Raw genomic sequence first — 57671 nt, 5'->3', positions numbered from 1 at the left:
TTAGGTATGCAACGAATCGCGGATTTAATTTGGCAACAAATTCCGTAAATCATACTCATAAAAAAGCACCGCTCTGCGCAGAGCGGTGCTTTTTTATGAGTATGATTCTCTTAGAAAAAGGATAGCCGAATAACAAGTGGGCTGCCATAAATATACTGCGACACACCCTGTGGATCGTTGTAATTCAGATTATATAGGGCGGTAAGATTTACCCCAAATCGGCGCGAAATGGGCTGAGAATAGGTTAGCCCGACTAAAGGTGCTGTTACACCCACACTACTTTTCTGGCTTGTCTGATCGTCGCGAACCTGAATGGAGCTATTCTCGATCTCCCCGTGCAAATACAGGTTTGGCAGAATAGACGGAATAAATTCATACATGGCAAACCCTCTTACACCAAACTGATTATAGGTAGTTGGCACATAATAAGGGGCTTTGTAATGCGTGTAGTTATACGTTCCGCCAATGCCCAGAATAAGCCGTTCGGTTGTTTGATAGGCAACTACTGGCGAAACACCCAAACTGAATGGATTGCCAAACCGGAAGCCGTTTATGCCACCACCAAACCGTAAGCGCTGCGAAAATGGTAAGGGATCGCCATCAATTGTCTGGGTTTTAAACGGGTCCTTGCCCTGGTCCCGACGGTCTTCGGGATCTTCGGTAAGTTGCCCAAAAGCAACACTACTACTCAATAGGCAAAGGACAAACAGTATCTTTTGAATATGACTCATGGTAGGTTTATATAAAATAGAACGAAATCAGAAGGTGAATTCTTTTACTTCGGGATCGTTTAACAATCGGTCAATGCATTTTTCATGATTTTTGGCTGTTCCGCCAACGCGCCAATGCCCAATCATATTGTCTCCCAACCGTTGCTGCTGCTGTCGGGTTGGCGAAAGACCACATTTTTCAAAAAAGGCTTCGTAATGGTCCAGCGTTTTGTTCCGAAACGGCGTTACAATCCGGTAATCGCGAGTCTGATTTAGTCGCTGAATCCATTTTGCTAACCGCGTCAGAAACAACAGAGAGCTCATAATCAGAACAAAACCAATCAGCGCAATATCGTAGTGTCGGCTACCGACGCACATACCCAGTGCCGAAACAGACCAGACCGTTGCTGCTGTTGTTAGCCCTTTAATGCGGCTTTCTTCCCGAAAAATAATACCTGCGCCCAAAAAACCGATTCCATTGACAATGTTAGCAGCAATTCGGTCGTCTCCGATTCGCTCCGATATGATAGTAAATAGCGCTGAGCCAATACAAATCATGATCATTGTTCGGAAGCCTGCCGATTTGCCATGGTATTCCCGCTCGGCCCCAATCAGGCCACCCATTAGCAAAGCAGCTACCAAGCCAATACTATCTTCATTAAAAAGATTCATTGGGTTCATTCATTATTACGGAATAAAACAGTTCCCCGTTGCAGCTGAAACCACAGGTATTTACACACATAGCTACGCTAACAAGAATTCGAATATCGAGAAACCATATCGTCAAATAAACCGTTAAAATTTAGATAGAGTTTACCCTACTGACTTAGAATGACTCAAAATTCGAAAACCGAACCACTGCGGTCGGTTGACTACCTCGACCCCAGGCAATTTATCATTATTAAGGGGGCGAAAGTACACAATCTGAAAGGAATTGATGTTGCTATTCCTCGTAATAAACTAGTTGTCCTGACTGGTCTGTCGGGTTCGGGTAAATCGTCGCTGGCATTCGACACCTTATTTGCCGAAGGGCAGCGCATGTACGTTGAAAGCTTAAGCAGCTATGCCCGTCAGTTTCTGGGCCGGATGGAAAAACCCGAAGTTGAATACATCAAAGGGGTTTCGCCAGCCATTGCCATCGAACAAAAAGTATCGACCCGAAACCCACGCTCTACGGTTGGAACGTCGACCGAAATTTATGATTATCTAAAATTGCTTTACGCCCGTGCGGGTATTACCTACTCGCCCATATCGGGTCATGAAGTTCGGAAAGATACGGTTACCGACGTTGTCAATTTTATTCACAGCTTCGAAGAAGGGCAGCGGATTATGATTCTGGCTCCGCTTCGTATCCGCGACGACCGAACGCTGGCCTATGAGCTGAATATTCTTCTGCAAAAAGGCTATACCCGTATTGTAGCCGATGGGCAGGTTTTACAGATCGAAGAGCTGCTGGAAAATCAAACGCAACAGGAAAATATCTTTTCTGCTCTCGAAATTTTAGTCGATCGCGGAACGGTTATTTATGACCCAAACGGCAATCCAGACGAAGATAATCTGTATCGGTTTTCTGATTCGGTACAAACCGCCTTTAACGAGGGCGATGGCTCTTGCCGTGTCGATGTGGTGGGCGTTGAGTCCCGGGGGTTCTCTGATAAGTTTGAGCTGGATGGTATTTCGTTCGAGGAGCCAAGTGTCAATCTATTTACGTTCAACAATCCGTATGGCGCATGCCGCCGGTGCGATGGCTTCGGTAAAGTGCTGGGAATTGATCCCGATCTGGTTATTCCCGACAAAAACCTCTCCGTATTCGAAGGCGCTATTGCTCCGTGGCGGAGCGAAAAAATGAGCGAAGAATTTCTGAAACCGTTGCTCAAAAACGGCATTCGGTTCGATTTTCCGATTCATCGTCCATATAAAGATCTGACACCGGACGAACAGGAAGTGCTCTGGACCGGCAACCAATACTTCGACGGCTTGAACGGTTTTTTCGACTATGTAGAAAGCCAGACATTTAAAGTTCAGTATCGGGTTATGCTGTCTCGCTACCGGGGCAAAACCTCCTGCCCCGAATGCCGGGGATCGCGTTTACGGAAGGATGCGGGCTATGTAAAAATCGCAGGAAAATCAATCACCGATCTGGTTTTGATGCCTATTACGAAAGTAACCGCTTTTTTCAGAGACCTCAACCTTGCCGAGCACCAGCAGCAGGTTGCCAATCGAATTCTGATCGAAATCCGCAACCGACTCGATTATATGGAACGAGTCGGACTGGGCTACCTAACACTGAACCGGTTAACGAATACGCTTTCGGGGGGCGAATACCAGCGTATCAAACTGGCTACATCCTTGGGCTCGGCACTGGTAGGCTCAATGTATATTCTCGATGAACCCAGTATTGGCCTACACCCCCGCGACACCAAACGGCTGGTGAGTGTGCTCGAATCGCTCCGCGACATGGGCAATACCGTTATTGTGGTTGAACACGAAGAAGAAGTGATGAGGGCCGCCGATCAGTTGATCGACATTGGCCCGGAAGCGGGTTCGCTCGGTGGCCATCTGGTTTTCCAGGGTACCTGGGAGGAAGTGAAAAGTGAAGAGTTAAGAATGAAGAATACAGAAGAAAATAATTCGGTATCGCTTTCACTTCCTTCTCATACCCTCGATTTTCTGACTGGCCGCGAAACGGTAGAAGTGCCCCGATACCGACGGAGAGCTACGAATTTTATTGAGCTGAAAGGCGCGCGCGAAAACAACCTCAAAACCGTGAATGTACGGTTTCCGCTCAATACGCTTACGGTTGTTACGGGCGTATCGGGCTCGGGCAAAAGTACACTGATCAGAAAGGTGCTCTATCCGGCTCTTATGCGTCAGAAAGGAGAAGGTACTGAAGAAGCGGGCAAATACGACAGCCTGGAAGGCTCGATCGATCGTATTTCGGCCATTGAAATGATCGATCAGAATCCAATTGGCAAGTCGAGTCGGTCGAACCCGGTTACCTACATTAAAGCCTACGACTATCTGCGTCAGGTTATGGCCGATCAGCCTCTATCAAAGTCGCGTGGCTACAAACCAAGTCATTTTTCATTCAATGTCGACGGTGGCCGTTGCGAAGTCTGCCAGGGCGAGGGCGAGGTAAAGATTGAGATGCAGTTTATGGCCGACATCTACCTTAAATGCGAAGGATGTGGTGGCAAACGCTTCAAACAGGAAATACTGGAGGTGACACTACAGGACAAAAACGTGTCGGATATTCTGGACATGACTGTAGATGAAGCCATGGAGTTTTTCCGAAAAGCCGATTCCAAAATGGCTGATAAACTCCGGCCATTGCAGGAGGTTGGCCTTGGCTACATCGGGCTTGGCCAATCGGCGAATACGCTTTCGGGGGGCGAAGCGCAACGTGTAAAGCTGGCATCGTTTCTGAGCAAAGGCAATCCTAACAAAGGCAGCACGCTTTTCATATTCGATGAGCCTACAACGGGCTTACATTTTCACGATATCCGTAAGCTCCTGGCAGCCATCAATGCGCTTGTCGATCAGGGCGACTCAGTGATTATTATCGAGCACAATATGGAAGTGATCAAGAGTGCCGACCACATCATCGATCTTGGTCCCGAAGGTGGTGAAATGGGTGGCTATATCACGTTTACGGGTACGCCCGAAGAGATGGTGCAGCTTACTGAGCCCAACTACACTGCCGAGTTTCTGCGCGGAAAAATATAGCGAACGGTTGTTAATATTACTATGCTGTTAAGATTACAGACTTCCTGCTCTGGTGAGTAGGAAGTCTTCTGTATTCTTGTCAATTTTCGTACAGGAAACCTTGTATGCCGATGGGAGTCTTAAACACAGCAGCAAACCACTTCACTATTTGCCCAATAACAGGAGAACCAGCTAGTTATGACTTTCCGATGACAGATATTGATGGCTATGAGTATAGGCTTAAAACAATCAATCCGAATACGATTATTGTGATCACTACGAATCATTTCGGCGATGATCTGTTCGACGAATTACGCCCCGATGACGAAAACATTATTCAGCAGATACGAGAATTTGAAGGCCCCGTTTTTCTGATTCCGTTTGAGCTCTATTGAGCCAAAACTTACTGGTTATTTTACCGGTTTCAGCGTATACCCGGCTTTACGGAGCAGCTTAATCAGGCCATCGGGGCCGGGCAAATGAAGCGCACCCACGGCCACAAAAGTTGGGCGTAGGGCCATCAGAGCCGGGAGCTTTGCCATCCAGTTCTGGTTTCGTTCTTTTACCAGATACGATAGGTCGCCATATTTGGTTTCGTATTGCTGGCTCAGCTCCCACATGCCATCAATATTACCCGCCAGATAAAGATCCGTTAGTTTCTTACCTTCGCCCTGCATGTCGTCTTTTTCTTTAACCATTCTGACCAGATCGGCTGCCTGCTTGTCGACCGGATCATGATCGAGCAAATAGGTCATCTGCTGATCCATTGTTTCGAGTGGAGTCAGCACTTTCCCTTGTTTCTTCGCTTCAATCATAAAATACAGATCAAGCGGTTGCCCGCTGAACTGACGAAGCGTATCGACTTCTTTTTCTGTATAGCCTAAACTCAACATTGTGGAGGCCATAATCGGCTTCATCTGATTAAACATCGCCAGATCGTAGCCCGTTGTTTTCTTAAATTCATCAGCGACAAGCTGATAATCGGCCTCCGATAATAGTTTCTTCAAACTAGTACCGGGCATAATGGCCCGCATCGCCATGCTCAACATAGCCGTAGAGTCGACCGTTGTTTCGACCACAACGCCCTCCGATTTAGTAAATGTTGAGCGAACCGTAGGGGTTTTGTCGAGATAACTGTCTTTCAGAATATGGTATGTCCCGAACAGATAAGACGGCTGTTTCAACCCATTGCCCGACACTTCCCACAGCAGCGACTGAGCAACAACTGCTTTTGAAAACAGCAACAGGAGAACAAAGAAAATTCGCATGAAGAAAATAAAAAAAATGGTCTAAGATGATTCTGAAAAAGCCATTCCAGCTACTAACAGCGGCTGAACAGGATATTATTTTTATACAAAAAATAGTGCCGTTCACACTCGAATTTCGCTGCTTTATCTAATTTTTTGAGAAGCCCGGCAGCGGCTTACCTACTTTTGCGACACCATCTGTAATCATAAAACTACCCCGTATCCCTCCCAGTAATTTACAAACAACCGAATGAAAAGCAATACACTGACCAGGTTTCTCTGCCTGCTTATAGTTTTAGCCGGCAGCAGTTACACTCAAGCCCAGAGCGACCAGAACGCGCATGGCCTAACTAAGCCAGTACCTGCTCAACTTACCGTGAGCGGCTATATTAAAGATGCTGCCAATGGCGAAGGGCTGATTGGCGTATCGGTTTATGTGAAAGAAACCGGTACCGGAGCCGTTACCAACAGTTATGGGTTTTATGCTGTTACCGTTCCCGCGGGTAATTATAACCTTGTGATTTCTTATGTCGGTTACGAAAAACAGACAAAAACTGTAGCCCTGATCGATCGCAACGTTCGGCTCGATATTGAATTAAAAGAAGAAGGTAAGCAGCTTCAGGAAGTTGTGGTATCGACCCGGCGCGAAGACGATAACGTCAAAAATATAGAAATGAGCGTGAATCAGATTGATGTTAAGACGCTCAAACGAATACCGGCCCTCCTTGGCGAAGTTGATGTAGTGCGCAGCATTCAATTACTGCCGGGCGTTTCAACGGTTGGCGAAGGTGCTACTGGTTTTAACGTTCGCGGGGGCAGCATCGACCAGAATCTGGTGTTGCTCGATGAAGCCCCAGTTTATAATTCATCCCACCTCTTTGGCTTTTTCTCGGTTTTCAATCCCGATGCGGTCAAAGATGTTAAGCTCATAAAAGGAGGAATTCCGGCCAATTATGGTGGCCGCATTTCGTCCATTCTGGATGTTCGACTAAAAGAAGGAAATGCCAAAAAGCCCGAACTAAACGGTGGTATTGGACTTATTTTTAGCCGTTTATCTTACGAACGGCCACTCTTCAAAGGCAAAGGCTCGTTTATTGTTGCTGCTCGACGCTCGTATGCCGACATTCTTGCCCAACCTTTTTTGAATAGTGATTTGAAAGGAGCGAAATTCTATTTCTATGATCTGACGGCTAAAGGCAACTATCGAATCAATGATAAAAACATCGTATTTCTATCGGGCTATTTAGGCCGCGACGTGTTTGGGGCAGATTTTGGTTTCAACTGGGGCAATGCAACGGTTTCGGCCCGTTGGAATCATGTGTTCAGCGACCGCCTGTTTCTGAACACAACAGCCTACTACAGCAATTATGATTATTCGCTCAACACGGACCTGAAGCAGAAAAAACCGAATGACTATTTCAGGACCGATTCGCGCATTGTCGATTATAGCTTAAAACCTGATTTTTCGCTGTTTCTGGGCAAAAATACCATTACGTTTGGTGGCCAGGCCATTGTTCATGATTTCCAGCCCGGTACGGCAACAGCTGCCAGCGCCGGTGCTATCCGCACATTCGGGCTTGCCAACAAATACGCACTCGAAAATGCGCTGTATGTAGGCAACGAGCAACAACTGACCTCGCGGTTGCAACTACAGTATGGCCTGCGGTATTCGCTCTTCAACTACATTGGCACCGGCGAAGCCTACACCTTTGCGACCGACGTTGCGGCAGGTCAGCGGAAACCACTGGTGTCTACGCAAACCTACAAACGGGGTGAGGTAATCCAGACCTATGGAAACTGGGAGCCCCGCTTTTCGGCTAAATACGAACTCCAAAATAACAGTTCGTTCAAACTGAGCTACAACCGAACAGCCCAATACATTCACCTGATTTCCAACACAACCGCATCGACGCCACTGGACGTCTGGACGCCATCGTCCAACAACATCCGCCCGCAAGTTGCCGATCAGCTTGCCGGTGGCTACTTCAAAAACTTTGGCAAATCGGGTAGCGAGTTCGAAGCATCGGTCGAAGTATATTACAAATGGCTTCAGAACCAGATCGACTACATCGACGGTGCGAATCTGATTCTGAATAAATACCTGGAAGGCGATCTGCTCAACGGCAAAGGCCGGGCCTACGGTGCCGAATTTTTCATAAAACGCACAACCGGCGTTGTCAACGGCTGGATCAGCTATACACTGGCCAAAACCGAACGGCAGGTCGATGGCATCAATAATGGTAAATGGTATCCAACCCGTTTCGACAAACGCCATACGCTTACATCGGTGCTGTTGTTCGACCCACCGAATGCCAAACGCTGGAATTTCTCAGCTACGTTTACCCTGGCCAGTGGTACGCCCGGCACGTTTCCAACCAATCGATTCGAATATGAAGGGTATGTAACACCTGTATACGACGGCCGCAATAACTACCGCATTCCAGCCTATCATCGACTCGATCTGGCGGCAACCCTACAGGGGCGAAAACGACCGGGCAAGCGCAAAGAAGATAACTGGGTCTTTTCGGTCTACAACGTCTATGCCCGCAAGAACCCGTTCTCGGTTTACTTCCAGCCCAATGCCGACAATCCGCAGGTAACGGAAGCCATCAAGTATTCGGTGTTTGCGACGCTCATCCCATCGGTAACCTACAACTTTAAGTTTTAGTAAAGATGCAACGATACCTTTTAATCCCCTGCTTACTGCTAACCGTTTTGTTTCTGAACAGTTGCGAAACCGTTATTGATGCCAAACTCGATACGGGTACATCGCAGTTATCGGTCGATGCCACCATTACCGATCAGCCCGGCCCGCAAACCATCCGACTGACGCAAACATCAGCCTATTTCGATAGCAGCACACCGCCAGCGGCTCTCAGCGCAACCGTTACGGTTACCGACGATGCTGGCAAATCTTATTCATTCACTGACCCCGACAACGACGGTTATTATGTGTGGCAACCTACTGGCAACGATACGCTCGGCCACATTGGCCGGACCTATCAACTGAATATTGCGTTTCAGGGCGAAACCTATCAATCCAGTTCTAAACTAAACCGCGTTCCAACGGTCGATTCGATCACGTTCGTAAAAACGAAACTGAACCCATTCTCGAAAACCGAAGGCTACCAGGGCGAATTTTATGCCCGCGATCTGCCAGGCGCGACGGATTACTGCCGGGTTAAGTTTTACCGAAACGGCGAACTTCAAAACAAACCCGGTAACATCATATTGGCTCAGGACGGTGCTTTTCAGGGAAGTGCCGATACCGATGGGCTGATGTTTATCCTGCCCATTCGCCAGTCGATTAACCCCGACAGTCTGTATACCTTCAACGATGTCGTTAAGGTTGAGATACAATCACTTCCGAAAGAAGCGTTTGAGTTCTGGCAGGAGTTACGCACACAGATTACGAACGGTGGTTTATTCGCAACTCCCCCAACCAATGTGCCTACAAACATCGTAAATACGAATACTGCGGGAAAAAAAGCCGTTGGTTTTTTTATCACCTCCGCCGTGCAGAGCCGAACAGCAAAGGTCGAAGAAGCAAACCTACGCCCCGATTTGTGATTAGCAGGTTAAAGCCTAAAAAACCTAAAAGGTCTTCGAGACCTTTTAGGTTTTTTAGGCTTTAACTTTATCAGATACTTTGCGCTTACGAAACCGCTCCAGTGCAGGCAGAAAGGTATTGCGTTCGATAACCAGCACAACAGCAACAAACAACCCAAACAGCGCCATATGATAGGGCACCGACAGCCATAGGTTCGGGATTTTGATGTATTCCGATGCGTAGATCAGCAGTCCCGCGCCTAAAATATAGCCAACCGCCGACCCTATATGATAGGGAACGGGATAATACTTCTCCCCTAGTCCGTAACAAATCACCATCATAAGAAAGCTCGATACCAGGAAGGCAATAGCACAGCCCATATAGCCCAGCAATGGAATAAGAACGATGTTTCCGGCTATGGTTATGGCAGCACCAATGATCGTAATGAGGGTTCCAAACTGGGTTTTGTCGCTGAGCTTAAACCAGAATGAGATGTTATAGTAAACACCCAGAAACAGATTGGCTAGCAACAAAAGCGGAACCACGGGCAAACCGGGTCGGTACTTCTTCGAAACCAGTAACCCCACCACATCCAGATTCAGGCTAACGCCCACCCAAATCAGCACACAAACGATAATAAACCACTTCGTTACGTCGGCCAGTAGCTTGGGCGAGTTTTTATCTTCGGCACGGGAGAAAAAAAACGGATCGGCCGCAAACTTAAACGACTGAATGACCAGGGCCATAAACACCGATAGTTTCAGGCAGTTACCATAAATGCCGAGGGCATCTTTGCTGGTCAGCCCCGGATAAAAATTGTCGGGTAGCCAGTGCTGCAAAAACAGCCGGTCGGTCATAGAGTTAACGAACCCTGCCAGACTCGTTAGCATCAGCGGAGCCGCGTAGATCAGCATTGTTTTTGCTTCGTCCTTATTGAGCCGGAATCGAAACCCTTCGAAAGCATCCCGTAGCAGCACAAAATACGTAGCGTTGCCCAACAAATTAGCCAGAATGATATAGCCCGGACCAATACTCGGATAATAAATCAGGTCGATTACCGGCTTCAGGACCGACAGGTATTTTCCGTTATAAACATCCCGACAGAAGATCAGGAAAAACACATTCAGCGCCACCACAATCAGAATGTTAATAATTTTTGCCTGAACAAATCGACGAGCCCGATTCTCGACCCGCAGGCGGGCAAAGGGAATGGCCATTATGGCATCGATAGCCACAATCAGTGCCACCCAGATAACCGACAATTCCTGTCCCGGATAATCGAGCCACACAACAATTTTGGGTGTGAGCAGAATGATCAGTATTGAAAAGAAAGCGCTGATGATGAAGACAATGCTCAGTGTTTCGTCGAATACCTTGATTTTGTCTTCTGGCCGACGGGCGGCAAAGCGAAAAAATGCGGTTTCAAGCCCAAACGTATAGACAACCAGCAGAATGGCAACCCAGCTATATAATTCTACGTTCGACGCCATCTCTTCGGGGCGCGTGAACACATACGTTTGCAACGGAACCAGCGCAAAATTGAGCATACGCCCTAAAATGGTGCTCACACCGTAAAGGGCCGTATCGCTGGCTAATTTTTTAAATGTACTCATGAGTAGGTTTCCCGGCGAACGACTCTGGCTTTTGTAACCTGACTTTCGTGCTGTGGGCTCACAAAGTTAAGACGTTTGGTTATCTTTGTGGCTCAGGCCGGTAGAGTCTCTTGTATGTTTGGCCTAACTTGATCATTAATTTCAGAAACAGCACTATAGCTGTTTCAACCGACAGCATGTCCCTCAAAATTTCCTCAGCGCTGATTTCCGTTTATTACAAAGACGGGCTCGAACCATTAGTACGGCTTTTGCACGAACAAAACGTACGGCTCTACTCAACTGGCGGCACCCAGGCATTTATCGAACAGCTCGGAATTCCGGTAACGGCCGTTGAAGACCTTACGGGCTATCCGTCTATTTTTGGCGGCCGGGTAAAAACGCTTCATCCGGCGGTTATGGGAGGTATTTTATACCGTCGTGAACTCCCCGAAGATCTGGCACAGGCCGAACGTCATCGGATTCCGCCAATCGATATGGCCGTGGTCGATCTGTATCCGTTTGAAGAAACGGTTGCCTCGGGCGCATCAGATGAAGATATCATCGAAAAAATTGACATTGGTGGCATTTCGCTCATTCGGGCGGCAGCCAAAAACCATAAAGATGTCCTCATCGTTTCGTCGCGGAATCAATACGCCGATGTTGTAAACCTGCTGACCAACAAAAATGGCGCAACCGACCTGAGCGACCGTCGGCAGTATGCCCAAGAAGCCTTTGGTATAACCTCGCACTACGACACTGCCATTCAGGCTTATTTTGCCAAAGACGATAGCCAGTCGGCAAACGAAGTGGCTATCACCGACTTCAAAAATCTGCCTGCCAATCACCTGCGCTACGGCGAAAACCCACATCAGCAGGCTACGTTCTACGGCGATCTGAACGCCATGTTCGAGAAACTGCACGGCAAAGAGCTGTCGTACAACAATCTGGTCGATGTTGATGCCTGTGTAGGCTTAATTGATGAGTTCGATACAGCGGCTGGCACCACATTTGCCATCATTAAACACACCAATGCCTGCGGTATTGCTACGGCTCCGACGGCTAAAGATGCCTACCTGAATGCACTGGCCTGCGATCCGGTTTCGGCCTTTGGTGGTGTTATCATCACCAATACGCCAGTCGATCTGGCAACGGCCCAAGAACTCAATAAGCTGTTTATGGAGATTCTGATTGCACCAGACTTTGCACCAGAAGCACTCGACCTGCTGAAATCGAAAAAGAACCGGATTTTACTGAAACGTAAGGCTGTGGCTTTACCCACCATTATGTTCAAAACGGTTTTGAACGGCGTATTGGAGCAGGATAAAGACAATCAGACCGAAACAACCGCCCAGTTTAAGGTTGTAACGACAAAAGCGCCCAGCGATGCCGAAATGCAGGCCCTCGAATTTGCCTTAAAGGTTTGCAAGCATACTAAATCGAACACGATTGTGCTGGCCAAGAAAGATCAGTTGCTGGCCAGTGGAGTTGGGCAAACCTCCCGCGTAGATGCACTACGGCAGGCAATTGAGAAAGCGGGGTCGTTTGGTTTCGATCTGCAAGGCGCAGTAATGGCTTCCGACGCGTTTTTCCCCTTTCCTGACTGTGTTGAAATTGCCAGTCAGGCAGGTATTACGGCCGTTGTGCAACCCGGCGGATCGGTCCGCGACCAGGATTCGATCGATTACTGCAATGAGCACGAGCTGGCGATGGTTACGACCGGTGTAAGACATTTTAAACACTGACCAAGATTTATATGATTTAGCTGATTTTGTTTGATTATAAGCGCTTCTTTGAAGCGAAACAAATCAAACAAAATCAGCTAAATCATATAAATCCCGGTTCAGACACCTTATGCAACTATTATATACAATTTGGTGCGCTATTTATTTTGTACTACTGTATCTGATTCTATTTCCGGTACAGTATGTCTTTTTGCAGCGCGACGAATGGAAACCGTGGGCGCATAAGGTCAATTATATCTGGGGACGGTTATTTTTCTTCGGTATTGGTATGCCTATTCGGGTAGATTACCGCTATAAACCCGATCCGGAACAGGTGTATGTGTTCTGTGCAAATCATTTTTCGTATCTGGACATTGCCGCAATGGGCGTAATTGTGAAAAACTATTACGCCTTTGTTGGCAAAAGTGAGGTTAAGCACATTCCGCTACTGGGCTATATGTTCGCCAAACTACACGTGCAGGTCGATCGCGACCAGCCAAACAGTCGGGCTTATTCGCTGGCAAAATCGATTCGAACGCTGGCAGCAGGGCGCAGTATCATGATTTTCCCGGAAGGCGGTATTCGGGCTAAGCATCCGCCTAAAATGCATCATCCGTTCAAAGACGGCGCGTTTATTATGGCCATTCAGCAGCAGGTGCCTGTTGTTCCAATCACCTTGCTGAATAACTACAAGATTTTACCCGACACAAAAAAAGTTCGGTTCCATTGGTATCCGCTCCGGGCCGTGATTCACCCTCCTATCGCAACGGCTGGACTAACTCAGGAAAATGTAGAGTGGCTAAAAGAAGAAACCTACCGAATTATTGACGCTGAACTGACGAGTAAACAAACTGTAATTGCTTAAGGCGTTATACTTATTTATTCTATTTGCCATGAAAGTAGACCACGAGACCTTACATAAAATTGCCCATCTGGCCCGGCTCGAAGTACGTCCTGAAGAAGAAGCCGACTTGCTCAACAGTTTGAACGGCGTATTGACCTGGATGGAGCAACTCAACGAGCTGGACACTACCGGCGTTGAACCATTAACCCATATTTCGTCTGAAACCAACGTCCTGCGCGACGACGTAGTAGCCAATCACCTCCCCCGCGAACAGGCACTCGCCAACGCCCCTCAACATGACGAGCAGTTTTTCGAAGTACCGAAGGTGTTGGAGTAATCCGAACCGGGATTTATATGATTTAGCTGACTGACTTTGATTTTGTTTCGCTTCAAAGAAGCGCTTATAATCAAACAAAATCAAAGTCAGTCAGCTAAATCATATAAATCCCGGTTCGGACGGCCTCTGCTACTTCCTTCGGATGAAAAACCAGGCTGAAATGATCACCGGGGACTTCGGTATAGGGTTCGTTGGGGCGGGCAATGATGCTATCCCGGCGGGTATGAATGCGCAGGTCGGGCGATACGGTTAAGTGCGGGGCCTCGGCAAATAGAATTTGTAGTTGCCAGTATAGATACCCACGATTCATCTGTCGCATTCCTTCCATCAGGTTCTTGTACAACTCGAAAGACTCTGGAAACGGATATTGCTTCTGAAAAAACCGTAGTAACGGCCGGCTCTGCGTAACACCTGAAAACAGCAAAAATTTCAGAATACTCAGATTGTGAGTAGGTAAACGAATCTTTCTCTGATCGGTCCACGACGAAATCTGAATTACCGTTGCCTGTGTCAATTGTTTGATGTAGATAGCAATCCAGCCACCCATCGAATGACCGATTAATAGATCATTGGCCGTAATTGCATAGCGGTTGACTAAGTACTCAGCTACTTTCTGCACATTGATCTTTCCCGTCGGCTTCCAGTGCTGACATTCGTCGGCCAGGTCGATTCGGGTGAAATCCGATTGCGGCAATAAAGGCACAAGCTGATCGAAGATCGTTGGATCTTCCACATAACCGTGGAGCAGAAAAACACGTGGCATAAGCAAGCAAAACACGAACAATAAGGCTCGTACTGATTATTTCTTACGGAGAAAAGCTCGCGTTACGCCCAAATGGTTCAGACCAGAACCGGTTTTATGATTTTTCCGGCCACATCGGTCAGTCGGAACGGCCGCCCCTGAAACTGATAGGTAAGTTTAGTATGATCGAAACCAAGCAAATGCAGAATCGTGGCCTGTAGGTCATGAACATGCACCTGATCTTTTACGCCGTAGTAGCCAATATCGTCGGTTTCTCCGTACGAAAAGCCACGTTTGACACCGCCACCAGCCATCCAGACCGTAAACGCATCGAGGTGGTGATCGCGCCCCATGAAGGGTAATACCTGTCCGTCTCGGTTTTCCTGCATGGGTGTTCGTCCAAATTCGCCCCCCCACACAACCAGTGTATCGTCGAGCAACCCGCGTTGTTTTAAGTCGTTCAATAAAGCCGCCACAGCCTGATCCGACTCTTTACATTTGGTTCGAAGACCAATTTCAATGGCCCCATCGGCACTGGTTCCGTGGGTGTCCCAACCCCAGTCGAACAACTGCACAAACCGTACTCCGCGTTCCACCAGCCGCCGGGCCAGCAAACAGTTCCGGGCAAATGAGCCTTCGTTCGGATTGACACCATAACTGTCGAGAATGTACTGTGGTTCGCTCTTGATATCCATCGCTTCGGGAACCGACATTTGCATTCGAAAGGCCAGTTCATACTGCGCAATCCGGGTTAGTACTTCGGGGTCTTTCACATCTTCATACTGCTGCTGATTGATCTGATTAATAGCCTCAATCGTTTGTTTACGCATGTCCCGATCTATTCCGGCCGGATCCGACGCATACAGTACCGGATCGCCATCCGTACGACACTGAACGCCCTGATACACCGTTGGCAGAAAACCGCTTCCCCAGATCGACTTGCCCGCATCGGGCTGTTTACCTCCCGACGCCAGAACGATATAGCCAGGCAAATTATCGTTTTCGGTTCCAAGTCCATACGTAACCCACGACCCCATACTAGGCCTGCCCAATCGCGGGCTACCCGTATGCATCAGCAACTGCGCTGGTGCATGGTTAAACTGATCGGTGTGCATCGCTTTCAGAAACGTTACCTCATCGACTACACCCTGCAAATGCGGCAGATAATCCGACACCCAGGCCCCCGACTGGCCATATTGAGCAAACTTTCCTTGCGGACCAAGCATTTTCGGAACACCCCGGATAAAAGCAAACTTTTTGCCTTCGAGCAATTCCTGCGGGCAATCTTTCCCATGATACTTAGCCAGTTCGGGCTTATAATCGAAAAGCTCCAACTGGCTCGGCGAACCCGCCATATGAATGTAAATAACCCGTTGCGCCTTCGGCAAATACTGCGACGGATGTGGAGCGGTTGGTTCGCCGGATAAGGCCGTTGTAGCGCCTGTTACAGATTGAGAAGATGTTTTATCGAAAAAACCACAGCCGCCCAGCATCGAACCAAGTGCCATAGCGCCTAAACCGGTGGAGCAGGTATGCAGAAAATGCCGCCGGGTTTCGCGCTGAGCAGCGGCCTGTTGAAATTCGTTCAGAAGCTTGTTCATAGACTTTATTCTTTCGTAATCACCTCATCCAGATTCAGTATCGTATTGGCCGTTAGGGTCAATGCAGCTTGTTGTGGTGTAGCATCGGCCCGCGCCATGAATCGCTTTAGTTCATCCGGTTTTTGCCGGTAGTGTTGCTCTGCATTTCGGTATAACCGGGTAAGAACGGCCAGTTTTTTTTGAGACAGACCGTGCAACGTTACCCGTCTAAACCCAGCCTGTATCTGTTTGGCTGGCGTTTTTGCCTGTTGTTGCATATACTCAGCCAGACACTGAGCGGCTTCTACATAAACCGGGTCGTTAAGCGTTACGAGTGCCTGTAGTGGTGTATTGGTCCGAAGGCGTCGCAACTGGCAAAACTCCCGGCTGGGGCTATCGAAGGTAATCATTGACGGATAGGGCGCTGTTCGTTTCCAATACGTATACAAAGCTCGCCGGTGCAGATCTTCGCCCGTACTCTGGGTCCAGGTAGCACCATCATAGGGCGATTGCCAGATGCCATCGGGTTGAACGGGCATTACGCTCGGTCCGTACATTTTTTTGCTCAACAAGCCACTAACCGCCAGCGCCTGATCATGAACAGCTTCGGCCGACAACCGCACGCGCGGTCCACGGGCCAGCCATTTGTTGAATGGATCTTTAGCCAATAACTCCGCCGACACCTCCGAGCGCTGCCGATAGGTCGACGACATGACCATCTTTTTCAGCAGTTTCTTAACACTCCAATGATCTGTTTCCATGAACTCAACGGCCAGATAATCGAGCAGTTCACGATGAGTTGGAGGAATTCCCTGCGTACCCATATCTTCAACGGTTTCAACAATACCGGTTCCAAACAACTGCTCCCAGAACCGATTTACCGCAACCCGAGCCGTTAGCGGGTGTTCGCGGCTGACCATCCAGCGCGCTAATCCCAGTCGGTTTTTGGGCAGTTTCGCGTCCATAGCCGGGAAGGATTTGGGCACATCTGGCGTAACGGGTTTCTCTTTAACGAGCCAGTTACCACGCTGAAATACCCGCGTTTCACGAGCCAGATCGCCCGCACCATCGAGCATAATTGGCGTTTGTTCCGCGTCGGCATTCAGCAAATCGACCAGCATTTTTTCCTGATCGCCGATGGCATTTTGCGGCTGACCGGGCATAATTGGCAAAAATGACGCCCATTTAATTTGCACCCACTCCTTAGGCTTTGTTGGGCTAACCAGCGAAATATGGATGTTATGCTTACCCTGCACAATCGGCAGCGGAATCATCTGAATCGTATCATTCCAGGCATTACCGGTTTTGGGCACTGGTATTGTAGCCAGAATAGGACCATCCAGCTTATCTTGCCGGAAGGTTACAACGGCGTCAGGCGCGTTGGTGCCCCAGGCAATCAATAACCGAGGACGATTGGTTAAAGTCACGTTTTTGATCCGGGCCGATCCTTTATCCTGAAAACCAAAATACTTGGCATCGAGCAGCGATGCATTAACGAGCTGATCGAAGTCGTGCGAGTTAATTTTAGGTTCGGTTGTACGGACCAGCTTCGTGAAAAAATCGGCCTGAGTTTGAGCTTGCTTCGGGCTTGCTACGTGCGCAAGAACATATTGCCGCATCGTCTGCACCTTCAGCGAATCATCAGGCTTATAGAAGCGAAGAGTTGGCGTTTCGCTGGTTACGTCTTCGTCGCGCGCATTGTTGAAAAACGCCATGAACTTATAGTATTCCTCATTCACGAACGGATCGTAAGGATGGCTATGACACTGTACGCAGGCAAACGTCGTGCCCTGCCAGACATCCCAGGTGGTATTGACCCGATCCAGCACGGCCGCCACCCGAAACTCTTCGTCCTGCGTGCCGCCCTCATCGTTGTTCATCGTATTGCGATGAAAACCCGTTGCCACCAATTGATCATCAGTTGGATTAGGCAGTAAATCGCCCGCCAGTTGTTCAACCGTAAACTCATCGAATGGCTTATCGTCATTGAAGGCTTTAATCAGCCAGTCACGATAGCGCCAGATTTTACGGCCACCATCGCGCTCATAGCCTTTCGTATCGGCATAGCGTGCCAGATCGAGCCACATACCAGCCCATCGCTCGCCATAAGCCGGTGATTTTAGTAAGCGGTCGACCACTTTCTCGTAAGCATCCGGTGATTTATCGCCCACAAAAGCAACTACTTCCTGTTCGGTAGGCGGCAAACCTGTCAAATCGAGCGACAACCGCCGAATTAGGGCGGGTCGGTCGGCTTCGGCTGATGGCTTTAGCTGTTCGGTTTTTAGTTTATCGAGAATAAAGAGGTCGATTTTGTTAGTTGCCCATTGGGTTTCGTCATTTTCTGAAATACCCAACCGACTCCAGAACGTGCCAATTTTCGGCACGTCGGGCCGTTCAGCCCGCTGATATGCCCAATGGTCTCCCCACTCGGCCCCCTGATCAATCCATTTGCGGAGCGTTTCTATTTCATCGGGCTTAAGCGGTGGGTGTTCCAGCGGCATCCGCTCTTCCGGATCGGAAAGAGTCAACCGCCGAATCATTTCACTGGCGTCGGCATCGCCCGGAATAATGGCCGGTTTGCCCGATTTAGCCGGTGCTACGGCTTCATGTCGGAACAAGAGCGAAAAGCCAGATGCTTTTTTTACCCCCCCATGACAGGCAATGCAATTTTTATTCAGGAGTGGTTTAACCTGAGTATTGTAATCTACCCGGTGTTCGAATACACCAAGAAACGCCGACAGCATCGCTATAGCGGTGATACCAATTGCGCCCAGAATAAACCATTGCGTTCTCATGGCCAGCGAATAAACGAACTATGTCAGATTATAACTCAATAGATCACATTTGTTCTTAGAAAAGGCAAAACCCGCGAAAGTCTCACCACTATTCTGACGAGACTTTCGCGGGTTGGCGAAATTTCATTTTTTACGAGCTACAGATTCATCGGACACGCACATCTACCTGCGATGTGTCGTCTTCGCCATTGGCAACACCATTGCCAGGTGTAGAATCCGGATCGGGACGAGTAGCAGCCGAAATCTGCGCCGAACAAACGCCGTAGCCAACGGCAGTTGCTTTGGCTTTAAAGCGCAATGTTTTGCTGGTGTTGGGCGGTAAGCCATTAATGCCGCTGGAAACACCCCCATTGCCAACCGTAAAGTCGTCGCCCGGTACAAAGGTCTGGCCAGCAGGAAGGTAAGCAACTACATTAAGAACCAGCGCATCCAGCCCTCCAGCATTGGAAAGCGTTAGAGTATAGGTCACAATATCGTTCAATGCCGGGGTTCGGTTATCGACACTAATTTTCAGGCTAACATCCGCTTTGTTAGGATCGGGAGCAGGTTGATTACTGATCACAGCAGGTAAAGGTACCTGATTGGGATTTGGCGAAGCATAAAGACCCGATCCCGATTGTTTTGTCCGGAAGTCGAGTCCGGCTACATCGTCCTGGCCATCGCCCGTTCCTGAATTGGGCTGACTATCGGGATCGATAGAGGTTGCCTGTGCCACCTCTGCCGCATTTTGATAGGTGCCGCCAGCCGTAGGTTGTACAACAAAGCTAAACTGCTGGCTGGCACCGGCCGGCAGTGTGATGGCCTGACTAGTCAATTCTGTTCCGTTGGCAGTAAGTCCGTTGGCCGACACAAAAGACAGATTAGCTGGTAACCGATCACGAACAATCACGTTTTTAGCCCGGCCGGGGCCGTCGTTTTTCAGAACAAGACTTATTGTCATAGGCGAGTTAACATCAGGTGTTCGCTGAGATGCACCCATTGCCAGACTCAAATCGGCCGTGTTGGCCAGGATACTGGTCTGAAAAAGGTTAGAAGGCACAGCAGGCAGAAACGGTGAGGTAGCCACTACCCGTAGCTGAAAGCGGCTGCCCATACTAAGCGTATCCGGAATTTTAACCGAAATAGGGCTGGTTAAACCACTACCAAGCATGGCTTTATAATGCCCTGCCGAATCAAGAAGCTGCACCTGCCACTGGTTATCGCCCGCAAAAGAACCAAGCGTTGCAAACGCCACCTCAATGGTATCGCCCGGATAAACATAGTTGGCAATGTTGCCTGTTATGGCAAATTGTGTGGGGGTAATTGGCTGTGCATTCTGGAAAAAACTGTTGGTAAGGCTGTTGTTCCAGTTCCGGGCAAACCGCGAAAGCCCCATTCCGGCCGGAATAGAATTCGGGTTCAGATAATAGGCAGGATGAACAGCCGGTCGTATACTGTTTTTGAAATGAACATCGACTTGTCCGGCGTTCCGGTTCACGATTGTATCGTTATAGGGTCCCTGAAACACATTCAGCCCCTGCGTGTCAATCACGCGTTGTTGTTCAGTAACCACATCGGGGCGAAAATCCGTACCATCGAATGAGGCTCTAGCCACCATCCAGGGAATATTTCGCCCACCAAAGTCCTGTCTCGATTTCTGAATGACATTTACCAACCGGTCGTAATAATATGGAATGCTGGTGGTGCCATCAGGGAAACTGTATTCGGCTTCGCCCTGATGCCAAAGCACCGCCCGAATGCCCGCAATAGAGTTATAGTAGTGCAGTATGTTCTTAAGGTTAGTATATGGCTGTAAATTTGGCCAGTTCTCGACACAATAGTACCGGTTGCAGGTTGGTATACCGTTGGCCGTATTATACCAGTTTTCGGCCGTTGAGCCATCCCAGCCAGCTACATAGAACGCTACCGGAACATTATAACGGTTAACGATATAGTCGCCCAATTCGCCCCATCCCCACGAACTTTCGGCCATTGGAAAAATCCGTCTACCGGCTGTAAGCGCCTTAAATACAGGCACCGGCATTGGATCGCCTGACGAAACCAACGCCTGCGCACCGGGCGGATAGGAATGATTTATTGAATCGATAGCGTTGACCCGATCGGTATTGGTTCCCAGATCATTATCGCCAATGCCAAGCCCGCGCGAATTTGACTGCCCTGCCGTTACAAACACTTCGCCAATGCCCACGGGCTGGACGCTGGCCTGCTCAACAACTGCATTATTAACTATTGTCCGTACGGTTAACACATACCAGCCACCAGTTGCCGTTACGTACCCCAAAAAAATATTATCGGCAGGGTTGCTCTGCACCACTTGCCAGTTCGTAGCCGTTCCCTGGCCAGTAACGACCGGTGTTAGCTGAGCCTCTACCCGATCTACTGCGCCGGTGAACCTCCCCGATAAATAGATATGGCCATTGCCGTCGGCACCGCGCTGTACGACCAACCGAGCCATCGGATGCGAAAGTTGAAGTTGTGCAGTAGCGAAAAGAGGCCAGCCTATGAACAATAAGGCCCATTTCAGGAATGTAGACATGAATGATGGTATGTTCTACTGCGAAATTAAGTAGAAAGTTGATTGAGATCGAACTTTATCCGCAAGCTATGCCTGGCGAACCGCTATTATGTGAACAATTGTCCGAATCGTCGCTTTTTAGGCTGACCAATTGGCAACTCAATCTGCACACGTATTCCCTGGCCAACCTGCGTTTGCCAATTGATTTTACCATTCAGAATAGCGACCCTCGATTCTATACTTCCTATACCAAGGCCAGTACTTTTTTCGCGGACCCGGTCATAATCAAACCCATTGCCATCGTCAGAATAGGTGATGAGCAGCCGCTCGGGCTGTCCATGAATATAAAGGTCGATCTGGTGTGCATTGGCATGTTTTAGTGAGTTACTAACCAGTTCCTGCGTAATCCGATACAGCAGAACCTCCATATCTGTCGGCAAACGATCTTTTAAGGTCTTATTTGTACTGTGCCCGTCAGTAAGTAACTCCTCGGTCATTGTCTGAGGTTCGCCGGGTGCATTAACCAACGTTAGCTGCATACTGATTGAACCCGTTGCATTAATTCGGGAGAAGAGTTCTTCTACTGCCGCCACATAGCCATAGCGTTCCAGCGTTTGTGGGTTTAGTTTTCTGAGCAGATTACGGACATCGCTGATGGTAGTATTGATCAGGGCGAAGATGTTGTCTTTCAAGATTCGTATACTCGAATTATCTGCCATATCGACCTGCCCCGTAAGGCCCGTTACTTCGGCGGGCGTTTCACTGATATATTGCACCAGACGAGTTGTATAGAGCTTGAGCGTTGCCAGACGTGTACCAATTTCGTCGTGTAAATCGCGGGCAATGTCTTTCTTGACCTGTTCCTGAATGTCGTAAGCCAGCCGTAACCGATCGGCCTCCTGTTTCCGAATTGAATTTTCGCGCTGGCGAATCCACGCAAATGTTGCCAGGCCCAGCAATAAAGCCATAAGCGCATTAAAGGGAAGGGTTTGCCAGAAAGGAGGCTTAATGTGAATAGCCAGTTTTCGAATCCGACTACTCCAGTGCCCATCGCGGTTGGCGGCCTTAACCTGAAACACATAATCGCCCGGCGGCAAATTGGCATAACGAACATAATTTTTTTCGCCTGCCGATACCCATTGGTCATCATAATTGGTCAGTTGATACTGGTAGGTATTTTGACCATTACTGAAAAAATCAAGGGCGGCAAACTCCATCGATAGCGTATTCTGGCTATAGTTCAGCTCAATATGATCGGCTTCTCCTACATACCGATCCTGGGAAAAAGGCTCTTCATTAATGGCTAATGAATAAATATGTACCGTTGGACCAAACGATGAGTTGTGGTATAAATCGGGCCGAAACCGATTAAACCCGTTTACTCCGCCAAAAAACATTTCGCCATTCGCTAATCGGGCAAAGGCATTACCATTGAATTCGTTACCCTGTAAGCCATCGCTCAGGGTAAAGTTTTTGATGGTTTGTGTTGTCAGGTCAAGTCTCGAAAGCCCACGGTTGGTGCTCACCCATACATACCCCTGGGCATCTGATAAAGAGCCGTATACAAACGAGTTGGCCAACCCCTGTTGATCTGTATAGAGCTTTATCCGTCCCGAAGCAGGTTTTAACGCTGCCAGCCCACGGTCTGTTGAAAGCCACATTGTTTTCCGAATTGTATCGGGTCTGATATGCAAAACCATACTTCCTTTCAGCCCAGATCGAACCAATGTCCAGGGCGCATTCACCTTGTCGGGCACCTGGTAGCAATAATACCCGTTGAGATAGGTTCCTGCCCAAAATTGCCGGGCAACCGAGTCAAAGTATACACTAAATATGTTTTGGCTGGCCAGATCGGGCCGCTTCGACCACTTTCGGCGAGTTGTTGAAAGAGCATACAGGCCATCTTCAGTAGCCGTAATCAGCGTACTATCGTTTATGCTGACCATATTCCGCACATAATTGTCGGTAACCTGACTAAAGCCGGCGGGAAATAGAATGGATTCAAAGGATTGTGTTTTAGGCATAAATGCCATTACTCCACCCCGTATTCCAATCCATATCCGTCGTTGCGGATCGCGGTATACTGATCGCACAAGTTTATTGGCCGATTCCTGAGCCAATTGCGGGCTTGTCAGGTACCGTTGAACAATGCGATTCGTACGCGGGTCCAACACATTGATGCCATCGCCGGTTACGATCCAGAGCCGATCAAAACGTTCTTCCAGAAACCCTCGTATTGTATAACTACTCAGCTTCTGATCGGGCGGTAAGTTGTCGGCCGACTGCCGTTTGGTAAGGCCGTTGAACAGAAAGGCATCTGGTACAATACATACTAGCCCATCGGGATCAACATTGGCCCATATAATACCTAAATTGTCGGCATAAATTCTGCGTACTTCAAACTCACTTAACCGATGCAAGCCATCAATTGAATTATTAACCTGCCCAAATAGCCGCGACCGTTTATCGAAATAAACAACGCCATTATGCTGCGTACCAAGCCAAAGCTGCCCCCTCTGATCGGGAGCAATGCTATAAACCGTTCCTAGTGGCTGATTTCCCAACTTATCATAATTCAGAAACGTATTGTGCTCATAATCGAACCAGATTAGTCCGTTGCTGGTGCCAAGCCAGGCAATATGGCTGGCATCGATAAAAAAGGAAAAGATGGTTTGTTCGGAGCCAAATCGGTTATCGGGCCGATTGCTGAAATACGAAGAAACAGTTCGGGTCTGAAGATTATAGCGTATTATGCCTTTGGGTGCATGGAGCCAGATATCACCATCTACCGTTCGAACCGTTGAACTTGGCAAATCATATTCTTTGGGAGGGTGAAGGGCCGACGATAGAATGGTTTTCCGATGATTTCGGTAGTCGAACCGAACCAAGCCCTCTACATCGCTTAAATAAAGTAGTTCCGTTTTATCGGCAAAAAACGGCATTGTACGACTAACGATCGGACGCCTATCCGGGCCAGTTGCAAAAAAGCAATCAAACCGGTCGCGGGCTCGATCATATCGATTTAGCCCTTCTTCTGTGCCGACCCACAAATTGCCATCAGTATCTTCAACGATTCCGAAAATATTAATACCCCGAATAGCGCCGGGCTGCGGTACGCCATGTTCGCCAACAATGGGTCGATACGTCCGAAAATGATGCCCATCGTATCGATTAAGCCCATCCTGCGTTCCGAACCACAGGAAATTTCGGCTATCTTTCAGCATATAATAGACCGAGCCCTGCGTCAGACCGTTTTCTACACTGATATGACTAAGCCGGAAATTGGGCGAAAATGACCGAAGACCTTGCGCCCATGCACATTGATTCCACGCACCCCACAGGCACACCAGACATATGGCTGCATTGAGTAACAATCGAATCATTGGACAAAGGAAGGTTAAGACAAGCAACTGTAAATGAGGTAAGTATTTTCCGAATTTCCAAATAGGAAAGTAACGAATACTGCTTGAGTGAACTGGCTACTCCGACATCCAAAACGAGCTAACAGTTAGTTTACCACCGTAATTATCAGCCCTATATTCTTAGCAAACTACTTGCATTTACCGCATACCGAAGCGTTCTTCGTAAGAATTTACCTCCACTAAACCTCGTCAACCACTTCATATTGTATGCGTTTCATTCATCTAATCCGATTGTCGCTTATGCTCAGTTCGTCGGTAGCCGCAGCCCAGACAAATGGTTCTCTGGTTTATCCTAAAGCCCGAAAAACCGACCAAACCGATACTTATCACGGCACCACGGTAGCCGATCCTTATCGCTGGCTCGAAGACGACCGCTCGGCCGAAACCGCCGAATGGGTAAAAGCCGAAAATAAAGTTACGTTCGACTATTTGTCGCAAATTCCGTACCGGGGGCAACTTCAGCAGCGGCTCGAAGAGGTTTATAATTATCCCAAATACTCTGCTCCCCGCCGAAAAGGCGACTGGTTCTACTTCTCAAAGAACGATGGGCTGCAAAATCAATCGGTCCTGTATCGGCAAAAAGGACTCGACGGTACGCCAGAACTTGTGATCGACCCGAACAAACTGTCGACCGATGGAACGACACGGCTTGGCGTTTTTTCCCTATCTAAAAACGGGAACTATGCCGTTGTGGGCTTATCGAAAGGTGGATCTGACTGGCAGGAATACCAGATCATGGACCTGGCCACGAAGCAGTATCTGCCCGAAAAAATCGAATGGGTAAAAGTATCGGGCGCGGCCTGGCAGGGCAATGGGTTTTACTATAGCCGCTACCCGAAGCCAGAAGGCAGCGCTCTGGCATCTAAAAACGAAAATCACCAGGTATTTTACCATACACTCAACACACCCCAATCGGCCGACCGGCTCGTATACGAAGATCCAAAGAATCCGCAGCGCTTTCATATAGCCAGCACCACCGACGACGAGCGGTTTCTGCTGCTCAGTGTAAGCGATCGCGGAAAAGGGAAAGATGGCAATGCCCTATTCTATATCGATTCAAAATCGGGGTCGAACTCCTTTTCTCCGGTTATTGCAGACGTTACCGACTTCAGCTATGGCGTTGTGGATAACGACAATGATCGACTGTTGATTTTAACGAATGAGAAAGCGCCGAATAGTAAAGTAATTGCCTTTGATACAAAAAAGAAGTCATTCGCCACCCTCATTGCCGAAAAGTCTGACCCCATTGCCGAAAACAGTGTTAGCGCAGCCGGCGATAAGTTATTTGTTGAATACTCGAAGGATGTAACGTCGGTGGTGCAGGTATTCAATTATGCTGGCAAACCCGAAAGTACGGTTAAACTGCCCGCTATTGGTTCTGTAGGCGGATTTGGGGGCGAAAAAGACGATAAATTTGTATTTTACACCTTTACGTCCTTTACGTTTCCACCCACTATTTACCGCTACGATATTGCCAGCGGCAAAAGCACCGTTTTCCGAGCACCCGAGGTCGACTTCAAACCAACCGATTACGAGACAAAGCAGGTTTTTTATACCAGCAAAGACGGCACCAAAGTGCCTATGTTCCTGACCTACCGGAAGGGCCTTAAACTCGATGGCACAAACCCAACCCTGTTATATGGCTATGGCGGATTCAATATTAGTCTTCCTCCGGCATTCAGTCCATTGCGTATTCCTTTTCTCGAACAGGGTGGCGTTTATGCGCAGGCTAACCTGCGTGGAGGCAGCGAATATGGCGAAAAATGGCACGAACAGGGCATGAAGCTCAAAAAACAGAATGTGTTCGACGATTTCATTGCCGCAGCCGAATACCTGATTGCCCAGAAATACACCAGCCCGGCCAAATTGGCTATTCAGGGTGGGTCGAATGGTGGCTTACTTGTAGGAGCCGTTATGAACCAACGGCCCGATTTGTTTCGGGTGGCCATTCCGCAGGTGGGCGTTATGGATATGCTTCGTTTCCACAAATTCACAATTGGCTGGAACTGGATTGCCGATTATGGCAGCAGTGATAATGCTGAAGAATTTAAGGCATTACATGCTTATTCGCCCTTGCATAATTTGAAAGCGGGTATTAACTATCCGGCTACTTTAATTACAACTGCCGACCACGACGACCGGGTGGTTCCGGCGCATTCGTTCAAGTATGCGGCCACGTTGCAGGAGGTATATAAAGGCCCTAATCCGGTGCTGATTCGGATCGACACCAATTCGGGACATGGCGCCAGCAATACCAAAAAGAATATAGAAACAACGGCCGATATTTATTCTTTCATTCTTTGGAATATGGGCATAAAAAGCCTTCGGGAAGTAGCCAGTAATTGATAAAAAAAGGGCAGATCGAATTGTTTCGATCTGCCCTTATCACCAATGCGAATTCCTTAGAATTTAAAGGTTACCCCTAATTTAAGCGTTGCCAGACTTGAACCTAGTTCAGCAAAGCCTCCGATGTTCTCGCTGAAAAAATAACGACCACCAATGTGAATAGGCACATATACGGTACCATAATTGTCTAGATAGCCACCATATGAAAACGAAAAATATGAAAGACCTAAGCCAGCATACAAATCGGCTTTATCTGTGCCTAAATTGAGAAGTTCGTTGAAGTGATAAGAACCACGAGCACCAATATCGAATGAATGATAGCTATAAGATGCTACGCTTCCATAACTTCTATAACCGGCAACAGCACCTACGGTGATGTTTTTCGTCACACCAAAGTCGGCAGCAGCATTCAGCCCAATGCCACCTCCACCGGTGTAATACCCGTATCCGCCTACGCCGATACCGAGGTTAATAAATTTCGTGCCCTTATCAATGGCCATTTGAGCAAACGACTGAGTACTGGCCAGGAGAGCTATGACGAACAGAATCGAAAAGTGAATTTTTTTCATGTGGTACAACTGATTTATGTAAAACTGGAAACAAATTAAAGTATATTCGTTTGGCCGAGCAAATACCCCTGTTTAGGCTCTTATTAATCGGTAATAAGGCGTTTTTTTCAATAACTGCTCACCCACTTCGGCAAGAGGGCTAATCATCTGCAAATCAGATTTTTATATCTCTATTATTTCATATACTTCCCTGATTTAGCTCGTTTGTCAGTAGCTGGTTTTTACCGATGTTTGAGCAAGCGGTAAGGCGAATAATTGTGAATTTAGCAGTCATTTTTCCTATTTACCCAATAGAACAAAATGAATTTATTCGACCATTAACCTGAGGGTTTAATTACTCCTATTTATCGAAAAGCAGTACGTTCTACCAACAGGAAAGATCAAATTTTCTGGCTATAACATTCAGCCGTGATTTTAACCACTCCTATAAAATTGAGTGTTCAGATGCAACGCTTGTTGTGGCCAGCCCTCTTTGTTTGCAGAAACCTGTTGGTTTCTTCTCATAAAGGTAAACAAAAACGCCAGCCTTACTTAGACTGGCGTTTTTCGATTCGATTTGCCTTACGGTATCCCGAACAGGCAGCAATGTTCGCTTACAGTGTGCCTGGGTAAGCGCTCATCTTCTTGGCCCGGTGAAATCCCCACAAATTAGCGGCCGATATACTGATCTCAGAAACGACCTCTTTGGTTTTCATATCAATCTCCACCACTTTTCCGCCTTTACCCGTAGTATTCTCCACCTGATAGCCGGGTGCAAACACAACATGGTTCGATTGGCCTAAATACTGCACACTGCTTATAATCTGCGAATATGTTTCTAACCCTCTCTCTTTTCCATAGGCCCAGGTTTGCTGAACCGTCATTTTAACAGGGTCTATCTTGTAAGAAACAGCCCGGCTATACCGACTGGCCCCGCTATCGTATTCGCGTATGTCGCCATTATCAAATACCATTACATCGCCATTAGGCAGTTGAATATTACTGTGTTGATACCAGTTCCACTCGAAGTCAGCACTAATTTTCGAACCATCGAGTACTTCTGGATCTGTGATAGCAACACCATTGGCATCAAGCGGCTGTAATAAATACTGGTTCAGATCTTCGTCGCGCCGGTTTGTACCCCATCCTCTATGGGCTGCTAAAATCCACTTAATCTGATTTTGATAGTCCAGTTTAACAACTCCCTGATGGCGTCCCGAAACAATAATTGTATTATCGGTTGAATCGTAAACTACAGAGTTTCCATGGAACCAATCATTAGCCGTTACAAAAGGACTTGCAGATAAAGCCGTTCGCTGCTCATCGAGCGACTGTTTAAGATCCCATTCATTGAGAACTTGCCCCGATTTACGGTCTACTTCTATTACATAGTCCTCGATAGTTTCTATGCCACTAAGGCCCATGCTTCCGGGCTTAGTGGCCGTTAGTATAAAATTGCCGTCTGGCTTTTCAATAACGTTATGATGGAATAAATAGCCTTGTAAACTCCAGCTAGTAACGACCTTCCCTAACAGATCAACTTCATATACCGCAGAGCTATTAATATCCCCAAAAAAGAAATTACCATTTCTTAGTCGTTCAATGCCATCGTCATAACTAAGCGTTTTCAACTGACTGTGGTTTCGGTAGTCTAATACCCAGCGAATATCGCCATAGGCATCCATCAGGAAAGGCGTAGAGGGACTACCCGTATCCCGGTCAGAATAGTTACTGACCAGAACCAGACCTGGCGTAACCTTACTTTCATCAAAAGCACTGGCCGTAATTGCGGTTGGCATGTTAGGGGGCAAATCGCCCGTCTGAATCGTAAGCGTGCTGGCGGCTAATGTATCGCCACTGTCATTGAGTAGTCGCACATCAACAGTATTCAGATAATTTGCGTACAGGCCAATAACTGGTATGGAATGAGCAGTGCCTTTGTCATTAAAAACATTCTCAACATTGGTAATTGAACCATGTTTGCCCCGAACCCGAATGAATGTTTTACCCTCTACGGGGCCGGTGAAATTTACTAATGCAGATAATGGTGTATATCCGTAAGGATTTATAGATATGGAATCAGAAAGTACCGAAAAAGTTAGTGGGTTAGTAGGCGTAGGAATGTCGTTTGTGTTGTGCTTGCAACCAGCAACGACGAGCAAAAAAACAAATAAATATAATGCGTGTTTCATAAATTAGCGATTAAGCAATTCTTTAATCCGTACGCAAAATATTCGTTTACGTTGCAAAATTTTACACGTTTAGTCTATTTTTTCACCGTGTACTAAAATTGTATTATTCATATTTATAAGTAAAAATTACTAAACAAAAGTATACTGGTTTGCCAGATTAGCCTACCTATAAAAAGACCTCAGGCAAGACTGCCCATTAAATCTTCCTATAAAAAAATATACTTATTAACCGTGTAATTTAATGCTAATAACGGAGATAACCCATGTATAGCTGCCAGTATCAAACGTATTTTAATTAAACAGCTTTTAGCGTAGTTAATTACATTTAATAGTGATAAATAACTAAGCCTTCAGAGCCTTTTTTTGTCATATTTTTTTTATGTTAGCTCCGAACAACCACTACTTGCCCTTGTTTTTAATGGAATTGTATTGACCCTTTTTGATAAAAATTACAACCAACAAAATCTATATATTTAATAGCAAAATATTATCTCCTACGTCCCTCCCTGAATACGTTTCCCCTGCCTTGAAAGACCCAGGTGCGGCCTCGCTATTGCCTTTTATCGAAACGCTCCCTACGCTGAGCAACTGTGCAGAAACACTACAATAACTTTCGGCCCCCCACTACGTGCAATACCAATTTGGCACCAATAGCGCTATGGCTATCTACTTTACCGACTCAATGGCAATGCTTCCCCTCCCTCGTTAAACAACAGAATAAATAAAAAAAGCCCCGTTCAGGGGCTTTATGTAACCAACTTAGCTGCTGGCCTGCTCGGCAGGTTTCAACTTTTCCTTAAATACCTTTCTGAATTTGTCGAGTTTGGGGGCAATCACAAATGCGCAATAACCCTGATTCGGATTATTAGCAAAATAATTTTGGTGATAGGCCTCCGCTTCATAAAATGTACTGGCCGGACTAATTTCTGTTACGATCGGGCTATCATAGACCTCTGCTTTATTCAGTTCGTCTTTTGCAGTTTCTGCAAGACGTTTCTGCTCATCATTATGATAGAAGATGACCGAACGATATTGCGTACCAACATCAGCTCCCTGGCGGTTAAGAGTTGTAGGATCATGGCTACGGAAGAAGGCCTGTAAAAGCTCCTGATAGGTAATCATAGAGGAATCAAAGGTAACCTCCACGCATTCTGCGTGGCCAGTTGTGCCCGTGCAGACTTCTTTATAGGTCGGGTATGCTTTATGACCACCTTCGTAACCAGAAATGGCCGATACAACACCGTCCAGCGAGTTATACATCGCTTCTGTACACCAGAAACAGCCCGTCCCGAAAGTAGCTTTTTCGAGGTTTGGAGATTGATTAGCACTCATATATTCAGGTTCTTAAGCTTTTTTACGAATGCCGGGCATCTGTCAATTACAGTATATTTGGCAGCGTAACGCTTGTTATTGATAGCGATAACAACCATTTGCCTTTATTCCGGTTATCATCCTATACTGTTAACGTAACTGATTGACGTAAAGTTTGCGTTTTTATCCCGTGAAAAATTTCGACATCGACCGATTCCGCTACGACGGCGACAAGCCGTTCAAAATCAAAAAAGCGCCTACTAAAGTGGACGATATTTATGAAAACGAGTCTGAATATGAGCTGATACTTCGGAATCAGGCCGAAGAAATCGACAAATATCAGGAACGTATGTTTGCCCATAACCGCTTTGGGCTAACTGTTGTCTTTCAGGCTCTGGATGCGGCTGGTAAAGATGGCACCATTCGGCATGTCTTTACGGGTACGAACCCTGCTGGTGTACGCGTATACTCATTTAAACGGCCAACAGATCAGGAGCTAGATCATGATTTCCTGTGGCGTAGCTGGCGCGAATTACCCGAACGTGGTATGGTTGCCATTTTTAATCGCTCCTATTACGAAGAAGTATTAGTAACGAAGGTCCATCCCGAAATTCTAACCCAAAGCCAGCGCCTGCCCGAAAAAACAACGGACGATATAGACAAGCTTTTCAAACAGCGTTTCGAAGTGATTCGGGATATGGAAAAACATTTATACCGGAATGGGTTTCCGACGGTTAAATTTTATCTGCACGTTTCCAAAAAAGAACAGGCCGAGCGGCTCATTTCCCGTATTCAGGAGGCCGATAAAAACTGGAAATTCGAAGAAGGAGACGTTGAAGAACGTAAATTCTGGGATGACTATCAGGATGCCTATGAAACCTGTATCAACGAAACCGCAAAAGAACATGCGCCCTGGTACGTAATTCCCGCAGATGACAAAAAGAATATGCGCCTACTGGTTGGGCAAGTCTTAATTGAAGAACTGAAAAAAATACCAGTTTCTGAAGTAAGAACAAACGAAAATCGCTTTACTGAATTACAGAAACTAATTCCAGTCATTAACGCACAGTAGTGGTGTATTTAGTTGCACTGGCTCATGCAATGATGAAGTATATGGCAAAAATAATATTGACTCTGCTTCTTGCATGGGTAGTAGCGAGTATGCCCCTGCTGGCACAAGTATCGTTGCCGCCAAACCTCCCATCCGAAAAATTTCATCTGTACTTGCTGTCTGGGCAATCGAATATGGCTGGCCGGGGCCGGGTCGAGCCTGTTGATCAGGTCCCTCATCCGCGTGTATGGATGCTCACCCGCGACAATAAATGGGTTCCGGCAACTGATCCGATGCATTTCGACAAGCCAGACGTGATCGGAGTAGGGCCTGGTTTGACTTTTGGCAAAAAAATGGCCGAAGCCGATACGGCGGTATTCATTGGGTTAATTCCGGCTGCGGCAGGAGGATCGGCCATTGATTCGTGGCAACCGGGTGGCTACCACGACCAGACCCAAAGCCACCCATACGACGAAGCAATTGCCCGCGCCCATGCGGCTCAGCAAACCGGAACGCTACACGGTATTTTATGGCATCAGGGCGAAAGCGACAGCAAACCCGAACTGGCAAACACGTATCAGAAAAAGGTGACGCAACTAATAGAACGCTTCCGAACCGAATTTCATGACGAGCGCCTGCCTGTTGTGGTTGGTACACTGGGCGACTTTTACGTTTCGCACGTACCCGATGCCTCTCAGATCAATAGCCTATTGCGCCAACTGCCCACAATTGTTCCCTATTCGGCCTGCGTTGATGCTTCTGGCTTAACCGACAAAGGCGATCAGACTCATTTTGACACAAAATCGGCGCGGGAACTGGGAAGCCGGTATGCAGATGCCATGCTGAAACTTGAATCGGGTCGAAAAAAATAAGCCCTAAAGTTATTTCCCAAGGCTTATTGAAGCACCTTACTGAAGGCTCTTTGGTATTGAATGGGACTTTTGCCCGTTATCAGCTTAAAATACTTATTGAAGCCCGAAAACTGGTTAAAACCACTTTCATAACACACCTGAGCAATACTTAAGCGCCCTTCTATCAGTAGTTTGCAAGCCAGATTTACGCGCAACTCGATCAGAAACCAGGAATAAGATTTTCCCGTTCGCGATTTAAAATAACGGCAGAACGAATTAGGGTTCATATTGGCAACAGCCGCAATTTCGTCCAGAGAAATCTTGCGCTGATAATTAGCCGTCGAATGGGCGTATATCCGATTAATCCGGTCGTCATCGATTTCATCAAACTGAATTGGATAACTGGCGGTCGATAAAAGTTCGATTTCGTCTGACTGAGCCAGCATTGCCAGCACCCGTATGAGCGCTATGATACGATTGGTGCCCATTTCGTTCGACTCGCTGGCAAACAGCATGTCGGCAAGCAGTTGTTTGGCCTGTTCACGAGCCTCGCCAAACAAGCGAATTCCCTGCTGTGCTTTTTCCAGAAGCTGAGCGATTGCCCTGTTTTCGGGCAACAGCAGAAAAGTATCTCCCCAAAAATTCGCCAGAAAATGGACAACCGTAGCTTGCGCAAATCGGTTGTGCTGCGTACTGAAATAATCGGAATCACATTGCCAGTAATGTGGTAAGTTTGACCCAATTAGTAGTACTTCGCCGGACGCAAAATTTCGGATATTATTACCAACGAACTGGGTGCCGCTGCCAGCCTCAATATGCACTAGTTCAACCTCCGGATGATAATGCCAGCGGTTATAAAAAAAAGGAACTGTATCCTGTCTGATACTGAATGAACGCTCAGACTTCAGGGGTACTTTCAGGAGTTGTGGCCGCATAGTAGCTAAGTCGTTACCATATGCTTAACGTTACTTAGTTGTTAATATAATGGTAAAGTTAGCTAATCCAGCAACATATCCCCTTAAAAAAATTCTATTGTTTTGCGGTATAATACTGATCATATCATTCAGAGTAGCATTTCATATTGAAAGTTATGCTCGAAAATAACTACCAGGCTAAGGAGACGGTCTCACCATCGATAGGGTTTAATGCGAATTCTGCCTATTACACGTGCCGTCTACTGCTCAACGATAATAGTGTACCATCATAGGTTTTAATCAGAAAGTCCCACCCATTTGCGTGACGGCTTTCTTTTTTTATGGAGTAGATTTTAAAGATAGCCCATTATATACCAGACTCTTACCAGAATAAACTCAATACAAATAGCCCATCTGTCTGCGACAGATGGGCTATTTGTATTACTCTGCCGAAAGAACGCACCAAACGGTAGCACAAATTGGATAACCACGCGCGCCGTTCAGCGAGTTTTCTTATTTTGCCTTGCGTACATAGATATTCCCATGCATGTTTTTCATCATCATTTCGGGACCACCGCCGTTGATCTTGCCTTTCACCCACTCTTCAACCGTAACCCGATACATACCGTTCTTCTCCGAACGAGATGATTTCGGCAGGCTTTTATCGACATCAATATCAAAATCGCTGTAGATATCACCCTGATCCGATTTGAGTTTAACCGCTGCTTTTAGCGTTGCCGGAAACGTTACATCTATAGTTCCGTTCAGGGTTGAGAATGCCATCGGCACATCGTTATCGATCGTTTTAAAGCTAGCAACCAGGTTGCCATTTACCGTATTAGCGACTGCCGACCCCGAAATGTTAGATAGCTGAATGGCACCATTGACATTCGATATTTCTAAGGTACCGGTTACATTATCTACGGTAATTTCGCCATTATTAATGGTATTAAGTTTTAGCGAGCAACGTTGCGGCACTTTAATGGTCAGGTCGACCGGACGTTTCCAGGAATCGGAATGAACTTTTACCTGATTGTCTTTTTCTTCGGCACGGAGGTCCATTCCTCCAGTATTGGAAATACGCTTCATACCACTGGCGCTGGCATCGGCTTTGTCGTCCCGATCGCCCTTACGAGCCGAAGTCACGGCGTCGATTATGATGTCTTTACCCGTTGTGCCCATAACCCGGATCGAGCCATGTACCAGAGCGACATTGAGAAAAGCAGCCTTGCCAGGGTCGGTGAGCGGTACAACAATCTGTTCTTTTATGTCGCTCTGGGCAGCCAGCGGGCTAGCCCAAAACATCAATAGAGCGAATAAACCAGCCATCAAAATTCGAATAGTATGCATTGTCTTCAGGATTGTTTTTTAATGTAAATGTTTCCGTTAAATGTCTCGAACCGAAAGGTTCTGCCGCCACCGCCAATGCGTATAGCGGTGTTCTTGTTGAGTTTATAGACCGTGGTTTCGCCCCGGCGCTCCTGGTTTTTAGTGACCTGAACGGGTAGCACTTCGGCATTTGGGAAGTCGGTATAAAATTCACCCCGAAAACTTTTGAACTGAAGATCGGCCGACAGATTGGCGGGGTAACTTATCCGAATATTGCCGTTGAGCGTATAATACGATGACTTATCGGGTGGGCTAACCAAATAATTGATCACTACATCGCCGTTGATCGTGTGAGCCGTAGTAGCTCCTTTCGCATTTGCAATAGAGATTGCTCCATTAACGTTGTTTGCCTTCAGCATTCCGCTCACATCTTTTATGTCGACATCGCCCCGGTTAACGGTAGATGCGTGCAGATTCATCTGATAGGGAATTTTTATTGTAAAATTGAGGGTAAACTCATAATGAATGTTCCGGTCATGATTTCGCTCTTTCCAATCCCGGTTCGGACGCGAATCAAAGGGCTCGGCGATGTAGGCAATTATGCTATCGTTCTTTTGTTCAAACTCCAGCTTAAACTCGCGTTTACCCGTTTCAAGATCATCTTTGTCTTTGGCGGAAATGGTTTTTTCAACGTTTAATACAACTTTATCGCCCGAATAACCTTCCACTTTGATAAAGCCATTGATGTTGTAAATAGCCAGCGTACCCGTCGATGCACTGAATTCTTTACTAATGTGCTCCTTAAATTCCTGAGCACTTACCGGCGATTGGGCACAAGCGAGCACCAATCCCGCTAAACAGGGAATAATAAACGTTTTCATGATTTGAGTTTTGATTTAGGGATGCGCAAGACTAGCCTTACGACAGGGCTTTGATCGTTTCCTGAATTTTGTTTTTCACCAAATCGTTGAGGTGCTCCTGGCGAAGCATCTGTTGCAACGGCTTAATGGATCGCTTTTCCTGCAATTGCACCATCACGTCGGCCAGCGCAACCTGAACCAGTGGTGAATCCTGTCGGACCAGCGACTGTACCAGCCCTTCGCGCACCTTCGGTTCGTTGGCCAATCGGGCCAGTGCTTCGAGCGTTACCAATCGCACATTAACGTTCGGATCGTTGTTGAGTGTGGCCAATAAGGCGTCGACAACCCGATTGTTGGCCTGGCTGATTTCATCGGTATAACTCACTGCCCGAAGCCGCTCCGATGCCGACGGGTTATCAATCAGTGAAAGCAACATCATCTGTCGCATCTCCTGAACCTGCGACGAAAGCGTATCGATCTGCTGTTGATAGGCAACCGTAGAGCTATTTTGCGAAGTAAACCAATAGCCCATCAGCGCCCCCGCCCCCATCAGAAGTAAACCATAGGCTAACCGAAGTGCTGGCTGGCTTATAAAAAAAGTCCGCAGCTTTGTCAGCAAACTCTTCAGGCCATTTTCCTGCTCAGTTTGTATAGTTTCTTTATAGGCCCCGAGCATAGCCTCGAACTGCACGCGCATTTGTTTGCTGGGTTCGGGGGCCGCCAGCGAATCCATACGAAGCCAAAGCTGTTCCATGGTTTTTGCTTCCCGCTGGCAGTCGGGGCAGCTCTCCAAATGAGCTTCCAGTTCCAGCCGTTCGGCATCGGGTAGCTGGTTACTTAGCCATTCGGTAAATTGTTCGTTGGCGTTTTCACAGTTCATGCGCTTTTCGGCTGGTTTCAATAGTTAGATACATTCGTCTCAACTCGTTCATTGCCCGATAAACCCGCACTTTTATAGCTCCTTCGGTTGTGTTCAGTACTCGGGCAATTTCATCATACTTCAGCTCCTGAAACCGGCTCAGGATCAATACTTCGCGCTGATCGTTGGTTAGCATTGACAGAGCCTTGTGCAGCAAATCCCGATCCTGATCCTGCTGAAGTTGTTCATCGGCCAATACTCCGCCACCAATTCGTTCGGCCAGTTCCGTTACGTCGGCATACCTGGCCGATCGGTTCATCTGTTTCGCTTCATCGGCCAGCACGTTCCGGGCCAGGTGGTACATCCAGGTTCTGAACTCGCCTTCTCCCGTAAACGTGTGCCGGTATTTCAGCATTCGATAAAACACCGTCTGTACCATGTCTTCACTTGCTTCCGTCCGTCCCGTCATATGGAACAGAAACCCGAACAAGGGTCGGTGGTAGCGCTCGAAAAGTAAGCCCATCTTATCCAGATTGCCCGCTTTTACCTGGAGCATCAATGAATTATCGGTTAGTGCGTTCAAGCCGGTAAGATTGGATTTTACATCTTTTGGGACTGGAAACCTGACTTATAGAAGAAGGTTACAGAAAAGTTAAAAATATTTTGAGAACCCTTCCGATAAAGCAAAAGGGAACTGTGGCGAATGCCATTCGCTACCAAGAGTAGGTCAACAACAAGCTACTGACAAATGACTAATCTTTACTGGCAAACTAATTCCGGACGGCCATACCAACCCGTGGGATTATATCGTGGGTATCGTGTTGTAATAAAAGTTCGAATAGTCTTACGGTAGCTGCCGCATCGCCATGAGCACGATGGCGATTATTTAGAGGAATGTTGAGTGAGTTGCAGAGTTTTCCGAGGCTGTATGAAGGAAAGCCCGGAAATACTTTCCGGCTTGTACGGACCGTACAAAGCGTACGCCGAAGATAGTCGTGGCCTAACCACTGGAGTTCTTTCTTTACAAAATTGAAATCGAAGCTAACGTTGTGGGCAACGAAAATGGCTTCCTGAGTAATATCGATAACCTGATCGGCAACCTCAGCAAACAGCGGGGCATCCTGTACCATCTCATCCGAAATACCGGTCAAGTGTCGAATAAAAGGCGGAATGGGACATTCTGGATTCACCAGCGAATGAAAGGAGTCAACAATCTGCTGTCCATCATGCCGGAAGATAGCAATTTCAGTAAGGCGAGAGGACCCGTTTACCCCTCCTGTAGTTTCAACGTCGACAATACAATACACAAACGAGCGATTTACGGTATTCCTTTTAGGTATACAATACGGCACAAGTCCTATGCATCGGGCCGACAACCGCAATAGCATACCGTAAACAGAATAGCGATAAAAGTACGGTTTTAACGCGATGCCTGCAACGACCTGGCCTTAATTGGCTGTTTAATTAAGGCCGGACGAGCGACCACCCCTTCCCGAATAAGCCGTAGCGTATAGTCGAGTATGTAGTCGCGGTTGGTTAGCAGGTCGTCATAAGAACGCGTAACCGTAAAGTCTGGTTCTACCGTGAAACCGTTTGCCCGATCGGCCACAACCGAATGGGTTAGTTTTTTGAGCGGAATCCGAACCTGAATCCGCGAATAAGGCAGTGTAATGGTCTTAAAATGCCCGGCAAAATCGCCCCAGTATGCACTGCCACTGGCCTCACCAATAAATGTTCCAATGCCCGCATCCAGCGTTTTGGCCAGCACCGATGTCGTTGCAGAAAACGACCCTCCATTCATTAAAAAATACAGATTGCCTCTAAAAGCCGTTCGTTGCCGGGGCCGGTATCGCCGATGTGTCGAACGGCTGGCAAATCCGTCCGAGCCATTTGCCTTATACTGAAGACTGAAGTTTAGAGCCGAAAGCGGATTCCAGCGGGTAATCAGTTCGCTACGTGCAGCTCGTTTCATCTCCTCATGCTCCATTATAGTAAATGGCTTGGGGAGCCAATACTGAAGCAAACGAGCCGAGTTCAGCACAATGCCTCCTCCATTCCCCTGCACATCAACAATGAGGTTCTGTACGTTCTGATCACGAAGTTGCCGGAAAGCCCGCTTGAGTCGACGGTTAAATACCCACTGAAACGGATCTTTTTTCTTGAACCCCATAAACGTCGACACCCGCAATACAGCCGTATGAGTAGCCGAATCGACGATCCGAACCGAAAGATTGGGCCGGTAATCAATTTCATTCCGGTAGCGTCGCTGCATAGTCGATCGAAAGCTATTCAACGTCAGGCATCCTACGCGACTTTTGTGAATAAGTGTATCAGTTGCCAATCGATACGTAATGGTTATTGAGTCGGCCCAGCCATACCAGGCGGCATAATAGTCGGCAAATTGCACCAGACTCCACTGACGCCGGCCGGTCAGATTATCGCCATCGGAACCCGATCGATCGGCTTCCATTAATTCGCGATGCAGGTCAGCAATAGGATGACCATTGATGGTTAATAGTTCGGTGCCCCGGTGGAGGCTCGTATCGGCCGACACGTTATGACTGATGTAATACTGCTCGCCCACTGGCCGGATATAGAACGGAATAAACCGGGTTGTTTTACCGATAAAGTTTCTGCGGTGGTTTAAATTGGTATGGCCATCTTTAATTGCCGCGATGAGTGGACTGACATGATGATAAAATGTCAGGTAATCCATTGGGGCCGTCAGCCGATTATACAACGAATCGTATAACTGCTCCATTTCGGCTTTGGGTGTATAATACCCCATTCCAGGATGCAGCAAATCTAATTTCCGCTTCAGATAAGAAAGATCGGATCGGGCCTCACTGGCAGTAAGCTCCTGCGCCGACACAATCGGGCAGGCCAACCCGATAAAAAAGCCCAGGAAAACTAGAATTCGGCTAATTTTCATTGTCACTCGTTACGGTAGTGTTGGCATTTTTTTACGCGACTATAAATCCTACTGTGAAGATAGGGTTTTGCGTAACTATAATCAATCAAAATTGTTTAATATCTTATTAAAATTTTGTTTCGGCCTGATTTGGCAGAAATATGCGGAGCAGACCATATAACAATAATCCACTGGGACCGAGTATAAAACACAGTAACAGACAGAGAATGAGCCACGCATGAGCAATACCACGGGTTTGCCCATCACGTAAAATATAGCTACCCGCCACCAGATCGAAGGCCAGGTAATGAATCCAGCCACCCAGCACCATTTCTTTCTGGCCTTTAAATAATGACTGTACGCCTGCCAACGAGCCGAATGCCTGAAAATCCAGACCGGAGCCATCCGGCGCGGCTGGCGCCACAAGCAGATAATAAATGTACATACTGCCCAGAATCATAGGAATTGGTAGCATCTGGGCCAGCATTTGCGTTACACGCCAGCGTGGAGCAACAACCATAAAAATCCATTGGGGCAATACCAGCAGGTTTGCATAGGTGAAAGCAGTTTCGGGCGTCATGAGCAGAAATGACTTTATTGTTTCGTTTCCCGTAAGATACGAAAGCTTTATATACCCTAACAATGAACCACTTATAAGCCAAAGGATAACTGATTAACGGATCAAAACTACAAGCTACAATCGGAAAGACTTTTCGGAGAAAGCATACTGGTATAAGATACGGTGTTTCATCAGTCGCTATTCTTTAGCCACAGAAAAGCCGCGTCACTTGCCTTTTTCGCTACTTTAGAGGTATGAATTACATAGAACTTCAACTACGCCTTTCCCCCGACTATACCGACATCCTCACCGCCGAACTGGGCGAGCTGGGTTTTGAATCCTTTATCGAAACCGACGAGGGGATAAACGCTTATATAACCGAACCTGATTTCGACGAGCAAGCCATACAGGAACTTGTTGCTAAATACGAGCGTCAGACCGCAATAGCTTACGAAGTCAATTCGTTAGAGAAACGAAACTGGAACGCCGAGTGGGAGCGCGATTACGAGCCGATTGAAGTGGGCGACAGTATCCGGGTCCGGGCGTCCTTTCATGAATCGGACGCCCGGTTTCGTTACGACATCGTTATCAATCCAAAAATGTCGTTCGGAACCGGCCATCACGAAACAACAGCTATGATGCTGGAACAACAGCTCGAACTGGATTTTTCGGGGAAAACCGTTCTTGATGTTGGCTGCGGTACGGGTATTCTGGCAATTCTGGCGGTAAAAATGGGGGCCCGATCTGTTCAGGCATTTGATATTGAAGAATGGGCCGTAGAAAATGCGCTGGAAAATGCAGCCCTGAACAACTGCCCACAGATTACGGTATTTCAAGGCACCATAAATGATATAAAAAATGAAGCGGGTCAGTACGACATTGTGCTGGCCAATATAAATAGAAATGTATTATTGGCAGAAATCCCCATTTACACCCATTTATTGACAGAAGAGGGGTATTTGTTAGTTAGTGGGTTTTATGAGCACGATGCTCCTGACATCCGACAGAAAGCCATTGATTCGGGCGTTTTCCCGTTAAAAACCATGTCGGTTCGGGATTGGACATCGCTTTCGTTTAAAAAATAAGTTACCTCCACCACGAAACGTTAGGGCAATACTTTTCGCAACAGATACATAATGAATCGCATCTACTTCACACAGCGCGGTGGTCTGTTTCGTTACAGGCCGTTCAGCCGTATGTTTATACGCGGCTGGTCTGCTTCCTTACAAACAATTGCCATCGGTTTTTTCTGCCTGACTGCTTCGGCTTCCTTTGGGCAGGCAGTCCGCATTTCGGACAAGCCCGACCAGTTTATGGCCGATGTTCAGAAACTGATGGCTACGGGTGGGGCCGTGGCCGTCCGGGCCGGAACCGACCTTCAGGCAATGTGGTCAGAAAATCAGCTATCGGCCCAGCAGCAGGAACGCATTATGACGCTGAGCCGTAAGATGAACCAGAAACGGCTTCAGGCAGCCACTTATTTTGCGCCTTTGTATGAAGCAATCTACCATACGGTAAACACGCAGAAACAAGCCACGACTTCGGCTGATGTTGATGGGCTCCTGACGGTTGCTGAAAAACTATTTGAAGCTAACGATCCCAAAAATTTTGCCCGCAGCCTCGAAACAGCCCGACGCTTTGTGGAACGACGCGAATTGTATGCCAGCAACTATAACAAACTCTATGCATTGGGTGGCTCATTTCAGTTTCGGTTTGTCGATGCAGTTCAGCCTAACCCCAGCGGTATACAAACCCCTTCCGATTCGGTTGCGGCCGCCAAAGCCGCAGCAGAACGCTCGCGTTTCGATGGCTGGGACACACCCGTCCTATCAGACTCCAGCCTGCCACGGCCATTAGGACCACAGTTTATTCCTCAGCGTCGTCCGATTCCAGCGGTAGCAGGTGCTGTTATTACCCTCAAAGACGTTTCACTGGCGATTGTAGCTAATGGCGATTCGGCTCTGGTGAGCAACACCAATGGCGATTTACTGCTAAAAGAAGGCATCTGGGTAGGTCAAGGAGGCAAGTTTGCCTGGGAAACCGTTGGCAGGCCCGATATTTTTGTAACCCTGAGTGACTATTCGATGACCACTATGAGCCCGAAACTCATGGCCGATGATGTAACGCTTACCTACGAAAAAACGAAGCCCATCAAAGGCGTTTTCGAATATGTTAGTAAGAAAAAAAGCGGCCCGGTAACCTACCCCCGGTTTATGTCGTGGCAAAGTGATGTTAAACTGCCCGATCTGGGGCCAGATGTCGAATACCTTGGTGGAATTGCCCTGTCAGGAACGCAGATGGTTGGTGCATCGGCTAGTGGGCGACCAGCACAACTAACCGTAAAATATAACGGGAAAACAGCGTTTAAAGCGAGTAGCCCCCGATTTGATTTTAGTATCAGCGATACTACCAGCACGGGCTTCGACAGTGTTGCAGTTAGTACGGGCAAACCATTGATTTCGGCAAAATCGGCCGCTTTTGTGGGCTATGTCGATACCGACTCCATTACGCACCCATCTGTTCAGTTTCGGTATGATAAGAATCAGCGGATTGCGTGGCTTGACCGCGAACAACGTACTGAATATACCCGGGTACCGTATGCCGATTCGTACCACAAATTTTATATTCTGCCCGAAGTAATGCGGTGGGATTTACCCCGTCGGAAAGTTGATTTCTATCAGATTGGAGCTAAACGCGAGGTTCCGGTCCGTTTCGAATCATACGATTATTTTCAACCACAGCGGTATTCAGACCTTACGGTCGATTATGGATTCCATCCGCTCCAGATCGTAGCCAACTACATCTCAACAAAGAAACAACAGACGTTTTTCGACGACGATATTATTCAGTTTGCCAAAGTAAGACCCGTCGCTCTTCGCGGTGCTTTAGGCCGAATGGTACTGGAAGGCTACCTCGACCGCGACCCGACCACGGGCCTAATGCGACTGAGCCGAAAAGGCTACCTCTATGTGCTGGCTTATGCGGGCAAACGTGATTACGACAATTTTCAGGTGCAGTCGTTGTTTGTTTCCAGCGATAGTATTAAAAATGCCACCATTAATCTCGACGATAAAATACTAACAATCCGTGGAGTTGATCGGTTTGTGCTATCCGATTCATTGAAGATTTTCGGTATTCCTTCCGATAAAACACTTCGCGTTGGCAAAGGACGGGCATTCACAATTAATGGGCAGCTCAAAGCCGGAACGTTGCGCTACGCCGGTCGCGATCTGAAGTTCGACTACGACAAGTTCGCTATGAACCTCAACCAGATCGACTCTATTACGTTTTCATCGGCCAAACTGGCCGCTCAGGGTAAGGAAGGCGAAATTGGGGGCGACATTAAGTATGAAAAACCAGGAACTGTTTATTTCGGTAGTGCCGACAATAAATCGGGGCGAATTGCCGGAAAGAAAACGACCCAACGACTGGTGATGCCCGAAGGAATGACCGTTTATTTTAATCAGTCGATTCGGGGCAATATTACCTATAATGAGAAAGTTTACTTTAAAATTCCAGCTGTCGATAACGATAGCATTGGTAAAGGAGACATCTCGTTTATGGGTACTTTTTACTCCGACGGTATTTTTCCTCCATTCAAGGCTGAGTTGAAAACCATGCCTGACAATACACTGGGGTTTGTTCACAAAGCTCCGCCAACGGGCTATCCAGTTTATAATACGAAGAAAGGCACAGTGCCATCAACCGTGAAATTTACGGGCGAGTTGGTGATGGATAAGTCGGGGCTTCGTGCAGAGGGTATACTTAACCACTTAACAGCCAGCCTTAATACCAAAGGGATTCTGTTTATGACAGATTCGCTACTAGCATCGGGCGAAAAAGGAGAAATTAAAGAAGGGCTGGTTGGAAAAGGGTATTTCCCGCAGGTTCAGTTGAATAACTACAGCCTGAAGTGGTGGCCCAAAGCCGATAGTATGGTCATTACGACCCAGAAAAATAACTTTAACTTCTATAATGCAACAGCCAATCTGGAAGGAGCACTGGTGTTGCGTTCGGGAGGGCTGTTTGGCCATGGCACCCTTCGCCGGAAAGATTCTGAGGCCATCTCGCAAACGATTAAATTCAATAAGGAAGGTTTCGTTGCCAGCAAAGCGCAGTTCAAGATTGTATCGGACAAAGATGTAAACCGACCCGTTCTGCTCGGAAAAGGAATTGATGTTGATTTCAACCAGACAAAAGGAATTGTTGGGCTCGCCATCACTGCGAATAGCACAAGTATCGACGATACGGTGGCTGCATCGAGCCTGGAGTTTCCGTTTGCGGCCTATAAAACAAACATTAATCGTGCGCAATGGAACATCAATGCCAAAACCATTGCGATGAAGGGCGATGTTAAAAGCTCAACATTTACGGCTACTGCTGAAGAGCAGGAAGAACTCACCTTCAATGGGTCGGCGGCACTCTACGACGTAGAGAAGATGATGCTCAATATTAGCGGTGTCCCTTATGTTATATCGGCCGATGCCCGGATTTACCCCTACAAAGGCTCCGTCACAATCCGTCGAAATGGTGAGATGCTGGCGTTGAAAAATGCGAAGCTGGAACTGGATACTATCAATTTATTCCACCGGCTAAAAAATGGAAACATCCAGATTTTGTCGCGGACAAAATTTGCGGGCGACGCAACCTATCAGTTTGCTACCGCCACAGGCGATACGGCCAGTATAAAAATGGGAAGCTTCGAACTGAAAGAGGTTCCGGCCAATCTGACTGCCGACACAAAAAAAACGGCCCGTAGCCGACGCAGTTCATCACAAAAGCCATTAACCACTTATTTTACGGTGGCTCGTGCCGATGTTGACGAAGACGATAACTTACAGCTTGCGCCAAAAATGTTGTTTAAAGGCGCAATTACCATGCAGGCTCCCGAACGGGATCTGGCATTAGATGGTGCCATTAAACCAGCCCTGAAAAAACGGCCCGACTTAGTTGGCGGCTGGATACCATTCAAGGAAAAAATAGCCGAACGGCTTGAGATTAAAGTCGACAAAAACCTTAAAAACGAAGGCGGTCAACCGCTGGTAGCTGGTATTCATTTCCGGGCCGATAATTCAGGTCTGTATCCTACATTCTTATCTCCGAAAGAAGACCCCAGAGATATTGACCTGTTTTCGGCAACGGGCATCATGAGCTACGACGAAAAGGATAAGGTTTACCGAATTACCTCAAAAGCGGGCGATGCCCCGGCAGAAGCCGCGGTGGTCGCATCGGCCGATAGTTCGGCAAGTTCAGTGGCTGAGGCATCCGATGATGTTGAAAATGCCTTTACGTTCAACGACGCCCGTGGTCTGATGACATTCAAGGGAAAAATGAACCTGCTGAACTCAACACCGAATGAGTATCTGTTAGCTTCTGGTTCGGCCCGGATCAACATCGACAGTGCTCAATACCGTCTGAATACGTTGCTGGCCTTCAGCTTTCCTGTACCTGAGCAGATTAACAGTTTGATTGGCGATAAGCTTGTTAAAACCAACCTGGAGGAGAAAAACGACGAAGCAGCCGACGACGACCTGAACCGACTCTCCGATAAACTGGTACCTTTAATTGGCCAGCAGGCTGTAGATGCATACCGCCTGAAAGCACAGAATCAGCATGTATCGCTGAGTCAGGCGTCTCCTAAACTGAATGCTATGCTGGTGCTGGCCAATGCCAACCTGCGATGGTCCGACAAATTCGGTGCCTTTTATAGTACCGGACAGTTAGGCGTTTCGAATATTGCTACAACCGACATTAATGCACAAATGGACGGTTTTGTCGAAATCCGAAAAACAACCAATGGCGACGAAGTTAGCATCTATCTTGAGTCATCGCCCGATGTTTGGGTCTTTTATGATTATAAACCCGGTAATACACCAACGGCGCTGGGGCAATTAGCCATTGTTACTTCGGAGCAGGAGATCAATGATCGACTGTTAGCTGGTTCAAAAAACAGTGCAAAAGCAACGCTGGAAGTTGTTCCGGCTACGGTCGACGAAAAAACCCTTTTTGTTGATCGCTACCTCGATCAGTATAAAACGAAAGCGAAGCCAGTACCTAAAGCGAAGCTACAACCTGGTCAGAAAGTTGTTAAAGACGAGAAGAAGAAGGAAGAAAAGAAAAAGGATAAGGAAGCCGAAAAAGAAGGATTTTAGAACCGAAAAAGGAGCAGGCACTCTGCTCCTTTTTCGGTTCTGTATAGATCATACCGCTGATTCATTTTATAGAAGTATGACCATTTTGCCACTTTTCATTTGTTTCCACAATTAAAAATAACAATCCTTAAAGCTTACAAATACACTCATCTATAAAACATTTTCTCGTAAAGAAAAATTAGACAAAAAAGGGATTAATTAGATTAAGTTAATTTTTAATGCACCGGAAACGCAAAGGTAATTCTTAAAATAATTATATCTTTCAGGAATTACGGTAGTAGAAAAACTGATTTTCCAGTCAAGATCATTCTACTGAAAAACAGATATTTATTCCGAATAATCAATAAATTAATTCTATAAAAAAAGTAATTTTCGGCTCTCTGCCTGATATGGATTCCAATGGCTGCTGATTAGTTTTTTTTGTTCATAGGGGTAACCAGAGATAGAGTAAGTAGTCTAAAACTTAGATCTAACCCATCTTCTAAAACTTAAAGGCGCATAAAATGAATTCAAAATATCATTTGCTAATAGTGGACGAAAATCCCTACGTAGCTGATATTCTCATACAGACGTTAAAAAGCGACTTTTCTATCACTGTGGCTCACACAGGTCACGAAGCAGCTCGTCTGTTAATTCAGGGAAATCGTTACGATTGTGTGCTTACCGAATTGAACTTGCCAGTCTTTAGCGGCCTTGAACTGACTAAGCTGATTCGGATGAGTAAATTGATATTTCAAACACCTGTTATTGTTCTCTCGAACGCCCCCGATAGTAATACGCGTATCGAGTGCCTCGAACAAGGTGTAGATAGCTATGTATCAAAACCGTTTAACCCACTGGAAGTAAAAGCGAAAATACACGCTATACTTCGCCGAACCGTTTCACAAACCGAGCAGGCTCAGGAACCTACCGCTCCGGTTCAACTACAAACGGAAGAAAAGCCATTCTGGCAACCTAAATCAAAAATTCTTTCGATGTTACTCAGGGGGTATTTAGTAGCTCAGAGTGCTTAGCCTTTATTTGAGAGAGCCAGGATTCGCATAAGCAGAAGTAGGGTTTATTCACACATCATCATCAATCAGCCTTTAAAAAAACAGATAAGGATCAGTTTGCGCTTTCAAAGCAATAGTAACATAATAGTATTTTAAGCTATACTGATTAAGCAAAAACGAAGTAAGTAGAAGTTCATTCATCTTTCCTGTTCCTCGAAGCTTATCAAAAACAACTCAGATCAGACTGAATAACAGACTTGTACAAAAATCGCCTGCTATTTGGCACCTTTCTCTATAGGACATAAAGCCTTAGATCAGTTGCATACAGGTCTACAGTAATCGATTCGAATACTGTATAAATGCACAAAAGGATAATGTAATGATTGGAAGCTTCATCAAATCGAATGTTGTGGATATAACTCCTACATTTTGCCTCTTATTAATAGAAGCAGATGATCTGATTGCCAACCAAATTACTAATCTGGCCGGAGAAGCGTGTTCTGTTATTCGGTTTCTTCACGTAAACGATGCCATTGCTTGGCTCGCCGATCGGCCTGCACTCGATCTGATTATTGCCGACAAGCGAAGTAGCCAGGCAATTATCGCTTGTGTACGAAGTAACACTCTTTATCAGACCGTACCGATTCTAATCACATCGCACTATGTCTGGCCGAACCTGATGAAGTCAGCCCTACAGGAAGGCGCTACGGATATCTTAACTATTGATAAGGATGAGTATGACCTGCAATCTAAAATTCGCTATTATCTCGATCTGAAAAAGCGGGTCTTATCAATGCCTGAGCCGCAGTCGTTCTTGGTTAACCATCGGATTGCTTTGCCTTGGTGGAAACGCGCTATTGACATTGTTGTCTCATTTCTGCTACTACTAATACTATCCCCCGTTTTTCTGCTGGTTGCTATCCTGATCAAACTAGATTCGCGGGGGGCAATTCTGTATAAATCGAAACGGGCAGGTACTAATTTTTATGTGTTCAATATGTACAAGTTTCGTACAATGAGCACAAAGGCAGATCAGCAGCTTCAGGAACTTGCTTCGAACAACATTTACGCACGAGGGTCTGAGAAATCCAGTTCGCACGAGAGCCTGGCTCAACGGGCAACCTTCCTCTGTGACTCCTGTCGGCAGAAAGGCATTCCCTGCCAACAACCTCTGTTCGACCAAAACCAACTTATCTGCGAAAAGCAGTTCCTGCGCGAAAATGAAGAAGCGGCCAAATTTATGAAGTTCCGAAACGATCCCCGGATTACTCGCTTTGGCACGTTTTTACGCAACAGCAGTATTGATGAATTGCCCCAGCTAATTAATATTCTGATAGGCGATATGTCGCTGGTGGGCAATCGACCACTGCCGCTCTATGAGGCCGAAAAACTTACTTCCGATGAGTTTGCGCAACGCTTTGCGGGCCCGGCCGGGCTCACAGGACTATGGCAGGTAAAGAAACGAGCGAAAGGCCAGGGGCCTATGTCGGACTGGGAACGAACTCAACTCGACATCGAATATGCCCGCACCTTCTCGTTTAAGACCGATATGTATATTCTCTGGAAAACGCTTTTTAACCTATGGCAGAAAGAGAATGTATAACAGACCTCCAGGCTTCAGGAGGCCAGTACGTTCCTGATGCAAGCTACTTATGCCATGACGAATGTATTTATCGACCATCAGAAATTTAGCACTCAACGCTACGGAGGTATCAGCCGGTACTTCGTTAGCCTGATTGATGGTATACGCAACTCTGCGGATGTTTCGTGTAAAATTGGGGTATTACATAGCCAAAACTACTACCTGCAAAACGAGCGCCTGCCGCTGAATAATCTCATTGCAGGCCCACTTATCAATCTAAAAACAACAGTAAGCTACCGGATCAATGAATTTTATTGCCGACAGTTGTTGACCCGGCAAAATTTCGATGTCTTTCATCCGACTTACTACAGTACTTACTTTTTGAACATGTTACGGAAACCGCTCGTCGTTACAATTCACGACATGACCTATGAGCGGTATCCCGAGTATTTCTGGGCACATGACCCGCTCACATATCAGAAACGGCGGAACATTGAACGGGCCGATGCAATTATCGCTATTTCAAACGCTACCCGGAATGACCTCATTCGTTTCTTTGATGTAGATCCAGCCAAAATTCATGTTATCTATCATGGTATAGAAACAACCGATCCTGCAAAAAGTCGGCCTATTTCAAATTTACCATCAAACTACCTGCTTTATGTAGGCGACCGGAATGGCTACAAGAATTTCTATTTCTTTCTGAGAGCCTTTAAGATCTTGCAAACCCGCTATCCTGACCTACACCTTATTCTGACAGGAGGAGGAAGCCTTGGCATTGCCGAACGGGAATATATTTATCGGTTATCGCTCGGCAATCGGGTGCGTCATCTTAGCTCCACTGATGAAGAGCTCACTTTTCTGTATCAGAACGCACTCTGTTTTGTCTATCCATCGCTCTATGAAGGTTTTGGATTACCCATTCTGGAAGCTTTCCGGGCCAATTGTGCCATGGTTCTCAGTAATACAGCCTGTTTTCGGGAGGTTGCAGGCGATGCAGCCGCCTATTTCGAGCTTAACCAAATCGATGATCTGGTCAATGCAATTGATTCGTTGCTGACGGATACTGAGCGACGGCAGCGATTAATCGACGCCGGAGCCAAACGGCTACGCCTGTTTCCCGTGTCAGAATCGGTTCAACGAACTCTGGCATTATATAAGTCTTTACGATAGCGATTTCGACTAACCTATCCGTCCGCAACAATGATTGGGAGGGATTATTAACAAGATGTTTGAACGAACCTTTCTTCTTACACAACAGCTTCGGCACAACCGCAATGTCTTCACTGCGCTGGGGGTTCTGATTGCCTTAATGGCCGGTTGGCTGATCGGTAATTTTGGCATGACAGGTGTGCTGATGACCGTAGGTTTGCCAATAGCCTTACTGGTAGTCTTAAGTATACTGCTGGAGCCTAAAGTTGGGTTGCTGATTTATATTCATTTATCGTTTGCACTCGGGTTCACCCGTTTTGTTCAGAGCGATTTGCCATTTGGCCTGTCGCTCGATGGTGTGCTGATGTTGACGCTGCTCAGCGTATTTCTAAATGCCAAGCGTATGAACTGGAAGCGATTACGGCATCCGGTTTATTTTCTGCTGGTTTTCTGGCTGGTCTATACGATTCTGGAACTGCTTAACCCCGAAGCACCGTACAAACCCGCCTGGTTTTACCATGCCCGGGCCTTTTCGCTAAACTGGTTCTACATGGCGACCATTATGCTGGTTGTACCAATCACGAAAGAAGAAATAAAGTTACTGATCAAAACCTGGCTGATCTGGTCGTTTCTGGCCGCTATCTGGGGGTTTAAACAACAATATATCGGATTGGCCGAAGCCGAAGAACGATGGTTAGCCGAAGGTAATGCCAAAACGCATTTGCTTTGGGGGCAGTTACGTACATTTTCGTTCTACTCCGATGCGTCGCAGTTTGGGGCTGAGATGGCCAGTGCTACGCTATTCTGCTCCTTCAAATTTGCCGAAGAAAAACGTATTATTCACCGACTTTTCTATCTGGGACTGGCCTTTATTTTCTTCTGGGCCTTTGCGATCTCGGGTACCCGGAGCGCCTTTTTTGTGTTAATAGCAGGCTTCCCGGCTTATCTGGTCCTTCGTCGAAACCTCAAACTGATTCTACAGGGTGCTGCTATAGCAATTCCAATTCTGGCCATACTTCTCTTCACCCATATTGGCGACTCAAATTACCATATCTATCGAATCAGAACAGCTTTACACCCAGGAGAAGACGCGTCTTTTCTGGTCCGGCTCGAAAACCAGCAAAAACTTAGGGCTTATTTAAAAAACCTACCGTTTGGGGCTGGCATCGGCACTTCGGCTGATACCGGTGCCCGTTTCTCACCCGATCACTTTGCCGCTCAGATTCCGCCCGATAGCTGGTATGTCGAAATCTGGATCGAAACGGGAATTGTTGGCTTAACGATCTATCTGTTGATGATTGCGGGAATTGTTGGCTATGGGACTTATAAAGTCTGGCAGATTAAAGACCCCTGGTTATTTAAATTGATGGTGGCATTGCTGGCCGATTTTATTGGGATCGCGTTGATGTGTTATTCGAACCCAACATTAAGTCAGTTTCCGACCTGTACGTTTTTGTATATCACATCGATCCTTTTCACAACCAGCGAACGATGGGATACCCAACCTCAGAAAATTTCTGCGCTGGATATGATTGGAGAACCAAACCTGCACGTTCGAATCTAATGCGATTGGTGCATCATTACGGTTGAGAATTGATTATTAACCCATAAATCGTTTACACCATTAAAAATTATGATGACCGTTTTCTCAAATCCCAGATGGCTAAAGCAGCACGACTATCCGTATACCAGCATCGATGAGGTTCCTCAATCTGTTTTCGATGAAATTAACGAACGTCTTGACAAACGAATCAGCACAGAACCGCTGGTATCAATCATGGTTATTGCTTACAATGAAGAAATTAATGTACTCCGAAGCATAAGCAGTTTATCCTGTCTTGACACAAAAATTCCGTTCGAAATTGTTGCCGTAAACAATAACTCAAAAGATCGGACTCAGGAAACATTTGACCGATTACATGTCCGAACGTTTTTTCAGCCTATTCAGGGTTGCGGCCCAGCCCGTCAGATGGCTCAGGAAATGGCCGTTGGGAAATATATGCTTCTGGCCGATGCCGATTGCTTTTATCCGGTCAACTGGCTGGATGAAATGATGAAACAGCTTCAGCAACCGGGCGTTGTCTGCGTATATGGGCGTTATTCGTTTGTTGCCAATCCCGAACTACCAAGGTGGCAACTGACCATTCATGAAACCTTAAAAGACCTTGTTGCAGAAGCCCGGCACTACAAACGGCCTTATCTGAATGCCTACGGCATCAGCATGGGATATCTGCGGGAAGCAGGACTAAAAGCAGGCTATATGATGCATAACAGAACCTGGGGCGAAGATGGCCGCATTTGTTTCGATATGATGCAGTATGGACGAGTTGTAGCCATGAAAACTCGCTCGGCCCGCGCCTGGACAGGCACCCGAACGCTTATGAAAGACGGCACTTTATGGCAGGCGTTGGGCAAACGGGTAAAAAAAGAACTAAACCGGGCCGTCTCATATCTCACCCCTCACCCCCCCCACGACACCAAAACGTCGGAAGATTAAGTGCCTGTGAACAGGCTGTTATCCAACTTTATACATGAACAATTTTGATAGTATCATTTGCATTGGCCAGACCTCCTGGGAAGGTGATTTTCAGAAAGCAGTTGTCCAACTGATGACAGAACTGTCGGCACGGCATCGGGTGCTGTATGTTGATTATCAGTATACATTTAAAGATCTACTATCGGGCATAATTGGAAAACGTGATGTTCCTGTTCGTGAAGCGGTCCGCTTATCGAATCCGTTGCAAAAAAAACAACTCGATAAGGGTCGTGAGGTGTATGTATGGACGCCCCCTTTGATGCTTCCCGTCAACTGGCTGTCGGCCAGGCCACACGACTTATTTGTGAAATGGAATATTGAGCGTTTGGTTCGGGGACTACGGCGCGTTATGCACGACCTGAACATGCATCGCCCGCTAATTGTCAATGGACTGAATCCTGTATTTGGCCTACCCATGTTGAATCAGCTAAACGAATGCGCAACCATTTATTACTGCTTCGATGAAATCTCTATTGCCAAATGGATGAATCGGCATGGTAGCCGCTACGAAGTTCCTTACCTCCAGCGCGTCGATACGGTTGTTACTACTTCCGAAACATTGCGTCGGGCTAAAGCCCAGTTGCAGCCCAATACGTTTTGTGTTAAAAATGGGGTCAATTTTACCCTGTTCAATCGGGCGCGTCAGCTTAGCAACAATCCATTATCTGATCAACCAATAGTAGGTTATCTCGGCACAGCCGATGATCGCATTGACCTTAACCTGGTTGAACACTGCGTTCGAACAATGCCCGATGTTCTCTTTCAATTCATTGGTGAAGTTCACGAACCTGCCATTAGACAACGATTATCGGTTTATTCAAACGTACGCTTCATTCCTCCCCATCAGCCAATCGATTTACCGCCATTACTGGCCCGAATGCAGGCAGCCATAATTCCATTTGTCTGCAATGAGCACACGTATACCATTTACCCCCTAAAAATCAACGAATATCTGGCTGCCGGATTACCCGTTGTATCGACTCCTTTTTCGATACTAGACGATTTCGCCAACGTTGTTCAAGTGGCCGTTACACCCACCGATTTTGCCGAAGCCCTGCAACGTGCCTTAACGGATACAACTCCCCAACGAGTTAACGAACGGATTGAAATGGCAAAAAACAATTCCTGGGAAAAACGCGCCGAAGAATTTGAAGCCATAATTCGTCAAACCCCAGCCGCCTATACGCCTGATTCAGTAGTTAGTTAGCCATAAGGAATAAGTCTAAACAAAGTTGCCAGTAGACTACGCAGGGTGCTTAAAGACGAATCCAGTTTGCAGGAATCAGATCTTTAGTATCCCAATTGGGTTTGTTTTTGAACCATCGGGCAGGTGCAACTACGATCTTGTCCTGTTTAGGGTTCAGCCAGGCGCCCCACCAGCTAAACGAACTATTTGCAATGATGTGATGATGGCAAAAACTCATCAATTGTAGATCGGCAAGGTCGGCATCAGCTCCAGTATTCACCACAAAATCGTGTGGATAATCGAGTTTAAGATTCTGCTGCACCCAATCGGGGTCGTCGCTAAAAACAAAAAACGTTGCCTTCGAAAACTGCGCTGTTAATTGGGCAATGGCTGCTTTGTAATAGTCGAGTCCAATGAATCCGAACGACTGGCTAAAGTCGGGATGACTAACATAATCGCCACGTCGGATATGGAGCGAAATGGGTATTTCGGCCTTGGCAATGGCCGCTTCGTATCGTTCGAACAACGCTCCCGTTTTCCGCCTGAAGGTTAGCTCTTTTCGAATTATATCCGCACAATCGTTAAAGTACTGTTCTGATTGCCAACCACCATCGAGAATAATAAACGAAGCTCTGGAGGCAAGAACAATAGGATCGACATGAAAGTGTTTTTCTTCCAGAAAATAGAAAAAAGGTTTCAACGTTCGATTAGGCAGCAGTTTCGTTGCTTTGGATATGTACAGGAAGGGCGATGTATCTAATAGCCTATAATCGATATTGAACGGAGAGAGCTTGAATTTTCTGACCGTGTCTGTTGCATATTCATGCTGGTAGTAGCTCAGGTCAAAATACAAGGATGTGTTGTTTTTCAGCGCCAGGCTTCTGCCCAGCGCATATTGAAACAACTGATTCCCTAACCCGCCCGCAATTCTGGCAATGACCATGCCCATAGATGTCTTCTTTACATGATTGTGTTACCCAATAGGGTTGCACAATGACTATTTTTTTGACTCTTTTCAATTGAAGAAGCCACTTTCCAGCGTATAAAATTTAGGAGAATCTGTAATTTTCTGGTGGGCAACCGCAGCCAGATAATCGTTGGAGACCGCAAAGCTTCCAATATACCACTCTGCCTGCGAGCCTGTTATAGCCATGTCAGTATAATGCTCGCCTTCTAATGATGGCACCCGACAAAAATCGTCGTCTATTCCTTTGGCGGTTGCTTTAACGAGCGCTTCTTTTCGAGTCCACAACTGATAGAAACGATGCCTTGGGTCTCTATCTTGTCCAATATTCTGTCGCTCAGTTTCACTAAAACTCTGGAATAAAATTTCTTCAAAGGGGAAATCAGGGCTGATTTTTTCAATATCGACACCTACATTTTTTTTACCAACGGCCAGCAAAACCCATTCGCCCGCATGAGCGATGTTAACATGAAGATCAGGAATATCGCTTAACTCTGGTTTCTTGTTGATCCCTGCTCTCACAAAAACAGCCTCTGGATTCTGATGTGTATACTTAGCGACCAGCAATTTCAGCATCAAGCGACCATAAGAAAAACGTAACCGATCTTCTTGCCGATGAAACCGGCGAGCCCGATCTTGTTCATCAGGCTGTAATAAGGCAAACAGCCGAAGTGCCATAGCCGAAGTAAATTCAACACGGTATCTGAAAACAGCGACCTCATCGCTAAACAAACAGGCTTCATAAGGGAGCCAGTCAGCGTCAGCAAGTGCATTCTCGTTTTTTATTAAAACCCTGCAAGCCAATTAGTTAATATTATTAAGTATACAAAAATTAAACATTAAAACAATAAAAGTAAAAAATTACTCAGCAATACCCTATTTTATTCCAACTGGCCCACAAAACGGGTGACGCAGCAAACCTTCTATAGTCTTAATAATGAGGTATGGTAACTACATCGGGTAGGTTTTTGGCCGTTTTCAGGATGATGCTATATAGGACATTCTGGGTAAATATAGCTCTGATTCTGTATACTATCAGTGAATCGTGCTTTGCGCAAATCTGCCCTGGTTTATCAAACGATTTTGTGATTGACCAGTCCTTTGGAACAGCGAATAATAGTCCATCGCTGGCAGGGTTAACCACCTATCGATTTGTTTCATCTACGTGCCCGGAAAATGGCGAATATACGGTATCTCAAACTGTAGATGGTAGCTGTTTTCTGAATACCTGGCACTCGGTTACGGAAGATCATACCCCAAACGATACGCAGGGTAATATGCTGATCATTAATGCCTCCGACGACGCTGGCACGTTTTATCAGCAGTCGTTATCGGGCTTATGTGGCGGCACAAAATACGAATTTTCACTCTGGGGGTTAAACTTACTTAAACCCGGTATATGTAGTGCCCCAACTCTCCCGAATCTGACCATCCGTATTGAGACAACCGATGGCCGCATTCTGCAAACGATTGATTTTGGCTCAATTGAATTAACCGAAACGCCAACCTGGCGTCAGTATTCGACCTTATTCACGGCCCCATCGACATCGGAACCGGTTGTGGTGAAATTAATAAATAATCAGGGAGCTGGTGGATGCGGCAACGATCTGGCACTCGATGATATTCAACTAAAACAATGCGATGCCTGCGCTCCTGATCCGATTTATGTACCCGATGCTTTTACCCCAAACAACGATGGCGTAAATGATGAGCTGGCGGTTTTTCTACGGGAAGCAATTTCCGTAAATGTCAGGATTTATAATCGTTGGGGAAGCCTGATTTTTTCCAGTAACGATTTAATCAATAGATGGAAAGGTGATTTTGCCGGAGTGCCCTGTTCATCAGGACAGTATACGTGGGTGGTTTCCTATCGGGTAGCCGATTCGGCCAGCACCACCCGCGAATATACCCAAACTGGCCGGGTTACCTTATTACGCTGATTCATTAACCCAAACCAAACTCTCAACCGTAACAATACCAAAACTACTGTCAGGTCTTATGTGTCGTTAGACCTTCCTCTCATGATAAAAACGTTTGTTATGCTGACAACAGCTTGTCTGGCTTTGCTATTTATTGCACAGACTCAGGGGCCCATTGGGTCAAAATCAACTACATCACAGCTAAAATCTACCAACAAAATAGCGATCGATCCTAAACGCTGGTATCAGGTAAACAATGTTACCAATGGCCTTGATGGGCTTTTCGACGGCATAACCGACGCCAGCGTCAATACGGGCTGGAATAAGATACTACCCAACTACGATGCCTACTATCCTTTGCTCGACGGCGAAACAATGGCAATAGAAAGTATTCGTCTCTACGATGGTCAAGGCTCCAACGAAGATGCCCCCATGACCCTATCGATCATAAACGAGAAGTGGGAGCGCATTCCGATTGCCCGGTTCATTGGTACTAAGTATCAGGAATGGGTAGGCCCTAACCCCGAACAGCCTGGTGAATTTAATCTAAACGCTCCAATTACGGGAGCCCGCTATCTGGTCATAAATACATCGGGCGCCTATCCCAACGAACTGGAATTATATGGTACTTATCAACCAGGCAAAGCGCTTAGCTCTACGCCACCGAGCCGATCGACTCCGTTTCGGCAGGCGCTTG

The 57671-nt window shown here is 46.8% G+C and carries 43 protein-coding genes (2 of these 43 only partly in view); 21 read left to right on the top strand and 22 right to left on the bottom strand.

All coding sequences use genetic code 11. From position 1 onward, the window contains the following. Nucleotides 1–48, top strand: partial view of an SGNH/GDSL hydrolase family protein gene (locus WBJ53_RS00530; RefSeq protein ID WP_338874099.1) — the 3' end only. 885 nt of this gene lie to the left of the window's left edge; only the last 48 of its 933 coding nucleotides appear in the window; its start codon lies beyond the left edge, outside the window; it ends in the stop codon at nucleotides 46–48. A gap of 62 nt (nucleotides 49–110) precedes the next feature. On the opposite strand, the gene WBJ53_RS00525 is transcribed toward WBJ53_RS00530, so the two are convergent. Then, complete coding sequence (locus WBJ53_RS00525) at nucleotides 111–731, bottom strand: hypothetical protein (protein ID WP_338874098.1); 621 nt, start codon at nucleotides 729–731, stop codon at nucleotides 111–113. A gap of 27 nt (nucleotides 732–758) precedes the next feature. Continuing rightward, on the bottom strand, nucleotides 759–1382 hold the full coding sequence (locus WBJ53_RS00520; RefSeq protein ID WP_338874097.1) for an MgtC/SapB family protein: 624 nt from the start codon (nucleotides 1380–1382) through the stop codon (nucleotides 759–761). Between the two features lie 159 nt (nucleotides 1383–1541). Between WBJ53_RS00520 and uvrA the strand changes: the two genes are divergently transcribed. Then, on the top strand, nucleotides 1542–4436 hold the full coding sequence (gene uvrA, locus WBJ53_RS00515; protein ID WP_338874096.1) for an excinuclease ABC subunit UvrA: 2895 nt from the start codon (nucleotides 1542–1544) through the stop codon (nucleotides 4434–4436). Between the two features lie 188 nt (nucleotides 4437–4624). Further along, a complete protein-coding gene (locus WBJ53_RS00510; RefSeq protein ID WP_338874095.1) occupies nucleotides 4625–4810 on the top strand; it encodes a hypothetical protein in 186 nt (61 codons plus the stop codon). Nucleotides 4811–4825: 15 nt separating this feature from the next. On the opposite strand, the gene WBJ53_RS00505 is transcribed toward WBJ53_RS00510, so the two are convergent. Next, nucleotides 4826–5683 carry a TraB/GumN family protein gene (locus WBJ53_RS00505; protein WP_338874094.1) on the bottom strand — a complete coding sequence of 286 codons (858 nt, stop codon included), beginning with the start codon at nucleotides 5681–5683 and terminating at the stop codon, nucleotides 4826–4828. A 229-nt stretch (nucleotides 5684–5912) separates the two neighbouring features. Here WBJ53_RS00505 and WBJ53_RS00500 point away from each other — a divergent pair, with 229 nt between their 5' ends. Together WBJ53_RS00500 and WBJ53_RS00495 are read left to right on the top strand one after the other, a co-directional pair. Continuing rightward, on the top strand, nucleotides 5913–8330 hold the full coding sequence (locus WBJ53_RS00500) for a carboxypeptidase-like regulatory domain-containing protein (RefSeq protein ID WP_338874093.1): 2418 nt from the start codon (nucleotides 5913–5915) through the stop codon (nucleotides 8328–8330). Between the two features lie 5 nt (nucleotides 8331–8335). Then, nucleotides 8336–9232 carry a DUF4249 domain-containing protein gene (locus WBJ53_RS00495; RefSeq protein WP_338874092.1) on the top strand — a complete coding sequence of 299 codons (897 nt, stop codon included), beginning with the start codon at nucleotides 8336–8338 and terminating at the stop codon, nucleotides 9230–9232. 54 nt (nucleotides 9233–9286) lie between these two features. Here the strand turns inward: WBJ53_RS00495 and WBJ53_RS00490 are convergent, their stop codons facing one another. Beyond that, the gene (locus WBJ53_RS00490; RefSeq protein WP_338874091.1) at nucleotides 9287–10825 is read right to left on the bottom strand and encodes an oligosaccharide flippase family protein; all 1539 of its coding nucleotides are present in this window, start codon (nucleotides 10823–10825) and stop codon (nucleotides 9287–9289) included. A 176-nt stretch (nucleotides 10826–11001) separates the two neighbouring features. Between WBJ53_RS00490 and purH the strand changes: the two genes are divergently transcribed. From purH to gatC, 3 genes are all read left to right on the top strand, one after another. Continuing rightward, a complete protein-coding gene (gene purH, locus WBJ53_RS00485) occupies nucleotides 11002–12546 on the top strand; it encodes a bifunctional phosphoribosylaminoimidazolecarboxamide formyltransferase/IMP cyclohydrolase (protein WP_338874090.1) in 1545 nt (514 codons plus the stop codon). A gap of 109 nt (nucleotides 12547–12655) precedes the next feature. After that, a complete protein-coding gene (locus tag WBJ53_RS00480) occupies nucleotides 12656–13390 on the top strand; it encodes a lysophospholipid acyltransferase family protein (protein ID WP_338874089.1) in 735 nt (244 codons plus the stop codon). Nucleotides 13391–13418: 28 nt separating this feature from the next. Continuing rightward, nucleotides 13419–13706 (top strand): Asp-tRNA(Asn)/Glu-tRNA(Gln) amidotransferase subunit GatC, encoded by a 288-nt coding sequence (gene gatC / locus WBJ53_RS00475; protein WP_338874088.1) that lies wholly within the window; start codon nucleotides 13419–13421, stop codon nucleotides 13704–13706. 94 nt (nucleotides 13707–13800) lie between these two features. On the opposite strand, the gene WBJ53_RS00470 is transcribed toward gatC, so the two are convergent. The 5 genes from WBJ53_RS00470 to WBJ53_RS00450 form a co-directional block, all read right to left on the bottom strand. Continuing rightward, nucleotides 13801–14469: an alpha/beta hydrolase gene (locus WBJ53_RS00470; protein ID WP_338874087.1), complete on the bottom strand. Its 669-nt coding sequence runs from the start codon at nucleotides 14467–14469 to the stop codon at nucleotides 13801–13803. A gap of 77 nt (nucleotides 14470–14546) precedes the next feature. Further along, nucleotides 14547–16049, bottom strand: coding sequence for a DUF1501 domain-containing protein (locus tag WBJ53_RS00465; protein WP_338874086.1), 1503 nt, complete (start codon nucleotides 16047–16049; stop codon nucleotides 14547–14549). A gap of 5 nt (nucleotides 16050–16054) precedes the next feature. Then, nucleotides 16055–18823, bottom strand: coding sequence for a DUF1553 domain-containing protein (locus tag WBJ53_RS00460; protein WP_338874085.1), 2769 nt, complete (start codon nucleotides 18821–18823; stop codon nucleotides 16055–16057). Between the two features lie 145 nt (nucleotides 18824–18968). Next, complete coding sequence (locus WBJ53_RS00455) at nucleotides 18969–21359, bottom strand: sialate O-acetylesterase (RefSeq protein ID WP_338874084.1); 2391 nt, start codon at nucleotides 21357–21359, stop codon at nucleotides 18969–18971. 86 nt (nucleotides 21360–21445) lie between these two features. Beyond that, complete coding sequence (locus tag WBJ53_RS00450; protein WP_338874083.1) at nucleotides 21446–24721, bottom strand: two-component regulator propeller domain-containing protein; 3276 nt, start codon at nucleotides 24719–24721, stop codon at nucleotides 21446–21448. A 246-nt stretch (nucleotides 24722–24967) separates the two neighbouring features. Here WBJ53_RS00450 and WBJ53_RS00445 point away from each other — a divergent pair, with 246 nt between their 5' ends. Further along, on the top strand, nucleotides 24968–27106 hold the full coding sequence (locus tag WBJ53_RS00445; RefSeq protein ID WP_338874082.1) for a prolyl oligopeptidase family serine peptidase: 2139 nt from the start codon (nucleotides 24968–24970) through the stop codon (nucleotides 27104–27106). 56 nt (nucleotides 27107–27162) lie between these two features. On the opposite strand, the gene WBJ53_RS00440 is transcribed toward WBJ53_RS00445, so the two are convergent. The 3 genes from WBJ53_RS00440 to msrA form a co-directional block, all read right to left on the bottom strand. Then, nucleotides 27163–27675: a hypothetical protein gene (locus tag WBJ53_RS00440; protein ID WP_338874081.1), complete on the bottom strand. Its 513-nt coding sequence runs from the start codon at nucleotides 27673–27675 to the stop codon at nucleotides 27163–27165. Nucleotides 27676–28268: 593 nt separating this feature from the next. Then, nucleotides 28269–29846 carry an aryl-sulfate sulfotransferase gene (locus WBJ53_RS00435; protein ID WP_338874080.1) on the bottom strand — a complete coding sequence of 526 codons (1578 nt, stop codon included), beginning with the start codon at nucleotides 29844–29846 and terminating at the stop codon, nucleotides 28269–28271. A 759-nt stretch (nucleotides 29847–30605) separates the two neighbouring features. Further along, nucleotides 30606–31178 carry a peptide-methionine (S)-S-oxide reductase MsrA gene (gene msrA / locus WBJ53_RS00430; protein WP_338874079.1) on the bottom strand — a complete coding sequence of 191 codons (573 nt, stop codon included), beginning with the start codon at nucleotides 31176–31178 and terminating at the stop codon, nucleotides 30606–30608. Between the two features lie 169 nt (nucleotides 31179–31347). Here msrA and WBJ53_RS00425 point away from each other — a divergent pair, with 169 nt between their 5' ends. Next, entirely contained in the window at nucleotides 31348–32229 is an 882-nt protein-coding gene (locus tag WBJ53_RS00425) for a PPK2 family polyphosphate kinase (protein WP_338874078.1), read from the top strand. Nucleotides 32230–32270: 41 nt separating this feature from the next. Further along, nucleotides 32271–33080, top strand: a complete 810-nt coding sequence (locus WBJ53_RS00420; RefSeq protein ID WP_338874077.1) for a sialate O-acetylesterase — start codon at nucleotides 32271–32273, stop codon at nucleotides 33078–33080. A gap of 23 nt (nucleotides 33081–33103) precedes the next feature. On the opposite strand, the gene WBJ53_RS00415 is transcribed toward WBJ53_RS00420, so the two are convergent. The 8 genes from WBJ53_RS00415 to WBJ53_RS00380 form a co-directional block, all read right to left on the bottom strand. After that, nucleotides 33104–33994 carry a helix-turn-helix domain-containing protein gene (locus WBJ53_RS00415; RefSeq protein WP_338874076.1) on the bottom strand — a complete coding sequence of 297 codons (891 nt, stop codon included), beginning with the start codon at nucleotides 33992–33994 and terminating at the stop codon, nucleotides 33104–33106. A 492-nt stretch (nucleotides 33995–34486) separates the two neighbouring features. Then, complete coding sequence (locus tag WBJ53_RS00410) at nucleotides 34487–35323, bottom strand: DUF4097 family beta strand repeat-containing protein (RefSeq protein WP_338874075.1); 837 nt, start codon at nucleotides 35321–35323, stop codon at nucleotides 34487–34489. A gap of 5 nt (nucleotides 35324–35328) precedes the next feature. After that, nucleotides 35329–36183: a hypothetical protein gene (locus tag WBJ53_RS00405; RefSeq protein ID WP_338874074.1), complete on the bottom strand. Its 855-nt coding sequence runs from the start codon at nucleotides 36181–36183 to the stop codon at nucleotides 35329–35331. A 37-nt stretch (nucleotides 36184–36220) separates the two neighbouring features. Next, a complete protein-coding gene (locus WBJ53_RS00400) occupies nucleotides 36221–37042 on the bottom strand; it encodes a HEAT repeat domain-containing protein (protein ID WP_338874073.1) in 822 nt (273 codons plus the stop codon). Beyond that, nucleotides 37032–37577: an RNA polymerase sigma factor gene (locus WBJ53_RS00395; RefSeq protein ID WP_338877134.1), complete on the bottom strand. Its 546-nt coding sequence runs from the start codon at nucleotides 37575–37577 to the stop codon at nucleotides 37032–37034. Before WBJ53_RS00395 ends, WBJ53_RS00400 begins: the two co-directional genes overlap by 11 nt. A gap of 214 nt (nucleotides 37578–37791) precedes the next feature. Next, a complete protein-coding gene (locus WBJ53_RS00390) occupies nucleotides 37792–38328 on the bottom strand; it encodes an exonuclease domain-containing protein (RefSeq protein ID WP_338874072.1) in 537 nt (178 codons plus the stop codon). 113 nt (nucleotides 38329–38441) lie between these two features. Further along, complete coding sequence (locus tag WBJ53_RS00385) at nucleotides 38442–39953, bottom strand: S41 family peptidase (RefSeq protein ID WP_338874071.1); 1512 nt, start codon at nucleotides 39951–39953, stop codon at nucleotides 38442–38444. Between the two features lie 106 nt (nucleotides 39954–40059). Next, the gene (locus WBJ53_RS00380; protein WP_338874070.1) at nucleotides 40060–40512 is read right to left on the bottom strand and encodes an ABA4-like family protein; all 453 of its coding nucleotides are present in this window, start codon (nucleotides 40510–40512) and stop codon (nucleotides 40060–40062) included. Nucleotides 40513–40745: 233 nt separating this feature from the next. Here WBJ53_RS00380 and prmA point away from each other — a divergent pair, with 233 nt between their 5' ends. From prmA to WBJ53_RS00340, 8 genes are all read left to right on the top strand, one after another. Beyond that, complete coding sequence (gene prmA / locus WBJ53_RS00375) at nucleotides 40746–41576, top strand: 50S ribosomal protein L11 methyltransferase (protein WP_338874069.1); 831 nt, start codon at nucleotides 40746–40748, stop codon at nucleotides 41574–41576. A 111-nt stretch (nucleotides 41577–41687) separates the two neighbouring features. Further along, nucleotides 41688–46643 (top strand): hypothetical protein, encoded by a 4956-nt coding sequence (locus WBJ53_RS00370; RefSeq protein WP_338877133.1) that lies wholly within the window; start codon nucleotides 41688–41690, stop codon nucleotides 46641–46643. A gap of 503 nt (nucleotides 46644–47146) precedes the next feature. Further along, entirely contained in the window at nucleotides 47147–47656 is a 510-nt protein-coding gene (locus WBJ53_RS00365; RefSeq protein ID WP_338874068.1) for a response regulator transcription factor, read from the top strand. Between the two features lie 358 nt (nucleotides 47657–48014). Further along, nucleotides 48015–49238 (top strand): sugar transferase, encoded by a 1224-nt coding sequence (locus WBJ53_RS00360; RefSeq protein ID WP_338874067.1) that lies wholly within the window; start codon nucleotides 48015–48017, stop codon nucleotides 49236–49238. A 36-nt stretch (nucleotides 49239–49274) separates the two neighbouring features. Continuing rightward, nucleotides 49275–50390 (top strand): glycosyltransferase family 1 protein, encoded by a 1116-nt coding sequence (locus tag WBJ53_RS00355; protein ID WP_338874066.1) that lies wholly within the window; start codon nucleotides 49275–49277, stop codon nucleotides 50388–50390. Nucleotides 50391–50445: 55 nt separating this feature from the next. After that, nucleotides 50446–51933, top strand: a complete 1488-nt coding sequence (locus WBJ53_RS00350) for an O-antigen ligase family protein (protein WP_338874065.1) — start codon at nucleotides 50446–50448, stop codon at nucleotides 51931–51933. Nucleotides 51934–52002: 69 nt separating this feature from the next. Then, the gene (locus WBJ53_RS00345) at nucleotides 52003–52866 is read left to right on the top strand and encodes a glycosyltransferase family 2 protein (protein WP_338874064.1); all 864 of its coding nucleotides are present in this window, start codon (nucleotides 52003–52005) and stop codon (nucleotides 52864–52866) included. A gap of 34 nt (nucleotides 52867–52900) precedes the next feature. After that, a complete protein-coding gene (locus WBJ53_RS00340) occupies nucleotides 52901–54112 on the top strand; it encodes a glycosyltransferase (RefSeq protein WP_338874063.1) in 1212 nt (403 codons plus the stop codon). 49 nt (nucleotides 54113–54161) lie between these two features. Here WBJ53_RS00340 and WBJ53_RS00335 read toward each other — a convergent pair whose 3' ends face one another. Beyond that, entirely contained in the window at nucleotides 54162–55034 is an 873-nt protein-coding gene (locus tag WBJ53_RS00335; protein ID WP_338874062.1) for an alpha-1,2-fucosyltransferase, read from the bottom strand. A gap of 72 nt (nucleotides 55035–55106) precedes the next feature. After that, on the bottom strand, nucleotides 55107–55733 hold the full coding sequence (locus tag WBJ53_RS00330) for a 4'-phosphopantetheinyl transferase superfamily protein (RefSeq protein ID WP_338874061.1): 627 nt from the start codon (nucleotides 55731–55733) through the stop codon (nucleotides 55107–55109). Nucleotides 55734–56140: 407 nt separating this feature from the next. Between WBJ53_RS00330 and WBJ53_RS00325 the strand changes: the two genes are divergently transcribed. Both WBJ53_RS00325 and WBJ53_RS00320 read left to right on the top strand, forming a co-directional pair. Next, nucleotides 56141–56995: a gliding motility-associated C-terminal domain-containing protein gene (locus WBJ53_RS00325; RefSeq protein WP_338874060.1), complete on the top strand. Its 855-nt coding sequence runs from the start codon at nucleotides 56141–56143 to the stop codon at nucleotides 56993–56995. 81 nt (nucleotides 56996–57076) lie between these two features. Next, a protein-coding gene (locus tag WBJ53_RS00320; RefSeq protein WP_338874059.1) for a T9SS type A sorting domain-containing protein crosses the window boundary here: on the top strand, nucleotides 57077–57671 show its 5' portion. It continues 1718 nt past the right edge of the window; 595 of the gene's 2313 nt are visible here — the first part of the coding sequence; its start codon is at nucleotides 57077–57079; its stop codon lies beyond the right edge, outside the window.

The organism is Spirosoma sp. SC4-14 (assembly GCF_037201965.1).
In the GTDB taxonomy this organism is placed as follows: domain Bacteria; phylum Bacteroidota; class Bacteroidia; order Cytophagales; family Spirosomataceae; genus Spirosoma.
The sequence above is the reverse complement of the archived record's forward strand: the minus strand, read 5'-3'. Positions and strand labels throughout refer to the sequence as shown.

Coding starts and splice junctions, on each gene's coding strand:
- WBJ53_RS00385 (WP_338874071.1), bottom strand. CDS start 39,953: ATGAAAATTAGCCGAATTCTAGTTTTCCTGGGCTTTTTTATCGGGTTG.
- WBJ53_RS00360 (WP_338874067.1), top strand. CDS start 48,015: ATGATTGGAAGCTTCATCAAATCGAATGTTGTGGATATAACTCCTACA.
- uvrA (WP_338874096.1), top strand. CDS start 1,542: ATGACTCAAAATTCGAAAACCGAACCACTGCGGTCGGTTGACTACCTC.
- WBJ53_RS00500 (WP_338874093.1), top strand. CDS start 5,913: ATGAAAAGCAATACACTGACCAGGTTTCTCTGCCTGCTTATAGTTTTA.
- WBJ53_RS00340 (WP_338874063.1), top strand. CDS start 52,901: ATGAACAATTTTGATAGTATCATTTGCATTGGCCAGACCTCCTGGGAA.
- WBJ53_RS00345 (WP_338874064.1), top strand. CDS start 52,003: ATGATGACCGTTTTCTCAAATCCCAGATGGCTAAAGCAGCACGACTAT.
- WBJ53_RS00465 (WP_338874086.1), bottom strand. CDS start 16,049: ATGAACAAGCTTCTGAACGAATTTCAACAGGCCGCTGCTCAGCGCGAA.
- WBJ53_RS00335 (WP_338874062.1), bottom strand. CDS start 55,034: ATGGTCATTGCCAGAATTGCGGGCGGGTTAGGGAATCAGTTGTTTCAA.
- prmA (WP_338874069.1), top strand. CDS start 40,746: ATGAATTACATAGAACTTCAACTACGCCTTTCCCCCGACTATACCGAC.
- WBJ53_RS00455 (WP_338874084.1), bottom strand. CDS start 21,359: ATGTCTACATTCCTGAAATGGGCCTTATTGTTCATAGGCTGGCCTCTT.
- WBJ53_RS00420 (WP_338874077.1), top strand. CDS start 32,271: ATGGCAAAAATAATATTGACTCTGCTTCTTGCATGGGTAGTAGCGAGT.
- WBJ53_RS00415 (WP_338874076.1), bottom strand. CDS start 33,994: ATGCGGCCACAACTCCTGAAAGTACCCCTGAAGTCTGAGCGTTCATTC.
- WBJ53_RS00495 (WP_338874092.1), top strand. CDS start 8,336: ATGCAACGATACCTTTTAATCCCCTGCTTACTGCTAACCGTTTTGTTT.
- WBJ53_RS00365 (WP_338874068.1), top strand. CDS start 47,147: ATGAATTCAAAATATCATTTGCTAATAGTGGACGAAAATCCCTACGTA.
- WBJ53_RS00525 (WP_338874098.1), bottom strand. CDS start 731: ATGAGTCATATTCAAAAGATACTGTTTGTCCTTTGCCTATTGAGTAGT.
- WBJ53_RS00470 (WP_338874087.1), bottom strand. CDS start 14,469: ATGCCACGTGTTTTTCTGCTCCACGGTTATGTGGAAGATCCAACGATC.
- WBJ53_RS00355 (WP_338874066.1), top strand. CDS start 49,275: ATGCAAGCTACTTATGCCATGACGAATGTATTTATCGACCATCAGAAA.
- WBJ53_RS00510 (WP_338874095.1), top strand. CDS start 4,625: ATGACAGATATTGATGGCTATGAGTATAGGCTTAAAACAATCAATCCG.
- WBJ53_RS00440 (WP_338874081.1), bottom strand. CDS start 27,675: ATGAAAAAAATTCACTTTTCGATTCTGTTCGTCATAGCTCTCCTGGCC.
- WBJ53_RS00410 (WP_338874075.1), bottom strand. CDS start 35,323: ATGCATACTATTCGAATTTTGATGGCTGGTTTATTCGCTCTATTGATG.
- WBJ53_RS00450 (WP_338874083.1), bottom strand. CDS start 24,721: ATGATTCGATTGTTACTCAATGCAGCCATATGTCTGGTGTGCCTGTGG.
- WBJ53_RS00520 (WP_338874097.1), bottom strand. CDS start 1,382: ATGAATCTTTTTAATGAAGATAGTATTGGCTTGGTAGCTGCTTTGCTA.
- WBJ53_RS00350 (WP_338874065.1), top strand. CDS start 50,446: ATGTTTGAACGAACCTTTCTTCTTACACAACAGCTTCGGCACAACCGC.
- WBJ53_RS00395 (WP_338877134.1), bottom strand. CDS start 37,577: ATGCTCCAGGTAAAAGCGGGCAATCTGGATAAGATGGGCTTACTTTTC.
- WBJ53_RS00490 (WP_338874091.1), bottom strand. CDS start 10,825: ATGAGTACATTTAAAAAATTAGCCAGCGATACGGCCCTTTACGGTGTG.
- WBJ53_RS00400 (WP_338874073.1), bottom strand. CDS start 37,042: ATGAACTGTGAAAACGCCAACGAACAATTTACCGAATGGCTAAGTAAC.
- WBJ53_RS00445 (WP_338874082.1), top strand. CDS start 24,968: ATGCGTTTCATTCATCTAATCCGATTGTCGCTTATGCTCAGTTCGTCG.
- msrA (WP_338874079.1), bottom strand. CDS start 31,178: ATGAGTGCTAATCAATCTCCAAACCTCGAAAAAGCTACTTTCGGGACG.
- purH (WP_338874090.1), top strand. CDS start 11,002: ATGTCCCTCAAAATTTCCTCAGCGCTGATTTCCGTTTATTACAAAGAC.
- WBJ53_RS00435 (WP_338874080.1), bottom strand. CDS start 29,846: ATGAAACACGCATTATATTTATTTGTTTTTTTGCTCGTCGTTGCTGGT.
- WBJ53_RS00405 (WP_338874074.1), bottom strand. CDS start 36,183: ATGAAAACGTTTATTATTCCCTGTTTAGCGGGATTGGTGCTCGCTTGT.
- WBJ53_RS00480 (WP_338874089.1), top strand. CDS start 12,656: ATGCAACTATTATATACAATTTGGTGCGCTATTTATTTTGTACTACTG.
- WBJ53_RS00505 (WP_338874094.1), bottom strand. CDS start 5,683: ATGCGAATTTTCTTTGTTCTCCTGTTGCTGTTTTCAAAAGCAGTTGTT.
- WBJ53_RS00330 (WP_338874061.1), bottom strand. CDS start 55,733: ATGGCACTTCGGCTGTTTGCCTTATTACAGCCTGATGAACAAGATCGG.
- gatC (WP_338874088.1), top strand. CDS start 13,419: ATGAAAGTAGACCACGAGACCTTACATAAAATTGCCCATCTGGCCCGG.
- WBJ53_RS00460 (WP_338874085.1), bottom strand. CDS start 18,823: ATGAGAACGCAATGGTTTATTCTGGGCGCAATTGGTATCACCGCTATA.
- WBJ53_RS00370 (WP_338877133.1), top strand. CDS start 41,688: ATGTTTATACGCGGCTGGTCTGCTTCCTTACAAACAATTGCCATCGGT.
- WBJ53_RS00380 (WP_338874070.1), bottom strand. CDS start 40,512: ATGACGCCCGAAACTGCTTTCACCTATGCAAACCTGCTGGTATTGCCC.